A 57,671-nucleotide genomic window follows, 5' to 3' on the forward strand; every position below is an offset into this window, starting at 1 on the left:
GGGTGGCGGCGCGCTCGGCGTTCTCAGTCCTGCTCGGAGAGGTGGGCGAGGCTCGCGCGGAGGTTCTGCAGCGCGGCGTCGCGGAGCCCCTCGGGCAGCTCCGGCCCGTACACGGCGCGCAGCAGCCGGTCGAGGGTCAGGGCCCCGGCCTCGCGGGCGCGGCGCACCTGGTCGAGCCGCTCGAGGCGGTGGGTGATGGCCGCTTCGATCACCTCGAGCGCGGTGAGCGGGTCGAGCACCGGCTCGCCGTGACCCGGGTGGAGGGAGCCGATGCGGCCGTCCTGCGCCATGGCCCGCAGGATCGCGAGGGACTGCAGGTGATCGGCGACGGAGCCCCCGTCCTCGAGCAGGATGACCGTCGAGGAGCCGCCCAGGAGCGTGTCGCCCGTCAGCAGTCGGCCGCCGTCGGCGAGCACCCCCACCGAGTCGGAGGTGTGTCCGGGCAGGTGGATGACATGACCGGCCACGCCGTTCTCGCCCTCGAGGGTCGCGGGCACGGGGCGGGATCCGGGGACCGCCTGCTGGTCGGCGGCCCACAGCGGCACCTCGAGACCGCTGCGGGCGGCGAGCTGGCGGGCGAGGGTCGCGGCGCCCGAGGTGTGGTCGAGATGCCGATGGGTGACGAGCACGCCGCGGGGCCGGGTGTCCGTCCCGCAGAGACGCAGCAGTCCGGCGAGATGCCCGGGATCCCGGGGGCCGGGGTCGACCACCCAGATCTCGTCCCCGTCGCGCAGCACATAGCTGTTGGTGCCGCTGAGGGTCATCGGGCCGGGGTTGTCCGCCCGCAGCTCGAGCAGTTCCACCCCCGGCGCCTCCGGGTCGCGGTCCAGCGGCTCCTCGGTCATCGGGTCCTCAGTCGGCGGGGGCGATCTCGACCAGCAGGTCGAGCTCGACCGGGGCATCGAGCGGCAGCACCGCGACGCCGACGGCCGCGCGCGCATGGCGCCCGACCTCGCCGAAGACCTGGCCCAGCAGCTCGCTGGCCCCGTTGATCACGGCCGGCTGCCCGGTGAAGGCGGGATCCGAGGCGACGTAGCCGGTGACCTTGACGATCCGCACGATGCGGTCGAGATCGCCGATCTCCGCCTCGATCGCGGCGAGGGCGTTGAGGCAGCAGGCCGCGGCGAGGCGCGCGGCGGCCTCGGGGGTCACCTCGGCGCCGACCTTTCCGGTCAGCGGCAGGGCGCCCTTGACGAAGGGCAGCTGGCCGGAGGTCTGGACGAGCGAGCCGGTGACGATCGCGGGGACGTAGGCCGCGACGGGGGCCGCGACCTCCGGCAGGGGCAGGTTCAGCTGGGCCAGACGCGCCCGGATCCGGGACCCGGGGGGCACGGACTGCTCGGTGGCCGCCACCTGCTCAGCCCTCGGACGCCGCGGCGAGCGGGCGCTTGAGGTAGGCGACGAGCGACTCGGGGTTCGGGCCGGGGACGACCTGCACCAGCTCCCATCCCTCCCCGCCGTAGTTGTCGAGGATCTGCTTGGTCGCATGGATCAGCAGCGGGACGGTCAGGTACTCCCAGCGGGTCAGGGTGCTCATGGGGCGAGCCTACCGGCGCGGGGCCGCTCCGGGCAGGTCAGCCCCCGATCACTCTCGGGATCCGCGCCGCACGTCCCCGCTCTCCCGCCGCTCAGCCGCCGACGGCGTGCTGGGAGACCTGGTGCAGCACCCGTTTCCAGTCGGTGACCTCGGGATGGCGGCGCAGCAGGCGCCGCCGCTCGCGCTCGGTCATCCCGCCCCACACCCCGAAGTCCACGCGGTTGTTGAGGGCATCGGCCAGGCACTCCCGCTGCACGGGACAGGCGCCGCACGCGGCCTTGACCGCGTGCTGCTCCGCGCCCTGCACGAAGAATCCGTCGGGGTCCATGCTCGCGCAGGCTCCCCGCGTCGCCCAGCTCGAGTCCGCGGCGCTCGCGCTCGAGATCGCCTCGATCGTCATCGTCATCCCCTTCCTCGGATCGTCGTTGATCCGTTCACACGGCCACTGTAAAGAGACCTTCGCCACAGGACAAATCAGATCGTCACCTGTACAGAAACCTGTCCCTCGGCGCGCCGGGTCGCGCCTCCCCGCGATCTGCTCTCGGGGAACCCGCGGATCACCTCCCGTCACGACCCGCAGCAGCGCGCGGACGGTGAGGTTTCGTGAAGATCGCCGCGCTCCCGGCCCGCCTCATGGCCCGTCGCGGCGGGCCGCCGTAGGGTGGGACCATGGCCCGCACTCCGTCCAGCTCCGCCCCCGGGCGCTCCCTGCCCGTCGCCCTCCTGCAGACGCTGTACCTGCTCCTGGGCGTGATCGCCGTGTCCATCCTCGGCGGGGTGCTCCTGGCCGGCTTCTTCCTGCCGGCGGTCTCCGCCACCTCCGCGGTCGCGGAGGACGGCGTGGACCTCTTCGAGTCCTACCCCACGGAGCTCGAGGTCGAGCCGCTGAACGAGGCGAGCCGCATCGAGGCGGCGGACGGCTCTCTGCTGGCCACCTTCTACACCGAGAACCGCATCATGGTCCCCCTCGAGGAGATCTCGCCGTACATGCAGCACGCGGTGGTCGCGGTCGAGGACCGCCGGTTCTACGAGCACGGCGGCATCGACCCCAAGGGCACCGTGCGCGCCCTCCTGTCCAACGCGGCCGGCGGTGCCACCCAGGGCGGCTCGACCCTCACCCAGCAGTACGTCAAGAACGCCCTGCTGATGGATGCCGTGCAGCGCGGCGACCAGGAGGACCAGGCGGCGGCCACCGAGCAGACCTACGGCCGCAAGCTCCGCGAGGCGAAGCTGGCGATCTCCCTCGAGAAGCAGTGGTCCAAGGACGAGATCCTCAACGCCTATCTCAACGTGGCGCAGTTCGGGCCCTCGCAGTACGGCGTCGAGACCGGCGCCCAGCACTACTTCTCCAAGAGCGCGAAGGACCTCAACCCCGGCGAGGCGGCGCTGCTCGCGGGCATCACCAACGGTCCGAACCAGTACGACCCCGTCGGCCATCCCGAGGCGGGCGAGAAGCGGCGCAACGAGGTGCTCGGGGACATGCTCCGCGAGGGCTACATCACCCAGGCGGAGTACGACCAGTACACCGCCCAGCCGGTCGAGGAGATGCTCACCATCAAGAACGTGCGCGCCGGCTGCGCGGACGCGAAGGGCTCCGGCTTCTTCTGCGACTACGTGACCCGCACGCTGCTGAACGATCCGGAATTCGCACCGACCTACGAGGAGCGGCGCAAGCTGCTCTACGGCGGCGGGCTCACGATCCGGACCACCCTGGACCCGGCCAAGCAGGCCGCGGCCGAGGAGATCCTGCAGCGCCGCGTGCCCGGCGACTCCGAGAGCGGCTTCGGCCACTCGATCGTCACCGTCGAGCCGGGAACCGGAAAGATCCTCACGATGGCCGAGAACCGCGTGTTCAACCCCTACCAGAAGGTCGGCCCGGGCGAGACCGCGATCAACTACAACGTCCCGCAGGATCTCGGCGGCAGCAGCGGCTTCCCGGTCGGCTCGACCTTCAAGCCCTTCGTGCTGCTGGAGTGGCTCAAGACCGGCCACGGCCTGATGGACCGCGTGGGCACGGCCCGCGAGCCGATGACGACCTTCCCCGCCCAGTGCCTGAGCGGCGGCGCCTGGCGCGAGCGCGCGGGCTACAACCCGGACAACGCGGTGTCGGTGCGGCTCGCCCCGATGGAGACCGTCCTGAACGCGACGAAGTTCTCCGTGAACACGAGCTACGCCAACATGGCCCGCCAGCTCGACCTGTGCAACATCGCCGAGGGCGCCCGGGACATCGGCGTGGTCCCGGCCACCTACAACCCCTATGACCCGACCACCTGGGACATGCCGATCGAGGAGATGTACAGCACCGAGCTGGCGCCCTCCGTGGTCGTCCTCGGCGAGCTGCGCATCTCGGCGCTCGACATGGCGGCGGCCTATGCGGTGTTCGCCGCGGACGGCACCTACTGCAAGCCGCAAGCCATCACCGAGGTCGTCGACCGGACCGGCGAGGCCATGCCGATCACCGGCGCGGCCTGCCACCAGGCGGTCGACAAGGACGTGGCCGACGCGATGGCCTGGACCCTGCAGCAGGACCTCGAGGATCCCCGCGCCACCGGCCGCGGCAAGACCATCCCCGGCCACCCGGCGGGCGGCAAGACCGGCACCTCGGGCTCGCAGTTCCACACCTGGTACGTCGGCTTCACCCGTCAGATGTCCACCGCCGTGTGGTTCGGCCATCCGCAGGCGAACATCCGCCCCCAGGGCTTCGCGGTCGACGGCCAGATGCTCCGCCGCGGCAGCGTCTGGGGCAACACCGTCTCCCTGCCCACCTGGCAGGAGTACATGATCCGCGTGCACGAGGGCCTGCCCAGCGAAGCCCTCCCCGCTCAGCCCGCCATGACGAACACGCAGGCATCCCAGAGCGAGCAGCCCGGCACGGTGCCGGACGTCTCGGGGATGGTGCTCTCCGAGGCGCAGGCCGCGGTCGAGGCGGCCGGTTACACCGTCGAGGTGCAGCGCGAGGCCTCCGACTCCGTGGGGCAGTGGTACGTGATCGGCACCGATCCGGCTCCCGGCACCTCCCTGCCCGAGGGGCAGACCGTCGTCATCCGCCAGTCCTCCGGGCGCGGCTGAGATGCGCGCAGTCCCCACCGCCCTGGCCGCCGCCGGGGCCGTCGGGCTGGGCGTCGGCGCCGCGGCGCACGTCTGGGCGCGGCACGTCGAGATCCACCGCTTCACCCTGCGCGAGGCGGAGCTGCGGATCCTCCCGCCGGGCGCCCGCACGCTGCGGGTGCTGCATCTGAGCGACATCCACCTGGTCCCGGATCAGGAGCGCAAGATCGCCTTCCTGCGCCACCTGGGGACCCTGCGGCCGCACCTGGTGATCGACACCGGCGACAGCATCGCCTCCGCCGCCGCCGTGCCGGTGCTCGCCGAGGCGCTTGTCCCCCTGCTCGAACGCCCGGGGGCCTTCGTCATGGGCTCGAATGACATGTTCGCGCCCGGGCCGAAGAACCCGCTGCGCTACTTCCTGCCCGATCCCCGTCCCGAGGGGATGACCGAGCGCACCGACCGCGATCTGCCGACGGAAGAGCTGGCCGCGGCGCTCTCCGCCCACGGCTGGGAGGACCTCACGAACCGTCGCGCAGCGATCGAGCTCGGCGGGCTCGAGGTGCGACTCGTCGGCGTCGACGACCCCCACCTGGAGCGGGACGAGATGCCCGCCCCGGAGCGGCCGGATCGCCCGCTGCCGTCGCACGGGAACGTGCTGCGCCTCGGCGTGGCCCACGCCCCGTACCGGAGGGTGCTCGACGCCTTCACGGCCGACGGCGCGGACCTGATCCTGGCCGGGCACACCCACGGCGGGCAGCTGCGTCTGCCCGGCATCGGGGCCCTCGTGACCAACTGCGATCTGCCCCGGTCCCAGGCGCGCGGCCTCTCCTCCTGGCGGGGCGTGCCGCTCAACGTCAGCGCGGGCCTCGGGGCGAGCCCGTACTCGAACTACCGCCTGTTCACGCCGCCGGAGGCGACCTTGCTCACGTTGCGGTCGCCGAAGCCCGGGACGGGTGCGTGAGCATCCCGGGCGACTGCTAAGGTTGCTCCTCGGTGAGCCGCTCACGCGGTCCATCGCAGCACAGCAGGACACAGCAGGAACGCAGTACCGCAGTTTTTCCGGGGTGTGGCGCAGCTTGGTAGCGCGCCTCGTTCGGGACGAGGAGGTCGCAGGTTCAAATCCTGTCACCCCGACCGGAGAGACGAAGGGCCGTGGAGCGTCGCACGACGCACCGCGGCCCTTTTCGTCATCTACCCGTCGCCGCGCGCAGGACAGGACGGAGAAGCCGCTCCCCGCACCGGCGCACATCCCAGCGCACCGCCCCGCGAATTACACGGATGTGGTTAACACGCCGATGTCCGAAATGCGAGAGCGACACAACGTTTTGTCACCCCTTTGTGCAAAATCTTCGCAAAGGGCACCCATCATGCGTCCCAAGTCCCTGGTCACCCGCACATTCCCTCCACATACAGTGAGCGGCGGTGCCGTCAGTTGTGGGGCACCCGCCGTGCCGCCGCCTTCCCGTCACCGGTCCGGACGCTTCCTCCACTTCCCCCTGGGTGACGGGCGCAGCATCCCCGCCCGATCTCGGGCATGCACTGCGCGGCGACGGAGAGAGGCACCCTGCATGTTCCGGACCGCCCCACGACGCACCCACCGGGCACCCGGTCGGGCCGTCATCGACTACCGCGGGCTCGTGGCCCCGGTCGGCAAGGGAGTCGGAGGTGTCGCCGCCCTCGGCGCCGTCTCCGCGACCGCCGTGCTCGCCGGTGCGGAGGCCGCCACCGCGCAGGCCCCCGCTCCTGCCGCCCCGATCGCCGCTCCGGCCGCAGGCTCGGCTCCCGCCGTCGCGACCGCCCCCGCCGCCTCGCCCTACGCGAATGTCAAGCTCCGCCTCGGCTCCCGCGGCGATGCCGTCGAGGACCTCCAGCAGCGTCTGCGCGATCGCGGAGAGTCGATCTCGGTCGACGGCACGTTCGGTCCCGCGACCCTGCGGGCCGTGAAGAGCCAGCAGGGCGCTGCCGGCATCGGCGTGGACGGCGTCGTGGGTCCGAAGACCTGGAGCGCCCTCGCCGGCGGGAGCACGAGCGCCCCCGCCACCGGCGCCTCCGGCTCCTCCTCCTCGCAGCCGAAGCTGCGCAGCGGCTCGCGCGGCGACGCCGTGCGCACGCTGCAGCAGCAGCTCAACACCGCCGGTGCGTCGCTCTCCGTCGACGGCAAGTTCGGCCCGGCCACTCTCACGGCCGTGCGGAACCTGCAGGCCTCGGCGGGGATCGGCGTGGACGGCGTGGTGGGTCCGAAGACCTGGAACGCCCTCACCTCCGGCCAGCGCATCACCGAGACAGCGAGCCGCGACTCCGATCGCGACCCGGTGCCCTCCTCGAGCTCGGGTTCCTCGAGCTCCGGCTCCTCGTCGACCTCCTTCGACGGCGCGGCGATCGTCTCCGCCGCCCGCTCGCAGATCGGCGTCGGCTACACCTGGGGCGGCAACTCCCCCTCGCGCGGCTTCGACTGCTCGGGACTGGTCCACTACGCCTACAACAGCGCCGGGATGGACGTCTCGCGCAAGACCGCGAAGGGCTACACCTTCGGCGGCCGGATCATCTCGCAGTCCGAGGCGAAGCCCGGCGACCTCGTCGCCTTCACCGCAGGTAACTACGGGCACATCGGGATCTACGCGGGCAACGGCAAGATCATCGACGCCTCGAACTCGCGCCAGCGGGTCATGGAGCGTTCGATCTGGAACTCGCCGCACGTGTTCGTGACCTACCGCTGATCCCTGCGGAGGACTCCGGGTCGCAGCACCCGGTCCACGGCGACCTGCTCGACGCGTGAGCGTCACCGGGAAGGAGCAGGACCCGTGAGGAGGCCCGGTCGGCCGAGCGCCGACCGGGCCTACTGCTGTCCGCAGCCGCCCGGGAACCGGGCCGGACCCCGGAGGCATCGGACGGGCCGCCCCGTGCTCGTGTGCGGCCCCGCGGGCACGGGCACGCGGCTCCTCGAGGAGCGCACGCGGCTCCGCGGGCACGGGCATCGTGGCAGACTGGGACACGATCCTCGGGGTGGGGCCGCGTCCGTCGTCTCCGCCCCGGATACACCGCCGACGCCGCAGTCCAGGAGTGCTCCATGCCGGATCCGATCGCCCTCGTCCCGCTCCCTCAGTCCGTCCTCTGGTCCGAGGGGGTCTGGGAGACGTCCGATCCCTGGGGCGAGCTGTCGGTGGGCCTGAACGAGGACCTGCCGCGCACCGAGTACTCGCTGACGATCTCCCCATCCGGGGCGAATCTGGCTGCGGGCAGCGAGGCCGCCCTGGCCGACGGCCGCAACACCTTCGCCCAGATCCTCACCGGAGCCGGCACCTCGATCCCCTGCGTGACGATCCACGACCACCCGCAGTACGCCTGGCGCGGCATGCACCTCGACGTGTCCCGGCACTTCCTGCCCGTCGGCGAGATCGAGACGCTGCTGGACGTCATGGCCCTGCACCGCCTGAACATCCTCCATCTGCACCTCACCGACGACCAGGGCTGGCGGCTCGAGATCCGCGGCTACCCGCGCCTGACCGAGGTCGGCGCCTGGCGCAGCCGCACCCTGAAGGGTCACATGAGCGGCGACGAGGAGTCGTGGGAGTTCGACGAGACCTCGCACGGCGGCTCCTACTCCCAGGACGAGATGCGCGGCCTCGTCGAGTACGCGCGCCGCCGCGGGATCATGATCGTCCCCGAGGTGGACCTCCCGGGCCACATGCAGGCCGCGATCGCCGCCTACCCCGAGCTCGGCAACTTCCCCGAGCAGCGGCTCGGCGTGCGCGAGGTGTGGGGCATCTCCGACCACGTGCTCGGCGTCTCCGACGCCGCCTTCGACTTCGTGCGCGACGTGCTCACCCAGGTCGCCGAGATCTTCCCGGCCCCCTACGTGCACATCGGCGGGGACGAGTGCCCGCGCACCGAGTGGGAGCGCTCCTCCGCCGCCCGCGCCCGGATGAACGAGTGGGGCCTCACCCGCGTCTCCGAGATCCAGGGCCGCTACACCCAGTTCGCTGCCGACGTCCTCGCCGAGCACGGCAAGAAGGTCGTCGCCTGGGACGAGGTGCTCGAGAGCCACCTCCCGGACGACACCGTGATCATGAACTGGCGCCACGGCAACGGCCTCGCCACCGCGACCTCCCGCGGCTTCCGCACTATCATCGCGAACAACGAGCACACCTATTTCGACCACTACCAGGGCGACCCCGCCGACGAGCCGCTCGCCATCGGCGGGCACACCACGGTGAAGGACGTCTACACCGCGGAGTTCTCCCCGAAGAAGCTCACCGAGGACCAGGAGGGCCTGCTGATCGGCCTCCAGGGCCAGCTGTGGACCGAGTACATGCCCGATGCGGAGCACGTGCAGTACATGGCGTTCCCGCGCATGTGCGCCCTCGCCGAGCGGGCCTGGGGCTCGCCGCGCCAGAGCTATGCCGAGTTCGAGGAGCGCCTGCGCGCGCACCTGCCGCGCCTGGACGCCTTCGGCGTGCGCTACCGCCCCCTGGACTGACATGCCCAGCTCGCACCACGACGCCCACCCCTACGGGCGCTCCTCCGACGATGTGCGCCGCCGCGACCAGCGGGTGCGGCGCATCCGCCGCCTGCGCCTGACGCAGCTGGTGTTCTTCTCCGTGGTCGCCCTCGCGCTCGTCGCCGTGGGCGCCTACGCCCTGCAGGAACTACGCACCCCGCCCGCGGAGCCCGGGGTGATCGCCGAGAAGACCTTCGGCACGGGGGCCGGCGAGGTCACCTGCCCGGAGCCCGGGGCACTCCCCCTGGAACCCGCGGACGTCCAGGTCACGGTGCTGAACGGCACCTCCCGCAGCGGCTTCGCGGGGCGTATCGCCGAGGATCTCACCGCCCGCGGCTACACGGTCGCCGAGACCGGGAACACCTCGAAGGCCGGGGCGCGCGCGACCATCGTGTACGGCCCGGAGGGCTATCTCGCGGCCCTGTCCGTGCAGGCGCAGGTGGGCGAGGCGGAGCTGCGCCTCGACGACCGCGAGGGCACCGCGGTGGACCTGCTGCTCGGCGAGGGCATCTCGAACCTCACCGAGGAGGCGGCGGCGAGCGCGGCCCTCGCCGAACCGGCCGCGGCTCCGGAGGGCTGCGCGGCGGGCTGAGCGGGCGGCGGCACCGGAGGACTCTCAGTCCTCCCAGGCGCGGCGATCGGACTCGAGCCGCAAGCCGATCCACAGGGCCGCTCCCCCGCCGTACAGCAGGAGCATCACGATCGTCCCGAACACCACCGAGGTCGCCGGGGAGCTGGGCAGGAGCCCCACCAGAAGGCTGTTGATCCCGGTGACCTCGGGGGACTCGCCCCCGGTGCCGATCTCCGGATCGACCTCGACCACGAAGCTCGCCGAGGCGGGGACCCCGGCGCCGTCCTCCACGAAGTAGGTCACGGGGCTGGTGCGCCCGGTGAAGCCCGCCTCGGGGGTGAAGGTGATCGCCCCGTTCTCGTCCACCGTGTACACGCCCTCGCCGGGGACCACCAGCCGCGTGCCGCGATGGTTCTCGAGCTCGGAGAGGTTGGTCGCCGAGAGCGAGCCGATCCGCAGGGTCGAGCTGTCGAGCGGGGCCGAGCCGCTGCCCGCGGTGTCGTTGCCGAGCACGTCGAGGGTGACCGGGACGCCGGGCGCGGTGCGCTGCTCGTCATCGCGGAGGGTCGGGACCTCCTGGGCCACCGTCGCGGTCAGCGTCGCGGTGGTGGAGTTGTCGGCGTAGGCGCTCTGCGCGATGAGGCCGACGGGGCTCGCGTCCCCGAGAAAGCCCTCCTCCGGGGTCATCACCACCACCCGGCTGTCGAGGTCGATCCGCCAGCTGCCCTCGCCGGGGACCACGAGGGTCAGCCCGTCGGCAGAGAGCTCCGCCCCGTCGGGAACCTGGGCGGGATCGAAGCGGAGCGAGTCCGAGAGGATGTCCCGCACCCCGGCCCGCAGGTCGAACTGCAGCTCGACGCCGGGTACCTGGGCGAGGCTGCGGTGGAGCATGACGGGATAGGCGGTGTAGAGCAGGGCGGTGTCGGCCGAGGCGCCGGCCCCGTCGCCCCCGGTGATGCCCATCGGGGCGGTCTCGACCACATCGGCGCTCTCGGGGCGGAAGCGCACCGTGGCCGTGTCCCGGTCGAGGGTCCAGGTGCCCTGCCCGGGCACCTCGACGCGCAGACCGTCGGCCGAGGCGCGCGTCGAGGCCTCCCCCGGCAGCGGCACGAGCCGCAGGGTCGCGGGATCCACGAACTGCTGCCCCTCCCCCACCACGAACTGGATGTCCTCGCCGTACGGGGCGGACCAGTCGAGGTCGGAGATGATCGGGACGGTGAGGCTCACCTCCGTCGAGCGGACCACCGCCCCCTCCGAGTCCCCGTCGACCACGCGCACCGGATCGACCTGCCGGCCCAGCGGCGTCCCCGTCGGCGTGTGGGTGAGAACGGTGCCGTCGGCCGAGAGCTGCCAGGTGCCCTGCTCGGGGACGATCACCCGGCTGCCGTCGGCGACCGCGGCCGAGCCCTCCGGCAGCCCCGCGAGCTCGAGGCGCCGGGAGCCGCCCTCGGGTATCGGCTCGGTGAGGTCGAGGCTCACCGGGATCCCGGCGGAGCCGTGCATCGCGACCTGCACGAGCGGGAGCACCTCGGGGCTCAGCTCGAGCGGCAGCGAGCGGGTGTCGTGGAAGCTCGCGACGGTCAGGCCGACGGGGGTGCTCGGACCGTCGACCCCGGCGAGCGGGGTGAAGACCAGGGACTGCTCGAGCAGGGTCCAGGTGCCCTCGCCGTCCACGGTGAGGCTGCGTCCGTCCTCGCCGAGGGTCATGAGGGCCCGCTCCGCTTCGGTGAGGTCCTGGGGGATGGAGAGCCGGGCGGAGGTCATGTCGACCTCGGGCTCCGCGGCGTCCTCGACCAGGGCGACCAGCGGGATGCGGGTGACGGCCCCGGGGACGATCTGCACCGTGCTGGTCGCGGCCGGGAACTCGAAGGGTCCGTCCTCGCCCAGCGCCGAGGCGGAGAGCGGGGCGGAGAGGACGAGCACGAGGGCGGCGCCGAGGCAGGCGCCGCGCCGCATCGCCCGGCGCCGGGGGCGGCACGGGACCGGTCGCGGCGTCGGCTCGAGCACCCGGCCAGGGTAGCAAGCCCGCCCCGGACGCCCGCGGGGACGGCCTCCGCGCCCTAGAGTGGGACCATGGCCGAGCCGAGCTCTTCCGCGCCCATCAGCCCCCTCGACGAGGTCGTCGACGCCCCCGGGGAGGTTCTCCCGTTCCTCGACGCGACGGCGCTGCCGCCCCTCGACGAGCTGCTCGGGGAGCTCGCCGCGCAGCTCGCCGCCTGGATGCCGAGGCAGCGCTGGTATGCGCACAAGGGTGCGACGACGCCGACGGTCGCGGTGCGCGGGTGGGCGCCGCTACGCGTCGCCCCGGACCATGCGGTGCTGCTCACGGTGGTCGTGGTGGGGCCGACGCCCGCCGACGCGGCTGCCGGGGTGGACGCGTCCGACGGGGCCACCGGGGCGGACCCGGACGCCGACGGTGCTCCGGGCGCGGCCGCGGACACCGCCCTCTACCAGGTGCCGCTGGTGCTCCGACCCGCCGCGTCGGCTCCCGCGGAGGAGGGTGCCGAGATCGCGGTGCTCGCCGTCCCGGGTGGGCCGCTGCGCTTCGACGACGCCCTGCGGGACGTGGACGGCCGTGCCGCTCTCGTGGCGACCCTGCTCTCCGGCGACGGCGCGCTCGGCGACTCCCTCGCGCTCACTGTGCGCCGACCCGATCCGGACGCCCCGCTGCCCTTCGGGCGCGCGATGACCTCGAGGCTGCTCGCCGGCGAGCAGTCGAACACCTCGATGATCGTCGAGACCGAGGGGGCTCCGCCGCTGATCCTCAAGCTGTTCCGGCTCCTGCAGCACGGGGAGAACCCGGACATCGTGCTCCAGGAGGCGCTCGCCCGGGCCGGCAGCACCCGCGTGCCCGCCCTGCGGGGCTCGGCCCGGCTGCGCTGCGGGGACCTGGTGGCCGATGCCCTCCTCGCCCAGGAGTTCCTGCCCGGGGTCGAGGACGCCTGGCGGGCCGCGCTGCGCTGGGCCGCGGCGGGCGAGGACGTCACCGACGCCATCGGGGCGCTCGGCGCGACGGTCGCGGAGGTGCACGCGGATCTCGCGCGCGCCCTCGGCACCGCCCCGGCCGATCCGTCGGCACCCGCGGATCCCGCACTGACCGCCGAGCTGGTCCGGACCCTGCGGGAGCGCCTGCGGACGGTCGCCGCCGAGCTGCCGCAGATCGCGGAGCACGCCGCCGCGATCGGGGGGCTGCTCGACTCCGCGGCCGAGCAGCCGTGGCCCGCGCTGCAGCGGATCCACGGCGACCTGCACCTGGGGCAGGTGCTGCTGGTCCCCGAGCGGGGCTGGGTGCTGCTGGACTTCGAGGGCGAGCCGCTGCGACCGCTCGTCGAGCGCTCCCGCCCGGACACCCCCCTGCGGGACGTGGCGGGGATGCTGCGCAGCCTCGACTACGCCGCGGGCGCCGTGGCCCGCGACGCCCGCGCGGAGGGCGCCGATGGGCAGGGCGCAGATGGGGAGGGTGCCTATGCGGAGAGCGCCCCTGGGGAGAGCGCCCAGGCGGCGTCGGCCGAGGCCTGGGCGCTGCGGGCGAGGGAGGCCTTCCTCGCGGGCTACTCGCAGCAGTCGGGGACGGACCTGTCCGCCCCGTCACTCCGCGTTCTGCTCGCCGCGCTCGAGGCCGACAAGGCCGTCTACGAAGCGCTCTACGAGGCGCGGAACCGTCCCGACTGGCTGCCGATCCCGCTCACCGCGCTCGCGCGGATCAGCGCAGCGGCCGCGGCGGAGGGGTCAGCGGGCTGATCGGCGAGGGCGGGCTCGTCGTCGTGACCGGCGAGAGCGAGCCGGGCAGGAACGGGGCGCTGATGGCGCGCACGGCGACGCGCACCCCGACCACCAGGTCCAGCCGGTCCCCGGCCTCGTCGATCCAGCTCGCGCCGCGGCTCGCCGCGCCGTCCAGATCGCGGTGCCGGCGCATCCCGCGCAGGCTCGCGACGGAGTGGACCACCTCGACCAGGTCCTCCGTGTGCGCGTCCGCGGGCCGCGGGGCGCCGTGGGAGGCGAGGAGGGGGCTGACGTGGCAGAGGGTCCCCACCCCGTGCCAGGACTCCCCCGAGGAGCGGTCCCGCTGGGGGCGGCGGTCCTCGAAGGCGATCAGTTCCGGCTGCTCCTCGAGCAGGGCGGTGGTGACGGCCCCGAGCAGGTCGCGGATGCGCTCGTGGGTCTCGTCCTGGGTGGGGACGGTGTCCTGGCTCGCGGCGCGCAGGGCTGACATCCTCGTCCACCTCTCGCCCGACGTCCCCGGCGGGGACGTGCTTCCTGCTGGTCACCGCCCCGCAGGACGATCGGCGACCAGGGTAGCGGGAGGGGCCGGGGAGTGCCGATGGGGAGAACTCCCCATGGCGCTCCCCGCCCGACTCATGCGTCGACGGGCACGAACTCCACGGGGGCGACCTGCGAGTAGCGGTCCTGTCGGATCGAGACCACGCCCACGCCGCCGATGAAGGGGGCGAGGGCCTGCGGGTTCTTGCCGGGGTTGGCGAGGATCACCTGGAAGCCGAAGTGGCGGAAGGACTCCATCGCGGCGGTGATGAACTTGCCCGCGCCCTTGGAGAAGGCCTCGTCGATGATGATCGGGGCGTAGCGCGGGACCTCCTGGCCGGTGCCGGCGAGCTGGTAGCGCAGCGCCGCGGCGAGGCAGAAGGTGGTCAGGCGCTCGTTCTGGCCGCCGGAGAGCGGGCCGCCGGACTCGTGGGCATGGACCACCGTGCCCGCCGCGTCGACCTCCTCGGCGTGGAAGTGGACGTGACGGCGCACGTCGAGGATCACCCGGGAGACCTGGTCGTCGCGGGTCCGGGCCGCGCCGATCATGTCCATCAGGTGGCGCAGCGACTCGAAGCGCTCCTCGGCCAGCTCGCGGTCCCGGCTGATGTCGTTCAGCGCCGTGTCCGCGACGGCGCCCTCGAGGGCGCTGCGGAACTCGTCGAGCGCCGCCAGGTGCACCGGTCGCATCGACAGCTGCAGGTAGCGCCCGGCGTGGAACTCGACCTGGGCGAGCAGCGCGTTGATCCGCTGCAGGCGCTTGCGGATCTCGGCGGGCTCGCGCGCGATGGCGGTCGCGAGGGCCTGCACGTCCCCGAGGGTGTTGCCGGTGAAGAACTCGAAGAAGCGGTCCTCGACCTCGGGCAGCTTCTCCTCCTCGATGCCGCGCAGGATCTCGAGGTAGTCCCCCGCGGACTCGAGGCCCGGTGCGGTGTCCCCGGCCTGCGCGGGCCAGCGGCGGGAGAACTCGCGCATGGCGGTGCGGATGTCCTCCTCCGCCCGGGAGGTGCGCCGGGTCAGGGCCATCAGCTCGGCGTCGAGGGTCGCCGAGGCGTCCTTGGTGACCTGGTCGATGTTCGAGATGAGGAGCGTGGGCGCGATCGCGGCGAAGCGTCCGGCGAGTTCCTCCTCGACCTCCGGGGCGAGGCTCGACTCGGCGATCCGCTCGCGAGCGGCGGCGAGGCGCTCCGCGGCCCGATCGGCCTGCTCGCCGAGCTTGCCGGCCGAGCGCACCACCTCGAGCAGTTCCTCGTCGCTCTCGGCGATCGAGCGCTCGACCTCCTCGATCTGGCGGGCCAGCTCGGACAGCGCGGCGGAGCCGTCCTCGGCCGCGCGGACCATGTCGCGCAGGTTCGCGACGCGCCGGGCGACGGAGGCGGCGTCGATGTCGTCCCAGGTGACGGCCGCGATGGCCTGGAGGGCGAAGAGGCGTTCCCGGCGCCGCTCGCGCTCGGCCTCGACGTCCTTGCGGCGGGCCTGCGCCTCGAAGAGGGCCTGTTCGGCGCGGGTGCGCTCCTGCTCGAAGACCGCCCGCTTCGCGCGGTTGTCGAAGCCGAGCACCCACTGGGAGCGGTCGTTGATCTGGCGGTCGGCGTTCTTCTCGTGCCGGGAGGCGGAGTGCTTGATCTGGCCCGAGCGGAGCACGGCCCGGTTCAGGCGGGTGAACTCCTCGAGCGTGTCCGCGCAGGTGTAGTCCATCCGCGCGGCGATCTCCCCGGTGAGCCAGGTGTGGAACTCGCCGTCCTTCACGTCGAGCTTCGCGGCGAGGGTGCGCGGATCGAGGCTGCGGGCGGGCCGGCGCAGGTCGGTGTTGACCCGGTTGTAGGAGATGCGGCGGCGCAGCTTGGTGCGGTCGATGACCGCGGCGACCTCGCGGTAGACCCGGTCGGGCACGAGGATCGAGCGCGCGAGGCCCCGCAGCGCCTGCTCGGCGGCGGCGGTCCACTCCTCCTCGCCGCTCCGCACCTGCAGCAGCTCGGCGGCGAAGGGCAGCTCGGTCGGGGCGATCCCGACCTCGGCGGCGATGTGGTCGCGCAGGGCGATGTCCTCGGAGTGGAGGTTCGAGGCGCGCGTGGTGAGGGAGGCGAGCTCCTCCTTGGTCCGGGCGAGGGCGGTGCTCAGCTCGCGGACCTGCGCCTCGGCCTCCCAGCGGGCCGTGTCGGCCCCCTTCTCCTCCTGGTCGAGCTGCTCGCGCAGGGCGGCGACCTCGCGCTGCAGGGCGAGGAACATGTCCTCTCCCGCGGGGGTGCGCAGTTCGACGGTGGCGAGCTGCGCGGCGAACTCGGTGGCCCGCTCGCGGCGTCGCTCCCGCTCGACCTCGAGGCCGGCGATCTGCTGCTTCCAGTCGTCGATCTCGCCGCCGCCGGCGCGCTTGCGCTGCTCCTTGAGCTGGGCGAGGTCGCCGCGGGCCTCGGCGACGTCCTGGGTCAGCCGGCGCTGCTGGGCGCCGAGGGAGTCGCGCTCGAGCTGGAGGCGCCCGGACTCCTCCCCGAGCAGGCGCACCAGGTGGTGGGCGGCGAAGACGTCGATGTCCCCGCGGCGGTCCACGAGCTCCCCGCCGCGCTCGCGCATGGCGGTCCAGTCCTCGTGGGAGCTGCGCAGGCCGCGCAGCAGGTCACGCTGCTCCCGCGCGGTGACCAGCGCCTCGTGCACCTCGGAGAGGTTCTGGAAGTTGGCGAGGGCCTGGTCGGCGAGGTCGAAGGTGCGCGGGGCGTCGAGCATGTAGTCGCGCAGCAGGGCGTTGACGTCGCCGAGCTCCTTGGCGGACTGGATCTTGTGCAGCAGACCGAGCGCCTTCTCGTCGGGGATGCCGAGCAGCTGCGAGAAGGCGGCACGGTACTCGCGGAACTGGCGGAAGGTCTGGGTGCCGGGGTGGGCGGCCTCGAGCGCCTTGCCCTCGATCTGGGTGGAGACGAACTGGCGCAGGTCGGCGACATCCAGCGGGGTGCGGGCGACGACGTAGAGGCTCTTCACGTCGCTGTCGGCGCTGTGTCCGGCGTGGAGGAGCAGCAGGCGGGAGAGCTGGACGGTGCCGCCCTTCCCGTCCGAGTAACGCAGGGTGACGACGCTGAGGGTCGTGCGATCGCGCAGCACCTCCTGGCTGAACTCGCCGGTGGCCTGGTCGTAGTGCATCGCCCACGCGCCGCGGACGTAGCTCGCGACCGTGCGGCGATACTTCGAGCGGGCAGGACCGGCGTCGGAGGCCGCGGCGTTGAACTGCAGGGTCCGCGGCGGGGTGAGCAGCGCGCTGATCGCGTCCAGCAGCGTCGACTTGCCGGTGCCGGGGCCGCCGGTGAGGAAGAAGCCCTTGGGGGAGATCGCGAGATCGTGGGTGCCGTGGAAGGTGCCCCAGTTGGAGACCTGCACGTGGGTGAGCCGCCACTGCCCGGGATGCGGGTGGGCAGGGTCGGTCTGCACCTCGGCGGCCCCGGCGTCGGGGGCGGTCACACCGGGCAGGTCGAGGGTCGTCGCGTCGGTCTCCACCCGCGCAAGGGTAGTCGCTGCGCGGCGCTCAGCCCGCTCGACCCGGCGCGAGGCCGAGGTCGCGCGCCTGCGTGCGAGCCATGTGCACGAGATATGCCTCGTCGTGCGCGATCGAGCCGACATAGTGGCCGTGCAGCGCGAAGCCGATCGTGCCGATCCCCTCGGTCCAGGCGCGCAGGACGCCGAGGATCCGGGCGTCGTCGACCGCCCCGCTCGGGGCCAGCCGCTCCCGGGTCCAGGCGCGCACCGCCTCGAGGTCCCGGGCGAGGCCCGCATCCTCGACCGCCTCCGCGCGGACCGGACCCGGGGCGGCGAGCGCGAGGCCGGCGAGCACGGCGAGGAGCCGGGTCGCCGCGGCGACGGTGCGCTCGGGTGCGGCGTAGCCGATCACGGGGGTCCCGTAGACCAGGGCGAACTCGTGCGGGTGGGCGATGGCCCAGGCGCGCACGGCCCGCCAGACGGCGATCCAGGTGTCCGCATCGGCCGCCGTCGGCGCCCCCTCCGGGCCCGCCCCCGCAGCCGTCCCCGCGCTCTCCCCCGGCCGCTGCGCCACGGCCTGCTCGGCGGCCGCGCCGAGGCCGTCGTAGGCGTCGACGATCAGCTCGGTGAGCAGGGCGTCGCGTCCGTCGACGTAGCGGTACAGGCCGCCGACGGCGACGCCCAGCCGGCGGGCGATCGAGCGCATCGAGAGGGAGGCCGGCCCGCTCTCGGCGAGCTCGTCACGCGCCGCGGCGAGGATCCGCCCCCGCATGGCGAGCGCGCGCCCCGTCGGCTGCTTCTCCGTCATCTGCCCGCCTTCCGCCCGGCACGACCGCTTGACGGCCGTGAACACCGTTCATCATACTGACGACACCAATCCGTGAACGCCGTTCACGCTCCATCGCTCCCGAGGTCGCCATGTCCCGCATCACTCTCGTCGGCGCCGGCCCCCTCGGCCGCGCCGCCCTGCCCCACCTGCTCGCCGCCGACCACGAGGTCACCCTGGTCACCCGCTCCGGGACGGGCCTGCCCGATACCCGTGCCGTCGCCGCCGATGCCACCTCCGAAGACCTCGCGGCACGGCTCCCCGCGGCGGACGCGCTGCTCATCGCCTGCAACTTCCCCTACGGTCGCTGGCCGCGGGACTGGCCGCCCGCGATCACCCGCCTGCTCGACCTCGCCGCCCGGGACGGGGCGCGCGTGGTCCTCGCGGGGTCGATGTACTCCTACGCCCGGCCGACGGCGCAGCCCTTGGCGCGGCCCATGAGTGACCGCGATCCCCTCGTCGACACCTGGGTCAACGGGCGGATCCGCAAGCAGGTCTGGGAGCAGGTGCTCGCGGCGCGGGCGGACGGTCGGATCCCCGGCGCCGTCGAGGTGCGCGGCAGCGACTACATCGGACCGCGCACGGGCTCGGGCGCCCATGGCGGGGACCGCGTGCTCGAGCCGGCCCTCGCCGGGCGCACCCTGCGCCCGATCGGGGACCCGGACCTCCCCCACACCTGGACCGCGACCGAGGACTTCGGGAGGCTGCTCGCCCGCGCGGTGCGGGACGAGGCGATGGAGGGCCGCGCCTGGCACGTCCCGAGCGCCCCCGCCGTCTCCCTGCGCGAGCTCGTGCGCACCGCGCTCGCCACGATCGGCCGTCACGAGGAGCCGCGGATCGCTCCGGTGCCGACCCCGCTGCTGCGCCTCCTGGGCCTCCTCAGCGCCGACACCCGGCGCCTCGCGGAGGCGACCTACCAGTTCACGAGCCCGTGGCGGATGGACGACCGCGACGCCCGCACTCTGCTCGGTGAGGAGCACACCCCGCTCGAGGTCACCCTGCGCGCGGCGATGGACGCCCTGCAGGAGCCCGCTCCCGCCCGGTGAGCACGCGAGCTCCCCCGGAGCGCGCCACACATGGTGACCGAGAAGTCATGTGCATCTCCGTTCCCCTCCGGGAACACCGCTGCACATGACCCGTCGGTGACCGGTGGGCTTCGGGGGTGGGGTGGGGTGGGCGGCCTCGGGGGTCGGGCGTGGTTCCCGATCAGCCTTCGGCACGCCCCACGCGCCAGTAGCCCATGAAGGAGACCTGCTTCCGATCCACCCCGAGCTCCTTGACGAGGTGACGCCGCAACGTGGTGATCACCTTCGCCTCCCCGGCGAGCCAGGCGTAGAACGGGCCCACGCCCTCGGTGGTCTCCCAGAGGATCACCGCGTCGGGGTCGACCTCCTCGAAGGCCTCCCCGGCCCGGGCCGGGCCCACCGAGCAGTCCTGACACAGCTCCGGCCGCTCCTCGAGGAGGGTCCGCACCGCGGGGTCCAGCAGCGTGCCGTGCGGGGCGTCGCCCCGGGCGAGCCACGAGATCTCGACGCCCGAGCGGGTGAGCACCCGCTGCGCGTCGTCCTCGTGAGGGACCTCGATCAGCGCGTGACCGGTGAAGCTCTCCGGCAGCGACTCGAGGATCGCGCAGATCGCGGGGAGCGCCGTCTCGTCCCCGGCGAGCAGCAGGCGCCGCGCGGTGCCGGGACGGAACTCGATGCCCGGGTAGTCCGGGCCGAGCAGGTGGCGGTTCGGGCCGAGCAGGGTGATCTCGTCGCCCACCTGCGCGGACGCGGCCCAGCGCGCCGCCACCCCGCGGCCGGGGACCTCGGGCTGCTCGAGGTGCAGCACCATGTCGAGGTCGAGCTCGGGATCTGGGCCGAGGTTGCCCGGATGCCCCGCACCCCGCAGTTCGCGGATCGAGTAGGTGCGCATCCATCCGCGCTCGGCCGGGTCGACCTGCAGCCAGTCGCGGTACCAGCCGTCGAAGCGGTCGGGATCGGCGAGCGCCTCGGGGCGCAGCGCCGCGAAGAGGTCCGAGCGCGCCGCAGGCCCCGGGATGATCAGCTTCACGCGCAGGTCGAGCAGCGGCCCGTTCACCCCGAAGTGGCGCAGGTGCGGGCCGGTGAGGGTGAGCCGCACGAGATTCCGGCCCACCATGCGGCGGGCGCCGACGGTGAGCGGGAAGGCCAGCTGCGGACTCGCCTCGATCGCGGGCAGCAGCACGCTCCGCTGCTCCCCGCTCTGCTCCTCCGCGCCCTGCTCCTCCCCGCCCTCCGGGGCGGCGTCGGCACCGGGGGCGTCCTGGTCGGCGCGGTCCTGCGTGGCGGTGGCGGTGGTAGTCATGGTGCGCTCCTCGGGGTCGGAGTCGGGGGCGGTGACAGCGCCGCGGGCGAGCGGCAGCACCATCGGGGTGCCCGTGACGGGGTCGGGCGTGATCAGGGCGTCGAGCGCGAAGACTTCGCGCACCATCGGCGCGGTGATCACCGCGCGCGGGCTGCCCTGGGAGTGGATCGCGCCGCCCGCGACGGCGACCAGGTGATCGGCGTAGCGCGCGGCGAGGTTGAGGTCGTGCAGGACGATGCCCACGGTCGTGCCGCGCGTCCGGTTCAGTTCCCGGACCACGTCGAGCACCTCGAGCTGATGGGTCACGTCGAGGAAGGTGGTCGGCTCGTCGAGCAGGAGCACGTCGGTGCGCTGGGCGAGGGCCATGGCGATCCACACGCGCTGGCGCTGGCCGCCGGAGAGCTCGTCGAGCAGCCGTCCGGAGAGCTCGGCGGTGCGGGTCACCTCGAGGGCCTCGGCGACGGCCTGCTCGTCCTCCGTCGTCCACTGCGGGAACAGCCCCTGGTGGGGGTAGCGGCCGCGGGTGACGAGCTCGCGCACGGTCACGCCGTCGGGGGCGATCGGCGACTGGGGCAGCAGGCCCAGGCGCCGGGCGAGGTCCTTGCCGCGGAGGGCGTGGATGTCGGCGCCATCGAGCAGCACGTGTCCGCCGCGGGGCGGCAGCAGGCGCGAGAGCCCGCGCAGCAGGGTCGACTTCCCCGACCCGTTGGCGCCGACGATCATCGTCACCCGCCCCTCGGGCAGGGTGATGTCGAGGTCCTCGACGATGACGCGGCGGTCGTAGGCGAGGTGGAGGGAACGGGCGGTCAGCTGGGCCATGGGATCACCTTCCCGATCCGGCGGCGGAGCGCACGAGCATCCAGAGCAGGAACGGCGCTCCGAGCGCTCCCGTGATGACGCCGGCCGCGAGGTCGATACGGCCGAAGAGGTTCTGCCCGGCGACGTCGGCCGCGAGCACGAGCACCGCCCCGACGAGCGCCGCGAGCGGCACGCTGGGCCTCCCCGCGAGCATCCGGGCGATCGGCCCGGAGAGGAACGCGACGAAGGCGAGGGGTCCGGCGACCGCGACCGGCAGGGCGGAGAGCAGCACGCCGACGACGACCAGGGCGATGCGGGTCGCGGGGACCGGCAGGCCGAGGCTCGTGGCGGTGTCGTCGCCGAGCTGCAGGATCCGCAGTCGGCCGAGCAGCAGGGCGAGCAGCGGCACGAGCACGCAGAGGGCCCCGGCGAGCACCGCGAGGCGCGGCCAGGTGGCCCCGGAGAGCGAGCCGACGAGCCAGTGCATCGCATCTCCCGCTCGCTGCGTCGGCATGCGGCTGAGCAGGTACTGGATGAGCGCGGTGAGCGCGGCGGCCACGCCGATGCCGACGAGCACGAAGCGGTCGTCGACGGCCCCGGCCCCGCCCGCGCCCGCACCGCCGGCCCGGTGGGCGCGGGCGACCCACAGCACCAGCAGCGCGGTGGCGAGCCCGCCGAGCAGGGTCCACCAGAACAGGGTCAGGCCCTGCGCGTCGAGGACGGCGAGGGCGAAAACCGCGGCGGCGGAGGAGCCGAGGCTCACCCCGATCACGTCGGGGCTCGCGAGCGGATTGCGCAGCAGGGTCTGGAAGACGGTGCCGGAGAGCCCGAAGGAGGCGCCCGCGAGCACGCCGAGCAGCGCGGCCGGGAGCCGGTCGTCGAGCACGATGAAGGACACTCCGGGCACGTCCTCCCCGAGCAGGACCCGCACCGCGAGATCGGCGTAGACGAAGGGGGTGCCCAGCAGCACGCGGGCCACGACCAGGACGAGCACGGCGGCGAGCAGTCCCACACCCAGCAGCAGGGCGCGTCGACGGGGCCTGGAGGCGGAGGCGGCGGCGGTCACAGCGAGACCCGCTTCCGGGTGCGGATCAGGACCAGGAAGACGGGCACGCCGAGCAGCGCGGTCATCACGCCCACCTGCACCTCCGCGGGCGGGGCGATGACACGGCCGACGACATCCGCGAGCAGCAGCACCGTCGGCCCCGCGACCGCGCTGAGCGGCAGCAGCCGGCGGTGGTCGGAACCGACCACGAGACGGACCGCATGCGGGACGACCAGACCGAGGAAACCGATCGGGCCGGCGAGCGAGACGGCCGCCCCGACCAGCAGCACGATCCCGATGCCGAGCAGGACGCGCACCCTGCCGACATGGACGCCGAGGCCGATCGCGGCGTCGTCCCCGAGCGCGAGGGCGTTCAGGGCGCGGGCGCCGAGCAGCACGATCGCCGCGCCGAGCACCAGGGCCGGGGCGACGGCGGCGAGGTCCCCGAGGTCCCGCGCACCGAGCGTGCCGACCTGCCAGATGCGCATGCGGTCCAGCGCCCCCTGGTCCAGGAGCACGAGGCCGTGGACCACCGAGCCGAGGCCCGCGGTGACCGCGGCGCCCGCGATCGCGAGGGTCACGGGGGTCGCCCCGCTGCGGCTCGCGGCGGCGATCGCGTAGACCACGACGGCGGCGAGCGCGGCGCCGACGAAGCCGGCGACCATGAACTCGGCGACCCGGGAGATCGACAGCACGTAGACGCTGAGGGCGACCGCCGCGGCGGCCCCCGCGTTCAGGCCCAGGATCCCGGGATCGGCGAGGGGGTTGCGGGTCATGCCCTGCAGGGCGGCGCCGGCCAGGGCCAGGGCGACGCCGACCGCGAGTCCGATGAGGGTGCGCTGGAGGCGCGAGAGCACCACCGCATGGTCGGCGCTGTCCGCGTCGAAGGCGACGAGGGCCTGCCAGGCCGCGCCCGGCGGCATGGAGCGCGCCCCGACCAGGAGCGACAGCGCGCACGCGATCGCCAGCAGCACGAGGCAGCCGGCGATCGCGAGTGCGGTGGCGCGGGAGGGCACAGGCTCAGGCCTGCGCGGTCTTCGCGGCCTCGACCACGGAGGGGACGACGTTCTCGAGCGCCCACGGGATGCTCAGGGCGCTCGCCGCGGAGACCGACAGGGTCTGGTGGTCGTCGGCCGTGAGCACCAGCGCGCCGGAGGCGACCGCGGGGATGGTGGAGAAGAGCGAGTCCTGCTGGAAGGTCTCGACGGTGTCGCCGGCGGCGGCCCAGGTGTAGAAAACGTCGGAGACGAGCTCGTCGGCGCGCTCGGCGGACCACTCGAAGTAGAAGGTGCTCTCGTCGGCGGTGTTCTCGGAGACCACCTCGGCCTGGGTCATGCCCAGCGCCGTGAAGAAACGGGGGCGGGTGTCCTCGCCCGAGTAGATCGAGATCAGGTGGTCCGAGAGGGAGAGGTTGCCGGCGATGAAGGTCGACTCGGCGACCTCCGGGTTCTCCTCGCCGACGGCCGCGAGATCCGCGGTGAGCTGGTCGGCGAGCGCGCTGGCCTCCTCGCTGCGGCCGGTCGCGGTGCCGACGGCGGTGAGGACGTCCTCCCAGGAGGCGGTGTAGTTCGCCGCGAGGGGGCCGATGGTGGGGGCGATCTTGGAGAGGGTCGCGTACTCCTCCTCGGTGAGGCCCGAGTAGGCGGCGACGATGAGGTCGGGGGTGAGCGCGGCGATCTCATCGGTGTTGACGCCGTCCGCCTCGGAGTACGTGGTGGGAGCGTTCTCGCTGCCCCAGGCGGCGCCGAGCTCCTCGAGCTTCGCGTCGTTCCAGTCGGTGGAGGAGTTGGCGTTGCCGCCCCACTCGACCAGCGGCAGGCCGACGGGGACGATGCCCAGCGCCAGGACGGTATCGCCGTTGACCCAGGAGACGGTCGCGATGCGGGTCGGCGCCGCGGCGATCTCGGTGGTCCCGTAGAGGTGCTCGACCGTCACGGGGAAGGCGCCGCTCGCGGCGGAGCCCGCATCGGACCCTGCATCGGACGCAGTGGAGCCGGTGCCGGTGGCGGTGCCGTCGGGGCTGCAGGCGGCGAGCGCGGGCAGGGCGAGAGCGGTGAGCACCACGGAGCGGCGCGAGAGGGACGGGGTCATGGCTGTCCTTGTCGACGGACCCCCGGGAGCGGGGGTGAGGCGAGCCTGACCTTATTACGCGCGAACGACGTTGCTCAATTGCTGGGCGCCGATGCGGCGCGGATCACGTCGGCGACGGCGCGCCGCGGCGGGTGGCACCGGGGCACGACGGCAGCAGCGACGGCGCGTCAGTCCTGCGCGCCGTCCTCGTCGGCCGCGTCGGCATCCGTCGGGTCCTCGAGGCCGCCGACGCCTGCCTGGCGGTACAGCTCGATGAACTCGCGCGCCGTGTCGGGCCCGATCATCAGGCGCAGCACCGGGGAGACCTCGTAGTCGTCACCCTGCTCGTCGAGCAGCCCCGCGCGCTGCAGCTTCGCGATCGCGGCCCGCACCTCCTTGGCGAAACCGGCCTCGTCGGTCGAGGTGGTGCGGCGGTAGGCGGCGAGCGCCTGCTGCAGCTCTGCCTCGGAGACGACGGTGCGCTGACCGCGGGAGGACTGGGTCAGCAGCATCTGACGCAGCACCAGCAGCAGCACCGAGTCCAGCCGGTTCAGGCCCGTCAGTCGGCGCAGCAGCTTCGGGGCGTCGGGATCGTCCTCGCTCTGCCGCACGAAGGCGACTTGGGCGTCGTCGTCGACGACGAGCTCGAGGAAGAGGTCCTCGAGGCGACGCTCGAGCGCGGCCCGGTCGCGCAGCAGCTGCGCGTAGCGGGTGGGGTCGCGGCGTCCGTCGAGATAGGGGCCCTGCAGGAGGTGCACCAGGACGCGGCGCGACTCGTCGACCAGGGTCGAGCCGGGGGCGGTGGGGGCGGCATCGACCTGCTGCAGGTGGTCCTGCGCATCGCTGTCGGGGCGGATTCCGGTGCTCGTCACGGCTCCCTACCCTACCGGCGCGCACCGCCCCGCCGAGGCTCACCCCCGGTCGATTTCCCCGAAAGCCGTGACCGCGGCGACGGTGTTTGATGGAATGCAGGGGCATCCCGTGATGCCTCCCCGACCCGGATGGGCCGGGGACCGACGGCAAGGAGCGACCATGTCCGACATCCCCATTCTTCTCATCATCGTCCTGGTCGTGGTGGTGATCCTCGTGATCGTCCTGGCCGTCGTGCTCGGCCTGCTCGGCGCCCGGAAGCGGCGCGAGGCCCAGCAGGCGGCGGACCGCCAACGCGCCGCCGAGCTGCGCGACGAGGCGCGAACCCAGGAGAAGGCCGTCCAAGATCGTGATCTCGCCGCCCGCGAGACCGAGCTCGAGGCCGATCGCGCCCGCCTGGAGGCCGAGCGCAAGGCCAAGGAGGCCGAGCAGGAGCAGATCGCGGCGGAGCGCCGCCGCGCCGAGGCCGAGGAGCAGCGCGCCGCCGTGGAGAAGGACCGCTCCTCGGTGCAGGAGCGGCTCGCCGAGGCCGACCGGCTCGACCCCGACACTCCCGATCCCGAGCAGCGGAGCACCTCGGACGCGGGCGCCGGGGCAGGTGTCGTTGGCGGAGCCGCGGCGGCGACGCACGAGTCGCGGTCCGAGGACCGCGCGGGCCGAGAGGCCGCGCACCGCGGTGATCAGCACGCCGAGGAGCACCCCTCGGGAGGCCACCGCAGCGAACCGCGCGAGGAGGTTCCTGCCCGCGGCGAGGACCTCGGACGCGCGGACGACCTCGGACGCGGCGACGCCGGCACCGACGGCGTGACCGGGGACCGTCCCGTCGATCGCCGGGACGACGGCCCGTGGGTCGGCTCCTCGGCCGACAACCCCGACGTCGTTCGCGACACGCAAGGCGATCTGCACGCCCAGGACCGAGTCCGCGGCGAGCAGCGCACCGACTCCCCCGAGGAGCACGCCGGGAGCCACGGCGGCCCCGAGCACCACGATGCCGGGACGCCCGCCGCGGCGGACACATCGGCCGTCGGCGAGGAGGGGCAGACGGACCGCCCCGCCCCCCGGCACCGCGGCATGCCCCCCGAGGAGCAGGACGGCGGGACCCCGGTGTTCGACCGCCTCGAGTCGACCGAGGGGCAGGACATGCGGCCGGCACACGAGGGCACGCGTCCCTCGCCCTACGGCGACGGCCAGTACGGTGCCGACCCCGCGGAGGTCCGCCAGGCGGAGGAGGGCTACGCGGACCGCGACCACACGCACCGCGACCGCGCGTCGGCCGACCCCGAGTTCCGCGCCCCCGAGGGCCCGGACGGGACCGAGGACGGCAGAGTCCCGCCGGAGGACGGCGAGCAGCCCCGTCGCTGACCGCGGCGGAGCGACCTGACGACGAGGGGCGCCGGGGGCAGGGACGACCTGCCGTCGGCGCCTCTCGTCGCGTGCGCGCCCGTGCCACACTGACCGGCATGCCCGCCGACCCTGCTCCCCGCGCGTACTCCCCCGGGCCGCGCACCCGTATGGACGACCTCACCGTCGAGCGCGTGCTGCGCGTGGTCGAGGCGATCCCCGTCGGGCGCGTGGTCGCCTACGGCGAGGTGGGCGCGATCGTCGGCGCGGGGCCGCGGCTCGTGGGCCGGATCATGGGCACCTGGGGCTCCTCCGTGCCATGGTGGAGGGTGACGAACAGCTACGGCGACCACCCGCTGCTGGCCCGGGCGCTCCCCCACTGGGAGCGGGAGGGCATCGAGCTGAAGCCCAACGGGCTGGGGTGCCGGATGAGCCGCTACGGCGCGGATCTCGAGCAGCTGCGCGCCGACGCCGCGCCCGCGCTCGCGGAACTCGAAACCGAGGCCGAGGCTGCGACTGAGTCGATCTCGACCCCGCCCGTTCACTCCACGGGCAGGTCGTCCAGGAAGTAGTAGGCGGGGATCCGCGCCGCGTAGTCGCGTCCGTCCAGCTCACGCCAGGTGACGATCTCGGTGGACCCCTCGCGCTCCTGGGCGTGGGAAGTAGCCAGGAACATCAGCCCGATCACGCTCGCGAGGCCCTGCTCGGCCGGCCGCTCCCGCAGCACCTCGCCGATCGACGCCTGGCCCGCGCGGCCGCGGACGTCGTTGACATGGGAGGTGAGGCCGACGAGGTCGATGTCGTTGGTGCGGACCAGGTCGGCGAGCACCTCGACGCTGAGCGAGGTCGCATCGTGCACCTCTGCCTCGGCGGGCGCGCCTGGATCGGTGGGGTCCTTGAGCCGGTGCTGGGCGACGGAGGACAGCCGCACCCGCGAGAGGTCGAGCTCGAGGCCGAAGGGCGCCCGCGTGGACACCTCGTCCTTCTGCGCGAGGGCCACGCCCTGCGCCTCCTGGAGCGCCTCGAGCAACACGCGGTGCTGTCGGAAATCCTGGGAGCGCACGAAGCGGGCCAGCGAGCGGTAGAGCTCGGTCTTGACGTCGAGCACCTCCTGCGCCGGCTCGTAGAGGTCGCTGAAGACGTTCGCGAGCCTCTCCCGCTCGGCCCGGCCGAGGGAGCGGGCGAAGTCACGCTCGAGGAGCCGGTCGACGAGGTCCTGGGTGGTGCGGGTCTGCACCGGGTCGTTGAGCATCCGGAAGAACGCGGTGAAGGTGCGGCCCACGGTGGACTGCCCCAGCAGGTCGTCGCCCGCGAGGAGCTGCTCGAGGATCTCGCCGCGCGAGGACTCCGGGGAGAGGATCTGCTCGCGCAGGTGCAGGTCGACGGCGCGCAGGTCCTCGCGGTACTGGAGGAAGTCCCCCGAGAGCTCGGCCGCGATCTGCAGGATGTCCCGCAGGCGGTCGACGGAGGCCTCGGGGCTGGGCAGCATCAGCTCGCCCTCGGCGAGGTCGCGGATCTCCCGCTCGATGCTCTCGCGGCGGCGCTGCAGGTCGGCCAGGCGCACATCCCGGTCGGTCTCGGTCTCCTCGGCGAGCCGCTCGAACTGCTGCACGACGAGCTGGAGGCGCGACTCGGTGGTGGTGGGCCGATGCTCCTCGAGGGACGCGATGAACTGGATCGCGTCGATCGTGGCCGGGGACGGCTCGAAGGTGGTCTCGGTGCGCTGCGGGTCGTCGCGACGGGTCAGGTAGCCCTCGCGGACCCAGCCGTCGACGTACTCGGCGGCGCTGCGCCCGGCGCGGCCCTCCCCGAGGTCGGAGTCCTCCTCGATCCCGGCGCCGTCGGCCCGGTGCTCGTCCTCGTCGTGGAGCAGCGCGAGATGCGCGCCGACGCGGGCGATGAGCTCGCTGCGCGGCAGGCGCCGGTCGCCCGCGGGGAAGGTGGCCTGCAGGATCGCGAGGACGGCGGGTGCCTTGGTCGCGGCGAGCAAGCGCCAGGTGCTGGCCCGACGCAGCTGCTCGTAGGCCTCCTTGCGCGCGGACACGGCGTCGCTGCGGCGGTCGGTCCACCGGTTCGGCTCGGTCGTGGTCACGAGGAGCGAGTCTAGCCAGGCGCGGCGGCGCGTCGTGGCACGGCGCCGCGGCGACGTGCTGCGCGGCCTGGTGGTGACGCCACTGGCTCGGGGTCAGGCCCGCCCCATGGCCAGATCCCCGCCCGATCGCCACGCCCCGCCCCGAAGCCACACCGAGTGCTGCCTTAGGACCGTCACCGTAGCCCCGAGGCGGTCCAGATGCAGCACTCGGCGACGCAAGACCGGAGCAGCGGGGGCGAGGCGGTCCAGATGCAGCACTCGGCGACGCGGGACAGGGCGGCGCGGGACCGGGACCGTCGGCCAGGTCCGGTGCACGCCGCCCCGTCCCCCGATACACTCATCCGTGAACGTTCACGCCTCGCGCCTGCCAGGAGACTCACCGATGAGCACACCCCTCCCGACCTCTGACCGCACCGACCGCTGGTGGGAGGAGCTGCCGGCCGGACGCAACCGCCTGGCCGGACGCGCCCACCTGAGCACCGACGCGCCCGCGCTCTCCCTCGACGGCACCTGGGACTTCCGCTACGGCCAGCGGGCCGACGGCGCGGGCCTCGGCGAGTCCGCCCCGATCGAGGTGCCGGGACTGTGGCAGCTGCAGGGCTACGGCGCCCCGCAGTACACCAACGTCATCTACCCCATCCCGCGGGACGTGCCGCACGTGCCGGACGAGAACCCGACCGGCCACTACTCGCGCACGCTCCCCGTCCCCGCCGAGTGGGCGGAGCAGCTCGCCGCCGGTGCCCGGATCCTGCTGCGCTTCCAGGGCGTGGACTCCGCGGCCAAGGTCTGGATCGACGGCGCGGAGATCGGCGTGACCGCCGGCTCCCGCCTCACCCAGGAGTTCGACGTCACGGACGCGCTCGCCGCGCCTGCCCCCGAGGGCGGCCACCGCCTCGACGTGCGGGTCGTGCAGTGGTCGGTCAACACCTATGTCGAGGACCAGGACATGTGGTGGGCCTCGGGGATCTTCCGCAGCGTCGACCTGCTGCTGCGCCCCGCCGGCGGGATCCACGACCTCGTCACCCACGCGGACTTCGACCCCGCGACCGGGGAGGGCCTCCTCACCGCGTCCGCCTACGGGGCCGACGGCGAGCTGGTCCCTGCGACGATCCGGGTGCCCGCGCTCGGCCTCGAGGCCGCGGCCGACGGCACGGCGATCGCCGTCGGTGCCGTCGACCCGTGGAGCGCCGAGACGCCGACGCTCTACGACGCGACCGTCACCACCGCCGATGGCGCGGAGACCGTCACCCTCCGCCTCGGCTTCCGCCGCGTCGAGATCGACGGCGACATCTTCCGGGTCAACGGCGAGCGGATCGTCTTCCGCGGAGTGAACCGCCACGAGGCGGACCCGGTCGTCGGCCGCACCCAGCACCTCGCGAACCAGGACCTCGACGTGCAGCTCATGAAGCAGCACAACCTCAACGCCGTGCGCACCTCCCACTACCCGCCGCACCAGCGTTTCCTCGACGTGTGCGATGAGCTGGGCCTGTACGTGATCTGCGAGGGCGACTTCGAGACCCACGGCTTCCACGCCGACTCGACGTGGGGGGAGGACGGCTCGGGCGCCGCGGAGGGTCCCGCCCGTAATCCGCTGTTCCGGGAGTCGCTCGAGGAGCGCAGCCGCCGCTTCGTGCGCCGCGACCGCAACCACGCCTCGATCGTCCTGTGGTCGATCGGCAACGAGGCGGCCTCCGGCCCGGTCACCGAGGCGATGGTCGCCGCGGTGCGGGAGACCGATCCGACCCGCCCGGTGATCTACGAGCAGGACTACGCCGCCGAGTACGTCGACGTCTTCTCGCTCATGTACTCGACTGTCGACGAGACCGAGCAGATCGGTCGCCGCGCGCTGAGCGAGGAGTACCAGCAGAAGCTCACCGACATGCTGCGGGGCTTCGCGCTCGACGTCCCGGACGGCCACTTCGCCGACCCGCCCGCGCTCACGAAGCCCTTCCTGTGGATCGAGTTCGCGCACGCCATGGGCAACGGCGCGGGCTCGCTGAAGGAGTACATGGAGCTCACTGAGCGCTACCCGGCGCTGCACGGCGGCTTCATCTGGGAGTGGATCGACCACGGCCTCGTCACCACCGACGCCGACGGGAACGAGATCTACGGCTACGGCGGCGACTTCGGCGAGCGCCTTCACGACGGCAACTTCGTGGCCGACGGCCTCGTGCTCCCCGACCGCACCCCCTCGCCCGCGCTGCTCGACGCGAAGCACCACTACTCCCCCGTCGGCCTCTCGGTCGCGCCGGACCGGGTGCGGATCCGCAACCGCTACGCCTTCCGCGACCTCGCCCACCTGCGGGCCGAGGTCTCCCGCGACGGCCAGCGCAGTTGGACCCCGCTCGAGCTTCCCGCGATCTCCCCGGGCGAGGAGGCGGAGGTGGCCCTGCCCGGCGAGGCGTCGGCCGCCGTCGTGGTGCGCGTCCTGCAGCGGGAGCCGGAGGGCCCGCTGCCCGCCGGACATCTCATCGTCGCCGCGGACCACGTGGACGCCGAGCGGCTCGCCGCTGAGTCCGCCCCGGCCCCCGCACCGGCCGTCGCCCCCGTGCCGGCGGCGGACGGCTCGTGGTCGCTGGGCCCCGCCCGCTTCGACGACCTGGGGCGCCTCGTCGCCCTCGGGGACCTCGCGGTCGAGCACTCCTACGCGGACCTCTACCGGGCCCCGGTCGACAACGAGCGTGCCCGCACCCGCTACCCGCTCGAGGCGCGCTGGAAGCGGATCGGGCTGGACGTGGCGCGTCGGAGGCTGGTCGACATCGCCGCCGACGGCGAGGAGCTGGTGATCCGCACCCGTCTCGGCCTCGACGGCAGCGCGATCGGCGCCGACGTCCTCGAGCGCTGGCGCGGGGATGCCGACGCCGTCGAGGTCACGGTGACGATCACCCCCTCGTCGACCTGGCGCGAGGACCTGCCGATGCCGCGGATCGGCTGGACTCTCGCGCTCTCCGGCGCGCCGGGCGAGGTCGAGTACGACGGCTACGGCCCGCACGAGTCCTATCCGGACACCGGCGGCGGCACCACCTACGGCACGCACCGCTCGAGCGTCGCGGACCTGCAGGTGCCGTACGTCTTCCCGCAGGAGAACGGCAACCGGGCGGGCGTGGTCCGGGCCGTGCTCGACGCTCCGGCCGGCGGTCTCGAGCTGCGCGCCCCGCAGGGCCTGGGACTCGCGGTCCGCCCGTGGTCCACCGCCGAGCTCGACGCGACGGACCACGACGGCGCGCTGCGCGCCGACGGCCGCACCTGGGTGACGCTGTCGGCGGCGCTGCAGGGCGTCGGCTCCGCGGCGTGCGGCCCGATCCCGCTGCCGCAGTACGTGCTCTCGCCGCGGGAGGAGACCTTCTCCTTCCGCCTCGCCCCCCGCCGCGGCTGAGGCCCGCTTCCTCGGGACCGATAGCCTGGGGGCCGACGCCGGTCACTCCCGATCGGCGCGGTCTCGAGGGAGCAGCATGTCGCAGGGGTACGGAGCAGGGGACGGACAGCAGCAGTGGGGCGCTCCGCCGCCCCCGCCGCAGGGATCGGGACAGCCGCAGGAGCAGGCCCAGCAAGCCCAGCAGGCGCCGGCCTGGGGGCAGCCGGCACCCGCCCCGCAGGCGAGCCCGGCTCCAGTCTGGGGGCAGCCCTCCGCACCGGCGGCGAGCCCGGCTCCCGCCTGGGGCCAGGCCTCGCCCCCGCCCGCGCCGCAGCAGTCGGCCGCGCCGATGGGCGGCTACCCGGGCTCCGCGCCCGCTCCCGGAAGCTATCCGGGGACGGCTCCCGCCCCGACCGCCGGCGCGACCGCGGGTCTGCGCAAGTGGCTGAACATCACCGTGATCGCGCTGATCGTGCTGCGCACGCTGGTCGGCATCGGCGTGTTCATCATCGGTCTGGTCGTCGGGGTCTCCTACGGCGCGGGCATGGGCGCCGACGGCACCATGGCGGTCGCGGGCATCGCGTCGCTGCTGCTGCTCCTCCTGCTGGGCGTGATCGTCCTGGTCACTCTCGCCACCCTGGTGCTCTCGATCACGCTGGGCGTGAAGTCCTCCGGCTCGGCGCGGATCGGCGCCTTCGTGATCGCGGGGACCCTGGTGCTCTCCTGGTTCGCCTACCTGATCCTGGTGTTCGCGCAGAACGCCCTGGCCAGCTCCGGCGCCGGGTCCGTGGTCGTCCTGATCCTGCAGCTGCTGCACTGGCTCCTGGTCGTCGTCGCGCTCGTGGTGGGCCTGATGATGATCCGCCGCGCGGCCGCGCAGACCGCCTGAGAACCCACCCCCGCGGTGCCGACGGCACCGCAGCCCCCGACGGGAGCATCCTCAGCCGCCGAGCAGGAGGGTGCTCCCGTCGCTCGTCACAAGGGCCCGGCCGCCGCCCACGGGCCGCACGTCGGTGATCTCCGCGGCGGTGCGCAGGGAGAGCAGCTCCTGGCCGCTCGCGGCGTCGAGCACGCGCAGGCGCTGCAGGGGGCGCGGGTCGAGGGCCCGCTCGCGGGGCAGTCGCTCGAGGACGACGACGCTCCCAGCGCCGAGGCCGCCGCGCAGGGTGCGCGGATCCCCCGGGAGCGGGGCGGTCCAGGTGTTCTCCCCGGTCGCGAGGTCGTGGGCGACGAGCTGCGAGGCGTCGTTGGCGAGCACCATGCGGGAGCCGTCGAGGCCGATCCGGGCGACGGGGGTGAGGAACTCTCCCGCCGCCTCGCCGCCGGGGGCGGTCCAGGCGGCCCGCTCCCCGGAGGCGACGATCTCGCCGGCCACCTCGGTGCCCGCCTCGGTGCCGGTCGCGAGCACCCGGCCATCCTCGAGCCGCACTTCCCAGTCGCCCGCCGGGGAGGGGTCCGAGGTCCACAGCACGGAGCCATGGCGGAAGGCGGTGACCGTGAGCGCTCCGTCCTCCGCGGAGCAGGCGGTCAGCACGACCGGCGCGTCCTCCTCCAGCGAGGCGGGGGCGGGCGCCGGGGCGGTCGCGGCGATCCGGCAGTCCTGGTCCGGGGTGGCGAGCACCTGGCCGACGGGGAAGCCGGTCGCGGGGTCGAGCTGGACCCAGCCCTGCACCGGATCGGCGTGCAGCGGCACGTCGCCGAGCACACCCGTGGCGGTCACGGCGTCGAGGAGCCCGGCGGGGGCGTCCGGCCGGGCGGGCACGCTGACGCCGACGGGGTCCGGGCCGCGCGACGCCTCACCGCCCGCCCCGTTTGCAGCGTCCGCCGCGCCACCGGTCACGGTCCACAGCGGCTCGGCGGGGGCCTCGAGGTCGACGCCGCTGATCCGGCAGACGCCCTCCGCACAGGCCCGCACCACGAGCACGTCCCCCGCGAGCGCGAGCGGTTCGCCGGCGACCTCGGACCAGCGCTGCAGGCGGCCGTCGGAGGCGGGGTCGATCTCCGTCACCCGGGTGACCCCCGCGCTGACCTGCACCAGGCGGGTCCCGTCGGCGGAGAGCGCGAGCACGTCCCCCGGGGCCCTCTCGAGCTGAACCGCGCCCGCACCGGGGGTGAGCAGCTGCGCGGAGCCGTCGGCCCGGCGCACCAGCACCGGGGAGCCGGCGACGGGGACCGAGGCGACCGCGTCCCCCTCCGCGAGCGGCGCGATCCGCGTGCTCGCCCGCTCCGCGAGGTCGTCGGGGCGGGCGGCGCGCACGGCCGGGAGGATCAGCGCCGCGGCGAGCACCAGCGCGAGGCCGAGGGACAGCACCCGACGGGCCCGGGGCCCGGGGCGGGTGCCCGGCAGGGCGAGGATCGCGGCGCCGAGCGCGCCGCCCGCGAGGACTCCCGCGAGCAGGCGCAGCCAGCCCAGCAGCAGGTGCCCGGCGAGGAGCGCGGCCACCCCGGCGAGCGCCGCGAGCACGACCGCCACGCCGAGCGCCAGGACCGGGTCGAGGCCGTCACCACGCCTCGTCCCCGCCCGGTCATCCCTCGCGGCGTCCCCGCTCACCGCCGGGTCACCGCGGCGAGCCGTAGTAGGCGGCGGTGCGCTCCTCGCGCAGCGCGTCGAAGTCGCCGGTGCCGAGCGCGGCCCGGATCTCGTCGACCAGGCGCACCACGAAGCGCTCGTTGTGGATCGTGCACAGGGTCGAGGAGAGCATCTCCTTGGCCCGGAACAGGTGGTGGACGTAGGCCGCGGTGTAGTGGGTGCAGGTGTAGCAGTCGCACGTCTCGTCGATCGGGGAGAACTGCCGCCGGTAGCGGGCGCCGGTGAGGTTCACGCGGCCGGTGCGGGTGTAGACGGCGCTGTTGCGGGCCACGCGCGAGGGTGAGACGCAGTCGAAGGTGTCCGCGCCCGCGGCGATCGCGGTGAACAGGTCGTCCACCTCACTGATGCCGAGCAGGTGGCGGGGCCGGTCCTCGGGCAGCTCGTCGGTCACCCAGCCCACGATCGTGCCGAGGTTCTCCTTCTCGAGCGCCCCGCCGATCCCGAAGCCGTCGAAGGACCAGCCCTCCACGTCCATCGCCCCGAGATCCCGGGCGGCCTGCCGGCGGAGGTCCTCGTACTGGGCGCCCTGGATGACGCCCCACAGCTGCTGATAGGGGCGGTGGGTGCGCTCGGCCGTGAGCCGGGCGTGCTCTGCCAGGCAGCGCAGCGCCCACAGCCGGGTGCGCTCGAGCGCCCGCTCCTGGTAGCCACGGGAGTTCATCAGGGTGGTGAGCTCGTCGAAGGCGAACATGATGTCCGCGCCGAGGCCGTGCTGGATCTGCATCGAGACCTCGGGGGTGAAGCGGTGCTCGTCGCCGTTGATGAAGGAGCGGAAGGTGACCCCGTCGTCGTCGACGTGGGCGAGGCGCTCCTTCCCCTCGGCGACCGCGTCGTCCTCGCCGGAGGCGGTACGGGCCTTCTCCCCGCCGGAGAACTCGGAGGAGAGCACCTTGCGGAAGCCGGCGCCGAGGCTCATCACCTGGAAGCCGCCGGAGTCGGTGTAGGTGGGGCCGGGCCAGTTCATGAAGGCGCCGAGCCCGCCCGCCTCGTCGACCAGGTCATGGCCGGGCTGGAGGTAGAGGTGGTAGGCATTGGCGAGCAGCGCCTGGGCGCCGAGGTCCGCCATCGACTCGGGCAGCACCGCCTTGACCGTGGCCTTGGTGCCGACCGGGACGAAGGCGGGGGTCGCGATCTCCCCGTGCGGGGTGGTGATCACCCCGGCGCGGGCCTTCTCGCCGTGGCGGGCGGTGACCGCGAAGCCGGTGCTCTCCTGTCCGGGATGCGCGGACGGCTCCGGAAGGGGACCGGAGGGGGCGGCGGGGCGAGCGGTGGGCTCAGGGCTGCTGTCGGCGGAGGTCACCGGCACATGCTCCCACGACCGAGAGCAGCGGGCGGCGCTGTGGGAGGATGCGGGCGGAGCATCCGGTGGGGGCCGGCACGGGGAGCTCCTGCCTCCTCCGCACCGGTCGCGACCGCAGGAGCACCCATGTCCGAGACCCCCTCCCCCGTCCCGTCTCCGGGCGGGCGTCTGCGCCTCTGGGCGATCATCACCGCGATCGCCGCGCTGCTCCACGCTCCGCTGCTCCTGCTCCTCCAGGTCCCCGCGCTCTGGGTGTCCGAGGCGGCGGGCGGACTCGTCGTCGCGCTGATCATCGTCGTCGGCACCGTCGCCGGGGTGATCGTCGCCCTCGGAGTCGCGCAGATGCTGCGGCACGGGCGCTTCGACCCGGACCGGGTGGCGATGCTGCCGCTCGTCACGCTCGGCCTCCTCGTCGGGCGCGAGCTGGTCGCGCTGCTTTCGGCGCTCGCCCAGATCATGCTCGCCCTGGGCACCTCCCCGCGGGGCGACGTCGCCGTCCTCGGGTGGCTGAACCTCGCCACCAGCGCGGTCACCGGCCTGATCACCCTCGTCCTCGCCGGGGTGTGCCTGCTCATCGCGGCGACCGCGTCCCGTCCGGCCTCGCGGAGCGCCCGCCTTCCGCTGCGGGTCCCCGCCCTCGTGGGTGCCCTGCTCGTGGTGGTCGTGCTCTCGGCCCTGATCCAACTGACCCTGGAGTTCGCGATCGATGCCCTGTCGGGGGCGGGCCTGGACACCTTCGCCGCGGTGCAGGCGGTGCTCGCGGTGTGGTCCCTGGTCGCCGGGCTCGTGGGCCTCGGGGCCGTGCTGCTGGCCGGACGTGCCGAGGCCCTGCTGCGCTGGACGGCCATCGTCATGATCGCGCTGTTCCCCCTGATCGGGGCCCTGCAGACGCTCTTCCAGCGCTTCCTGCTGGCACCCTCGAGCGGGCCGTGGTCGGCGGTGCCGTCGGACCTCGCGCTGTTCGTGAACCGCATCGTCGCGCTGCTCCAGCCCGTCGGCCTCGGGATCTGCGCCGTGCTGCTGGTGGTCGGCCTCGTACTCGAGCTGGGGCGCCGGGGTCGTGCGCGGCGCTGAGCACCCGATGGTCCCGGGCCCTGACGCGCCGTAGGATCACGGGGTCCGCTCGACCCGATCCCAGGAGTCCCTCCGATGTCGACGCCCTCGGCCCCTCGCCCCGTGGGAGGAGGCGATCGCGATCACCTCGCCCGCTGATCCCCCGGCGCCGCGCCGGGGTGGTCGTCGGGCGCGCGCGCTGAGCGAGGAGGAGACCGCCCGCCAGGAGGCCCTCGCCCGCGCCGTCGCCGAGGAGCAGGAGGCCGCGCGCCGCGCCGCGGCACCGGCAGACTCGCTCGAGGACTGGACCCAGGACGGCGAGCCGGTGTCGGCCCCCGTCGACCCCGCCCCCGAACCCGCCCCCGCGGGCGAGGCACCTCCCGCGGGACCGATCGCGGATCCCACGCCCTGGCTCGCCGCGCCGCTGCCCTCGCAGACCTCGACCCTCGACGACTGGCTCCAGGGACCGCTCGAGTCCTACGCCGAGCGTGAGGCGGAGGACGCCTGGTCCACCGCGGGCTCCGTGGCGGGCACGTGGCGGCCGCAGCGGGAGCAGGCGGCCCCCGCCCCCGACGACGACGCCGCGGGGACGGTCCCCTCCGACCCGTCGGCCGCCACCGTCCCCGCGGGCCCCCAGCGGCGGGACCGCCCCGCCTTCCGCGCCGAGCTACACGGCCTGCGCGCCGTGGCGCTCGGCCTGGTGGCCGTCTACCACATCTGGCTCGGCCGGGTCTCGGGCGGTGTGGACGTCTTCCTCTTCCTCTCCGCCTTCTTCCTCACCGGCACCTTCGTGCGGCGCCTCGAGAGCGGACGCCCCCTCGCGATCCCCCGCTACTGGCTCCACACCTTCAAGCGGCTGCTGCCGCCCGCGGCGGTGACGATCCTGCTCGCCCTCGCGGCGACGGCCGCCTTCCTGCCCGCCTCGCTGTGGCCGACGGTGATGCAGCAGGCCGTCGCCTCCGCGGTCTACCTACAGAACGCGCTGCTGGTGCTGCTGCAGGTCGACTACCAGGCGCGCGATGCGGGAGCCGCCTCCCCTCTGCAGCACTTCTGGTCCCTCAGCGTGCAGGGGCAGGCCTTCGTCGTGTGGCCGCTGCTGTTCGCCCTCGTCGTCCGCCGGGCCCGGCGGGGCCGGCCGATCCGTCGACCGCTGCTCGCGATCATGGCCCTGATCGGGGCGGCGTCCCTCACCTGGTCGGTGCTCTCGACCCAGTCGCAGCAGCAGGTCGCCTACTTCGACACCGCGGCCCGGCTGTGGGAGTTCGCGGCCGGCTCGATGCTGGCCCTGGCCCTGCCCGCCCTGGACCGCTGGACCGGGGCGCGGCGCCCCGAGGAGGAGCGGGCCCCGCGACTCGGAGCCCTGCGCGCCCTGACCGGCTGGGCGGGCATCGCCCTGCTGCTCGCCACGGGCATCGTGCTGGACGTGTCCTCGCAGTTCCCGGGCTGGATCGCGATGGTGCCGCTCGCGGCGGCGGGCGCCGTGGTGGTCACGGGCCACTCGGGGCGGCGCTGGGGCGTGGACGCGCTGCTGTCGACCCGGCCCGCTGCCTTCGTGGGCGACATCTCCTACGCCCTCTACCTCGTGCACTGGCCGATCCTGGTGGTGTGGCTGCACCACAGCGGCCAGGAGCGGGCGGGCCTGCTCGACGGCGCCGCGGTCCTCGCGGGCTCGGTGGTGCTCGCCTGGATCCTGACCCGGGCGATCGACGCCCCCGTGCGCCGCTCCCGCTGGCTCGAGGCGAGGCCCTGGCGCGCGCTGACCGCGATCGCGCTGAGCCTCGCCCTCGTGCTCGGCGCGAGCGGCGGCTGGTGGACCTGGCTGAACCGCCAGCCCGAGCCGGTCCCCGCGGCCCAGGGACAGGAGCTGCCCACGGACGAGGTCGCGACCGAGGCCCCCGCCGTGCTGCGCCCCGCCGGCTGGCAGCTGGGCGGGCAGTGGCCCTCCCTGCCCGAGTCCTGCAGCGGCGCATGGGCGCCGTCGGTCGTCTTCCGCAATGTCCACTGCGAGCAGCTGCTGCCCGCCGGCTCCGAGCCCGCCGAAACCATCGTGGTGGTGGGCAGCTCCCACTCCCGCCAGTACATCCCCGCGCTGATCCCGCTCGCCGAGGAGCGGGACGCCCAGATCGTGAACCTGTCGATGGACGGCTGCCTTTTCCTCGCCGGGGCGGACCGGGACGCCTACTGCGCGGGCTACGACGAGTGGGTGCTGTCCTACCTGGACTCCGTCGACGTGGACACGGTGCTCGCCACCATGACGCTCACCTCCGCGGACTCCGGCGAGGAGGTGCTGCCCACCGGCGCGGACACCGCCGTGCAGGCCCTGCTCGACCGCGGCCTCGACGTGATCGTCACCCGGGACACGCCCCGCTGGTCCGCCGACCAGTTCCAGTGCGCGGAGTCCGTGGTCGACGACGGCGGCACCCCGTCGGACGCCGACGCCGCCTGCGGCGCGGAAGCCTCCGCGAAGTTCGCCGCCGAGAACCCCGCCGCCCCGCTCGCGGCGCTCACCGGACCGGACGCGCGTGTGACCCTGCTGGACCTCAGCGACCAGATCTGTCCCGACGGACGATGCTCGCCCGTGCTCGGCGACGTCTACGTCTACATGGACGACGACCACCTCACCCGGCTGTTCGTCGAGGAGACGCTCGCCCCCGCCGCCACCGAGAGGCTCACCGCAGCCGGGTTCTGAGCCGTCGCCGGGCCGCTACGATCGGACGGTTCCGGGCCGAGAGGCGGCCCCGAGGAGAAAGGGGTGCCCGGCGTGGACGCTTTCGCCGTGGCCGTGACGGTCCTGGCCGCCCTCGCGGTGCTCGTGCTGCCGGGTCTGCCGGGCGTGCTCGCCCTGCGCCTGCGGCCCCTCACCGCCGCGGCGCTCCTCGCCCCGCTCTCGCTGTTCCTGATCACCCTCGCCGCGGAGCTCGGACGGATCCTCTCCGTGCCGTGGACCCCGCTGTCGGCCCTCGTGCTGGGCCTGGTCCTGGGGGCGGTGCTGTGGCTCCTCGGTCGCCGTCGCCCGGTCCTCGCGCCGGCCGACGCGGAGCCCGCGGAGACCTCCGGACGGCTGCTGCCCGGCCTCGCCGTCGGCGGCGGACTCGCGCTCGGGATCACCGTGCTGCTCGCGCGCTCGCTGCGCATGATGGGCTCGATCGACGCGCTCAGCCAGACCTACGACAACGTCTTCCACCTCAACGCCGTCCGCCACATCCTGCGGATGCACGATGCCTCCGCCTTCACTGTGGGCGGGATGACGGCCCTGCCCGGGCAGGAGTCCTACTACCCGGCGCTGTGGCATCAGGCGACGAGCCTCGTGGTCCAGCTCTCCGGGCAGGAGATCATCCTCGCCTCGAACGTGCTGATGCTCCTGGTGGGCTGCGTGCTGTGGCCGCTGGGACTGGTGGCGCTGGTGCGCGCCTGCACGCCCGTGGGGCCGACGGGGCTGTTCGCCGCCGGCGCCCTCGCGGGCGTCACCGCCGCCTTCCCCCTCTCCCTCATGTCGTGGGGGATCCTGCTGCCGTACCTGCTCTCGATCGGCATGATGCCCCTGGTGGTGCTCGGCGTGGCCCAGCTCGCCGGGCTCACCCCCGCCGGACCGGAGCGGCTGCGCCCGCTCCCGCTCGCCGTGGTGCTGGTCGCCGGCTGCGGGGCCGCGGCCGCCGCGCACGGCCAGGGGGTCTTCGTGGGCCTCGCCCTCGGCGTGCCGATCCTGCTCGCCGGAGCCGTCGCCGCGACCGTAAGGGCGCGGCGCGGGGAGTCGCGCTGGCGCGTGCCCGTGGTGCTCGCGCTGCTCGGCGGGGCCACCGCGGTGCTCGGCGTGGTCGGCTCCGTCCGGGTGCGGCCCCCGCAGAGCTCGGCCGTCTGGACGCCCAACGCGTCCCTCGTCGAGGCGATCGGGCAGGTCGGCTCGCTCTCCCCGAACGCGACACCGACCTTCGTGCCGCTCGGCATCGTCGTCGCCGGATGCCTCCTCGCGGTCGCTCTGAGCGCCCGCACCCGCTGGATGCTCGCCCCCTACGCCGTCGCCGCGCTGTTCGGGATCGCGACCCGCGCGACCCCGGAGGGGGACCTCCGCTACCTGCTCACGGGCGTCTGGTACAGCGACAACTATCGGGCCAGCGCGATCCTCCCGGTGATCGCGGTGCCGGTGCTGGCCGTGGGGCTCGACGTGATCGTGCGCGTCGTCGCCGCGCGCGTCCCGGCCCTGCGCGACCTGGGCTACCCGCGCCGACCGCTGATCGGCGCCGTCGCCGTCGTCGCGAGCGTCGCCATGGTGCTGACCTTCTCGCTGGTCTCCCGCGCCGCCGCAGTGAACATGTGGTACCTGAAGCAGGACTGGCACGGCGACCAGCTCCTCACCGAGGATGAGCTGACCCTGCTGCGCCGCCTCCCCGAGCTGGTGCCCGAGGACGCCGTGATCGCCACCAACGCCTGGAACGGATCCTCCCTCGCCTACGCGGTCTCGGACCGGCAGGTGCTGAACACCTTCATGGGCTTCCAGGCCGAGCCCGAGGTGCACCTGCTGAACGCCGAGCTCGACGAGGCACAGCGGAACCCCGAGGTGTGCGACGCGGTCGAGGAGCTCGACGTCGAGTACGCCCTGGACTTCGGCCCGCAGGAGCTGCTGGGCCGCTCCGCGACCTACACCGGTCTCAACGAGATCTCCGAGACGGGCGCCGCGGAGGTCATCGCCCAGGAGGGCGACGCGAAGCTCCTGCGCATCCTCCCGTGCCGCATGTCCGATGGTTCAATGACCGGATGAGCCCCTTCACGGCCGCCGCGCCCTCCCCCCGTGCCCGCTCTGTCGCCCTGGACCTCGGGGCGTTCGTCACCGCCTCCCCGTCGAGCTTCCACGCCGCCCGCGAGGCAGCCCGCCGGCTCGAGGCCGCGGGCTTCACGGAGCTTCACGAGACCCGCCGCTGGGAGCACGAGGACGTCGCCGGGGACCGCTACGTGCTCCGCGACGGGTCCCTCATCGCCTGGTCCGCGCCAGAGGGCACCGACGCCGCGACGCCGCTGCGGATCGTCGGCTCCCACACCGACTCCCCCGCCCTCAAGCTCAAGCCGAACCCGCGCCTTGTCGGCGAGGGACTCGCCCAGGTGGGCGTCGAGATCTACGGCGGCCCGCTGCTCAACTCGTGGCTCGACCGCGAGCTGCGTCTCGCCGGCCGCCTCGCGCTCGCCGACGGCCGCACCGTGCTGGTGGAGACCCCGGGGCTGCTGCGCGTCCCCCAGCTCGCGGTGCACCTGGACCGCGGCGTGACCAAGGACGGGCTGATCCTCGATCCGCAGCGGCACATGCAGCCGCTGCTCGGCGTCGCCCCGGCCGACGTGCTCGAGGTCCTCGCCGAGCGCGCCGGCGTCGACGCGGGCGACATCGTGGGCTTCGACGTGGTCACCGCCGACTCCCAGGCGCCGGCGCTCTTCGGAGCATCCGAGGAGTTCCTCGCCTCCGGCCGGCTGGACAACCTCAGCTCGGTGCACGCCGAGGTGGAGGCGCTGATCGCGGTCGCCGCCGGGGACCGCGCGGAGACCGCCGTGGGCCCCGCGCCGCTCGCGCTGCTGGTCGCCAACGACCACGAGGAGGTGGGCTCCGCAACCCGCTCGGGCGCGGCCGGGCCCTTCCTCGAGGACGTGCTGGTGCGGGTCCACGCCGCGCTCGGCGGGGACGAGGCGAGCCGCCGCCAGGTCCTCGCCTCCTCGCTCGTGCTCTCGGCGGATGCGGGGCACGCCGCGCACCCCAACTACCCCGAGCGGCACGACCCCGTCACCCGGCCCCGCCTCGGCGGGGGACCGATGCTGAAGATCAACGCCAACCAGCGCTACGCGACGGACGCCGTCGGCATCGCCGCCTTCGTCGCGGCGTGCGAGCGGGCGGGCGTGCCCCATCAGAGCTTCGTCTCGAACAACGCCATGCCCTGCGGCTCGACCATCGGCCCGATCACCGCGACGCGCCTGGGGATGACCACGATCGACGTGGGCATCACCCTGCTGTCGATGCACTCGGCCCGCGAGATGTGCGCGACCGCGGATCCGCTGCTGCTGCAGCAGGCCTGCGCCTCCTTCCTCCGCGGCTGAACGGACCTGCACTCCCGCGATGTCCTCCCCCTCCCGCGCCCCCGCCCCCGCCGAAGCGGCCGGCGTCGGTGCTCGCCCCGCCTCGCACGCGGGCCGCTTCCGGCCCGAGCTGCACGGGCTCCGCGGCGTCGCGATCGGCCTCGTGGTCCTCTACCACGTGTGGTTCGACCGGGTCTCCGGCGGCGTGGACGTCTTCCTCTTCCTCTCCTCCTTCCTGCTGGTGGGCACGTTCATGCGCCGGGTCGGGGCGGGGCGGCCGACGGCCCCGCTCGCCTACTGGGCGCGGACCTTCAAGCGGCTGCTGCCGCCCACGACGGTGGTGGCGCTCGCGACCCTCGCCGGGGTGTACCTGCTGCTGCCCGCGGAGCGCTGGATGACCGCGATCACCGACGCGATCGGCTCGGTGCTGCACGTGCAGAACTGGGTGCTGATCCGGCGCGGCGTGGACTACTACGCGGCGGAGGAGGTCGGCGCCTCACCCTTCCAGCACTTCTGGTCGCTGTCCATCCAGGGGCAGGTGTTCCTGTTGTGGCCGCTGCTGATCGGCGCGGCGGTGCTCGTGGCTCGCTGGCGGCGCTGGTCCGTGCGCTCCGTCCTCGCCGTGGTCTTCACCCTCGTGCTGGTCGCCTCCTTCGCCTGGTCGGTGGTCTCGACCGCCACCCAGCAGGAGATCGCCTACTTCGACACCGCCGCGCGGCTGTGGGAGTTCGCGGCCGGCTCGCTGCTGGGGCTCGCGCTGCCTGCCCTCGAGGAGCATCGCGAGCGCTCCCGCGGCCGACGGGCCCGGCCCCGCGTCTCCCCCGTGCGCGTCGCGGCCGGGTGGGCGGGGATCCTGGGGCTGCTCTCCTGCGGCCTGCTCGTGGACGTGCAGGGCGCGTTTCCCGGCTGGATCGCGGCGTGGCCCCTCACCGCGGCGGCGCTCGTGCTGTGGGCGGGAGCGACGGGGAGCCGACTGGGCGTGGACCGGCTGCTCTCGAGCCGTCCGGCGGCGCGCCTGGGCGATGTCTCCTACGGCCTCTACCTCGTGCACTGGCCGCTGCTCACCCTGTACCTGGCCCATGCGGGAAAGGCCCGCGCGGGAGTGCTCGACGGGCTGGTTCTGATCCTCGCCTCGCTCGTGCTCGCCTGGCTGCTCACCCGACTCGTCGACACCCCTATCCGGCGCTGGCCCTGGGCGGGGGCCCGGGCCTGGCGCGGCGGTCTGGTGGTCGCGAGCTGCCTCGTCCTCGCGCTCGCCCCGATGCTCGGCGTGCGCGAGCACCTGCTCGGCGAGCAGCGCGAGGCGGAGGCCCGTGCGGTCGCCGACAACCCCGGCGCCCGCGTGCTGGACCCGGGCTTCACCGTCCATCCCGACGCGGACCCCGATGCCGCGCCGCTGCCGTCGGCGGCCACGGTCCCCGGCGACTGGGTGGTGAGCGGCACGCTCTGCTCCGGCGACCTGGAGCCCCGGCCCGACGTGGAGCCGAAGCGGACCTCGTGCGGCATCGTCGAGGGCGACCCGGAGGGGAAGGTCGTGGTCAGCGTCGGCAACTCCCGCATCGAGCAGTTCACCGGAGCCCTCATCCCGCTCGCCCGGGAGCACGGCTGGACCCTGATCACGCTGTGGAAGGGCGGATGCGTCTACGCCCCCGACGCGGAGGTCTCCCCCGACTGCGATGCGTGGAGCGCCCAGGCCCGCGAGTACATCGAGCGGGTCTCGCCCGACGCCGTCCTCCTCCACTCCACGTTCCTCAGTCCGGAGCTCGAGGAGACGGTCACGCCCGGGATGGAGACCACGCTGCCCGACCTCACCGCCGCCGGCATCGAGGTGATCGCGCTGCGGGATCAGCCGCGCCTCGCGGTCGAGCCGGTGCCCTGCACCGAGGAGAAGGGTGCCGCAGACCCCTCGTGCGCCTCCCCGCTGCCGGAGCCGCTCTCCCGCGAGCGGCCCGACGCGACGCTGCTCGCGGAGCAACCGGACGGAGTCGCCCCGCTCGACGTCAACGATCTGATCTGCCCGGAGGGCGTCTGTTCGCCGGTGATCGGCAATGTGCGGGTCTCGCTGGACCGCGATCACCTCACCGGCACCTACGCCGCCTCGATGCAGGACGCCGTCGACGAGCGGCTGCGGGAGGCCGGCTTCCGCTGGTGAGGGCTCAGGCCCCGCCGCCCGCCGCTCGTGCCCGCTCCTCGATCTCGGCCTGCAGCGCCCGCGCCGAGGCCGCCGCCGGATGCTCGGGGCCGTGGGTGCGCAGGGCGTCCTTGCGCAGCTCCTCGACCTGGTACCACGCGTCCTGCAGGTGGCCGAGGTCGGCCGTGGCCCGGGCGAGCTCCTCGCGCACGGCGAGGGTCTCCTCGGTGGTGGCGTCGTCGGCCCTGAGCAGCTCGAGAAGGCGGCGGGTGGCCTCGTGGAGGCGCTCCTGGGGCGTGCTCATCGGGTCTCCTCGGCGGTCGGGAACTGGAAGGCGATTCCCGATCCTACGGGGCGGCGACCGCACAGCCTGTGTCGGGCAGAATGAGCAGGTGCCGTCGCCCCGCTCCCGGAGGATCCCATGACCGTCGCCCCGCTCCCCGTCCTGGTGCCGGACGCCGCCGGGGCTGCCGACGACCTGCTCGCCGCGCTGCGGTCCCGGGGCCTCCCCACCGACCACTCCCCCTTCGTGGAGCTGCGCGCCCAGCGGGACGGCGACCTGCGCGCGGCCCTCGCCGCCCTCGCGGCCGGGGAGGTCGACCGCCTCGTGGTCACGAGCCCCCGTGCCGCCGAGGTGCTCGCCGAGGGCGGGGACCTGCTCGTCCCCGCGGGCACCGCCGTGGCCGTCACCGAGGCCACGACCGCCGCCGTGCTCGCCGCGACCGGGGTGCCGCATGCCCGGGTGCTCGAGCGGGAGGAGACCGACCCGGGCTTTACCGCGGCCCTCGCCCCCGCCGCCGGGGAGCGTCTCCTGCTCGTGGGATCCACCGCGACCCCGCCCGCCCTGCGCCCCGCCCTCGAGGAGGCCGCGGCGCATGTCACCCTCGTGCTCGCCGTGCGGGTGCGCACCGTCGGCCTCGACCCCCAGCTGGTGCGGGACCTGCGGCGCCCCGCGTATGGCGCGCTCGTACTGCGCAGCACCCTGCTCGCAGATCTCGCCGGTCACCTGGGCATCCATCGCGACATCCGGGTCGTCGCGGCCGACGACGCGGTGGCCGCGACGGCCGAGGCCCGCGGCCTCGTGGTCCACGCCGTCGCGGGCTCGACCGGGGCCGAGGAGCTCGCCACGGCGGTGCTCTCCGCGCTCGGCACGCGGATCGTGCACGACTGAGCGCGGCGGAGGGAGAGCGCTGATGGAGGTCAACCCCTACGAGGCCCGGTTGCGGCTGCTGCAGCAGATGGACGGCGTCCAGATGCAGCGGGAGGCCGCGCCCGACGAGGAGACCGCCGGCTGCCCCGGCTGCCCCTATTTCTGGACCTGCCCCGTCCCGCATCGGGGCGAGGAGGTGCGCGCCCCTGCGGAGATCGAGCTCGAGGACGTCGCCGAGGCGCTCGGCCCGCGGCGCGCCTTCCGGCCGCGCGACGAGTCCGACGTCGGCTGGAGCGACACCTGGGTGGATGAGGAGGGGCTCACCGTCGACGCCCCGGAACCGGCCGAGGAGCTGGAGGCCGCGCTGGACTCCGAACTCCCTGACGAGCCCGCGAGCGAGCCCGCCCGACGCGGCCCGCGCACCTGGTTCAGGCGCCGCCGCTGACCCCGCCGCCGTCCGCGCGGCCGGAGAGGCGGGCGAGCAGCGCTCCGGACAGCGCGGCGGGCGGCACGGTGCGGTCCACGCGCATCCACCCGGCGGGGACGGGGCTCTCGCCGCCCTGCTCAGGGCCGTGGGCGACCTCCCGACCGGCGGAGATGTCGATGCCGAAGATGGTGTGGAAGGCCTCGACGTAGTCGTCGGCGAAGCCGGTCTCGGCGAGGTGCCGGGCGCGCTCGGCCGGCTGGTGCATGACCTTCGCGAGGATCCGGCGCACGGAGCGGTCGAGCTGGTCGGCCGTCTCGGGAGAGACCTCGCGGCGTAGCCGGTCCACCTCGAGGTCCGCGGCCTCGGCGACCTCGCGGCGCAGCGCGGCCATCGCGGGATCGATGCGCCGCACCTCCTGCTGCACCCGGAAGGCCTCCACGTTCTCGGCGACGATGGCGCGGGCGGTGGCGAGGGCGGAGTCGTCGGCCCGGTCCGCCTCGGTCGCGAGGTCGGCGAGCCCGATCACGGTCACGCCCTTGAGGTGCCGCACCAGCGGGTGCAGGTCGGAGTGCAGGGCGAGGTCGAGCACGACGACACCGCCCGCGCTCGCACCCGCGCCGAGGAACTGCTCGGGGAAGAGGGAGGTGCCGCGCCCCGAGCAGGCCAGCACGAGGTCGGCGGCGGCGAGCGCCTCGTCCAGCTCCCCGGCCTCGACGGCCCGGGCGCCGTGGCGCTGGGCGAAGCCGAGGGCACGGCCCGACGGGGAGAAGACGCGCAGGTCGCGGGCGCCGCGGCGGGTGAGCTCGGCGAGACCCAGGCGGGCGTAGGCGCCCGTGCCGACGATCAGGGCGCTGCGTCCCTCGAGCCCGCCGAGGGCCGCGGCGGCGCGGTCGAGGGCGACGGCCGCCCCGGAGCGGCCGGCGGCGCCGACGGGGGCCTGGGTCGCGACCTGCTTGGCGCAGCGGAAGCCGTGCTGGAAGAGGTCGTGGAGCATCGAAGTGGTGCGTCCGCCGCGGCGCGCGACCTCATAGGCCTGGCGCACCTGCCCGGCGATCTCCGCCTCGCCGACGACGAGGGAGCGCAGCCCCGAGGTCATCTCGTAGAGGTGCTGGGGTACGGGGGCGTCCATCGCGGCGTCGAAGCACAGCGAGACCACCTCGCGGTCGAGGCCGCTGGTGCGGGTGACCGCGTCGATGACGAGCTCGATCCCCTCGTGGAAGCGCTCGGTGTCGAGGTACACCTCGAGGCGGTTGCAGGTGCTCACCACGACCTGCCCGGCGAGCAGCGGCGCCCCGCCGTCGTGACGGGTGCGCTCGAGGGCGAGCTCCTCGAGCACGGCCGGCAGGGAGTCGGCGTCCCGGGTGAGGGCGTCGAGCATGTCGAGGTCGAGGTGCTCGTGGGTGGCGCGGAGAGCGGCGAGCATGATCGCCAGTGTAGGCCCGCCCGACGACGCCCCTCCCGACCTGGGAGCCTCGGGCGGCGGGAGTGTGCACAATGGGGGCGCCATGGAACAGAAGAGCACGTCAGAGCGCACTTTTGCGGACAACCCGTCAGATCGATCGCGACAGTCGTCAGATCCCCGGATCGGTGCAGGCGAGAGCCTCGCGGGCGCCCCGGCGGGGACCCCGTCGGACGGCCCCTCGACCCTCCCCGCCGAGCATCCGGCGCTCCGCCCGCAGGCCCGCGGTGGTGTGGCCGACGCCTCTCTCCTGCGGGAGCTGAGAGGTGACCGGGATCCCGCGGCGGCGCCGAGCGTGTGGTTCATGCGACAGGCCGGCCGCTCGCTGCCCGAGTACCGGGCGCTGCGCGAGGGCACGACGATGCTCGACTCCTGCCTGCGCCCCGACATGGCCGCCGAGATCACCGTGCAGCCGGTGCGCCGCCACCGCGTCGATGCCGGGATCTTCTTCTCGGACATCGTCGTGCCCGTGCGCGTGGCCGGCCTCGGCGTGGAGATCCGGCCCGGGGTGGGGCCCGTGGTCGAGCACCCGCTGCGCACCGAGGCGGACATCGACGCCCTGCCCGTCCTCGGGGACGACTACGAGGCGGGCCTCGAGCCGATCCGCGAGGCGGTTCGCCGCACCGTCGCCGAGCTCGGCACCACGCCGCTGATCGGCTTCGCCGGCGCCCCCTTCACCGTCGCCAGCTACCTGGTCGAGGGCGGGCCCAGCCGCGACCACCTGCGCACCCGCGCCCTGATGCGCGACCGCCCCGAGCTGTGGGCGCGCCTCGCGGCCTGGGTCGCCGAGCTCTCGGGCCGCTTCCTGCGTGCCCAGGTGCTCGCGGGCGCCTCCGCGGTGCAGCTCTTCGACTCCTGGGTCGGCTCCCTCGGCGCCGCGCAGTACCTCGAGCACGTGCAGCAGCACTCGGCCGCGGCGCTCGCGCGCGTCGCCGACCTGCCGGTGCCGCGGATCCACTTCGGCGTCGGCGCCGCGCACCTGCTGCCCGAGATGCACGCCGCGGGCGCGACCGTGATGGGCGTCGACCACCGACTGCCGCTGGACCGGGCGCTCGAGCTGCTCCCCGCGGGCACCCCGCTGCAGGGCAACATCGATCCGGCGGTGCTGTTCACCGCCGAGGAGGCCCGCTTCGCCGAGGCCCGCGCGGTGCTCACCGCGGGCGCCGCGGCCCCCGGCCACGTGGTGAACCTCGGCCACGGCGTCCCGCCGGAGACGGATCCCCAGGTCCTCACCGACCTCGTCGCCTTCCTCCACGCCCAGGGCGGCGAACGGGCATGAGCTCCTCGGTCCTCGTGGTCGGCGGCGGGCTCGCGGGCCTGCTCGCCGCGCGCGAGCATGCCCGGGCCGGCCGACGCGTGGTGCTGCTCGAGGCGGCCCCCGTGGTCGGCGGCGCGGTCGCGGAGACGCATCTCGGTCCGCTCGCCCTGAACGCGGGCGCCGAGGCGTTCTCGATCGGCCGCGGGGCGGTCGACGCTCTGCTCGCCGAGCTCGGGATCGACGGCGCAGCCGTCTCCCCGCGCGAGGGACTCGGCTCGCGGCTGGTCTCCGCGGCGGGCGTCCACCGGGCGCCCGGTGGAGGCCTGCTCGGCATCCCCGGGCGACCCCTCGCCGCCGACGTCCGCACGGTCCTCGGCACCGCCGGCGCCCTGCGCGCGGCGCTCGAGCCGCTGCTGCCGGCACGGATCGGGGCGCGTCCCGGCGCCACGGTCGCCGAGACCGTCTCCCGGCGGCTCGGCCGAAGGGTGCTCGAGCGGCTGGTCGCCCCGATCGTCGGCGGGGTGCACTCCGCGGATCCCGCGACCCTCGAGCTCGCGGCCGCCTCCCCCGCCCTCGTCGCCGGCCTCGCGCGCCACGGCTCCCTCGTCCGGGCCGTGCGGGAGATCCGCGGCGCCGGCACGGCGAGCGCGGGCACCCGGGTGCGCTCCCTCTCCCCGACCATGGCCGCCCTCCCCGCGGCGCTGCGCGCGGACCTCCTCGCCCGCGGCGGTCTGCTGCGCACGGGGGTCGAGGTCGTCGAGGTCGGCCGCACCGGGGACACCTGGTGGGCGCGCACCGCGAGCGGCGAGACCCTCGAGGCGTCCGAGCTGGTGCTCGCCGGCCCGCCGGACATGACCCGCGCCCTCCTCGCCGAGGCGGCGCCGGAGATCGCCGCCGCGATCCCGCAGGCCCCGTCGACCGCCGTGCGGCTCGTCGCCCTCGCGCTCGACGCGGAGGCGCTGGACGCCTTCCCCTCGGGCACTGGGGCGCTCGTCGCCCCCGGTACCCCGGGGATCCGCGCGAAGGCGCTGACCCACGCGAGCGCCAAGTGGGAACACGTCGGCGAGCAGGTGCGCGCCGCCTTCCCGGACGCCGCCTCCCCGCACCTGGTGCGGCTCTCCTACGGGCGGCCCGGCGAGCCGATGCCCGAGCGCGAGGGGATCGAGGAGCTCGCCCTCGCCGACGCCTCCCGCATCCTCGGCACGGAGCTCATCCGGGAGCAGCTCCTCGGCGCGGTCGTGATCGACTGGGACCGCGCCATGAGCCAGGCCCTGCCCGGCCACCGCGCCGCCCTCGACCACCTCGAGGCGCTCCTCGCCGAGGAGCCGACCCTGCACCTGACCGGCTCCTGGCGGGCCGGCACCGGCATCGACGCGATCGTCCGCGCCGAGCACCACCCCGACCCGCACCCCACCGCAGAAGGGACCCCCGCATGACCGAGACCCAGCCCTCCGCCCCCGCCGCACCCGACACCGCCGCGGCGGCGTCGGACGCCGCGGATCCCGAGCAGATCGCGCAGACCACCCGGTACACGAGCTACACCGTGTTCCGCCGCCTCGCGGGTCTCGGCGACGAGGGCGAGATCAGCGTCTCCGAGGCGACCGCGGCCCTCGCCGAGACGGTGTCCCTCATGGAGGCGAGCGCGGAGGACGACTCGCTCGAGATCCTCGGCTGGTACGACGTCTCCGGCTTCCGCGCCGAGGACGACCTGATGCTGTGGCTCGCCGCGGACCGTCCCGAGACCCTGCAGGCCGCGCTGCGCGAGCTCGAGCGCTCCCTGGTCGGCTCCTGGCTGCACCGCGAGTGGGCGGCCGCGGGCGTGCACCGGATGGCGGAGTTCTCCCGCGACCACGTCCCCTCGTTCATGGTCCCGGGCTTCGAGCGGAAGCAGTGGATCACGGTCTACCCCTTCGTGCGCTCCTACGACTGGTACCTGCTCGAGCAGGACGAGCGCAACCGCATGCTGCGCGAGCACGGCCTCCTCGGCCGCGACTTCCCGCAGGTCAACGCCAACACGGTCGCGGCCTTCGCGCTCGGCGACTACGAGTGGCTGCTGTCCTTCGAGGCCGACGACCTGCATGATCTGGTGGACATGATGCGCCACCTGCGCTACTCCGATGCGCGTCTGCACGTGCGCGAGGAGCTCCCCTTCCACACCGGCCGCCGCCTCGCCGCCCTCGAGGACGTCGCCGCGCTGCTGATCTGATCCCGCCCGCCCGAGCCCGACCACTGAGCCCGACCCCCTCCACGAGGACACCACCATGACCGACACCACTGCGCCGATGCCCGCGCCCCGCGCCGCGGCCCCCGACTCCCCCACCCATACGCGACGCGGCGAAGCCCGCCCCTTCGACGCGATCCTGTTCTCCTCCTTCGGCGGCCCCGACGGGCAGGAGGACGTCATCCCCTTCCTGCGCAACGTCACGCGCGGACGCGGGATCCCCGACGAGCGTCTGGAGGAGGTCGCGGGCCACTACCGCGCGCTCGGCGGACGCAGCCCGATCACCGCGCAGAACGAGGCGATGATCGCCGCGCTCGAGGCGGAGCTGGCGCGCCGCGGCGTGGACCTGCCGATCTACTTCGGCAACCGCAACTGGGCGCCCTACAACGCCGAGGCCGTACGCGCCCTCCACGCCGACGGCCACCGCCATGCTCTCGGCCTCGTCACCAGCGCGTACTCCTCGTACTCCTCGTGCCGGCAGTACCGGGAGGACTTCGGCATGGTGCTCGAGGAGACCGGTCTGGCCGGCGAGGTCACCATCGACAAGGTCCGCGTCTACTTCAACCATCCCGGCTTCCTCGCCCCGGTGGTCGACGGCCTCGGCGCCGCCCTGGCGAGCCTCGCCGCCGAGGGGCACGACAGCGAGCGCGTCGCGGTGCTGTTCTCCACCCACTCGGTGCCGACCGCGATGGCCGAGGCCTCCGGTCCGGAGGAGACGCGGGTCGAGGGCTCCGGCGGCTGGTACGTCGAGCAGCACCTCGCCGCCTGCCGGTGGGTGATGGACCAGCTGCACGACGACGCTCCCGAGCTCCCGGACTGGCAGCTCGTCTACCAGTCCCGTTCCGGGGCGCCGCACATCCCGTGGCTCGAGCCGGACGTGAACGACGTCATCGCGCAGCTCGCCGAGGAGGACGCCGCCGATGCCGTCGTCGTCGTCCCCATCGGCTTCGTCACCGACCACGTCGAGGTCGTCTGGGACCTGGACACGGAAGCGAAGGAGACCGCCGCGGAGAAGGGCCTCGCCTTCCGACGCGTCGCGACCTCCGGGGAGGATCCCCGCTTCATCGCCGCCCTCGCAGATCTCGTCCAGGAGCGGCTGGACGCGTCCTTCCCGCGCCGTGTGGTCACGGACTTCGGGGGCACCCCGGACGTGTGCGGGACGAACTGCTGCGCTGGACGGATGTGCCGGCCCACCACGAGCGCGGTGGACTCCGCGGCGGACGTCGAGCGGGCGCGGGCGGAGCGTCTCGCCGCCGCGGGCGTCGGCACGACGGGCGCCGGCACGGCGGGCGCCGGATCGCCCTCGTGACCGCCGCCCCGCTGCGGATCGGCACCCGTGCCTCCGAACTGGCCCTGACCCAGTCCGGGCACGTCGGCGCGGCGCTCACGGCCGGCACCGGGAGCGAGGTCGAGCTGGTGCACGTGAGCACCCCCGGCGACCGGGACCGCACCAGCCCGCTCGCGCAGATCGGCGGGACCGGCGTGTTCGTCACCGCGGTGCGGCAGGCGCTGCTGGACGGCGCGGTCGACGTGGTCGTCCACTCCTGGAAAGACCTCCCCACCGTTCCGCTGGACGAGATCACGCTGGCCTGCACCCCGGTGCGGGAGGATCCGCGCGATGCGCTGTGCGCCCGCGACGGGCTCACCCTCGCGCAGCTCCCGGCAGGGGCGCGCGTGGGCACGGGGTCGCCGCGCCGCGGTGCGCAGCTGCTTCGGGCCCGTCCCGATCTCCAGGTCGTGGGGATCCGCGGCAACGTCGAGACGCGCCTGAACCGGGCCCTCGGCGAGGACGCGGACCTCGACGCCGTCGTGCTCGCCGCCGCGGGCCTGCTCCGGGTGGGCCGCGAGGCCGCGATCAGCGAGCTCCTGCCCGTCGAGGTCATGCTGCCCGCGCCCGCCCAGGGCGCCCTCGCCGTGGAGGCGACCACCGCCGCGCTCGCGCAGGCGCCCTGGTTCGCCGCGCGACTCACGGCGGTCGACGATCCGGCCACCCGCGCCGCGGTCACGGCCGAGCGGTCCCTGCTGCGGGCGCTCGAGGCGGGCTGCTCCGCCCCGGTCGCCGCGTTCGCCGAGCTCGAGCCGGCCGGTACCGCTCCGGCCGAGGCCGAGACCTCCGGCGCGATCGACGCCGCCGTGCAGGTCCTGCGCCTGCGCGCCCTCGCGATCCGTCCCGACGGGTCGCGGGTCGTCGAGGGCGAGGCCCGGATCGACGTGGACCTCGCCGCCGATGCGCTCTCCGGGCCGGGCTCGGTCCCGGCCGCGCTCGGCGAGGACCTCGCCGCCGACCTGCTCTCTCGCGGCGCCGGCGAGATCCTCGCGGAGGCCCGCGCCTGATGCGCTCTCCCGGGACGCCCGCCTCGCCGTCCGCGCCGGCCCCGGCCGCGCGGCCCGTGCTGGTCACGCGGCCCGCCGGACGGGGGAAGCGTCTCGCCGCGCTGCTCGAGGCGGAGGGGTTCGCGGTCGAGCACGCGCCGTTGACCCGCCTCGTCCCCAGCGACGGTGAGGAGCTGCGGGCCGCCCTGGTCGAGCTGGCCGCGGGCGGGTTCACCCATCTGGTGGTCACCTCCCGCACCGCCGCCGAGCGCCTGGCGAGCACCCGTGTCCCGTCGGGGACCGCGGTCGTCGCCGTCGGCGAGGGGACTGCCGCGGCACTCCGGGCGGCGGGGACCCCGCCCACCTCCGTGGCCCCGGGATCCGGCGCCGCCCTCGCCGCCGCCATGCCGCCGGCGGCACCGGGCGACCGGGTGCTGTTCCCGGCCTCCTCCGCCGCCTCCCGCACCGTCCCGGACGGCCTGCGCGCGGCCGGCTACACGGTGGTGGAGGTCGAGGCCTACCGGCCCGAGCACGTCGACCCGCCCCCGTCGGTCGCCCGGGGCCTGCCCGTGGGCCGCTACGCGGCGATCGTGCTGACCAGTCCGATGATCGCCCGGCGCGCCGCCGGGATCGGCGTGCACCCCACGACCGCGGTGATCACCATCGGGGACCCGACCACCGAGGCCGTGCGCGCGTCGGGCCTCGTCCCCGCACGGCAGGCCCGCACCCCGTCCGACGAGGCGCTCGTCCTCGCGGTCCGCGAGGCCCTCTCCCCGCCGCCCGACCGTTCCCCGCACCCCCGTTCGAAGGAGACCCGATGACCCACCCCGTCGCCCCCGGCCCGCTGCCCGTGGACCGCCCCCGTCGACTCCGCACGAGCGCCGCCATGCGCTCCCTCGTGCGGGAGACGACGCTGCGGCCCGCCGACCTGGTGCTGCCGATGTTCGTGCGCGAGGGCGCGACCGAGCCCGTCGCGATCTCCTCCATGCCCGGTGTGCAGCAGCACTCCCTGGACTCGCTCGTGCGCGCGGGCGTCGAGGCGGTCGAGCGCGGCGTCGGCGGGCTGATGCTCTTCGGCGTGCCCGCACGGAAGGACGCCGTGGGCTCGGGCGCGACCGACCCCGAGGGGATCCTCAACGTGGGGCTGGCCCGGCTGCGCACCGAGCTCGGCGACTCGACGGTGATCATGGCGGACCTGTGCCTCGACGAGTTCACCGACCACGGCCACTGCGGAGTGCTCGACGACGACGGCCGGGTCGACAACGACGCGACCCTCGAGCGATACCGCGCGATGGCCCTGGCCCAGGCGGAGGCCGGCGCGCACCTGCTGGGCCCCTCCGGGATGATGGACGGCCAGATCGCCGCCGTGCGCGACGCCCTCGACGCTGCCGGGCATCTCGACGTGGCGCTCTACGCCTACACCGCGAAGTACGCCTCCGCCTTCTACGGCCCCTTCCGCGAGGCGGTGGACTCCTCCCTCACGGGCGACCGCCGTACCTATCAGCAGGACCCGGCGAACGGCCGCGAGGCGCTGCGCGAGCTCGAGCTCGACGTCGCCGAGGGCGCGGACCTGGTGATGGTCAAGCCCGGTCTGCCCTATCTCGACGTGCTGCGGGACGTCGCCGCCGCCTCGCCGGTGCCGGTCGGCGCCTACCAGGTCTCCGGCGAGTACGCGATGATCGAGGCCGCGAGCGCGAACGGCTGGGTGGACCGCGACCGGACCGTCCTCGAGTCGCTCCTGGCCTTCCGCCGCGCGGGCGCCTCGACCGTGCTGACCTACTACGCGAGCGAGGTCGCGGGCTGGTTCGCGGACGGTCTGCCGCCGCACCTGCGCGAGTTCCGCTGAGCCCCTTCCCCTCCATACCCCTGCCACTCCACGACCCCGGGAGATCCCCCATGACCACCGCCCTCTCCGAGGAGCTGTTCGCCCGAGCCCGCCGCGTGATCCCCTCGGGGGTGAACTCGCCCGTGCGCGCCTTCGGCTCGGTGGGCGGCACGCCCCCGTTCCTGACCAGCGCGAAGGGTGCCCTGCTCACCGACGCCGACGGCACCGAGTACGTGGACCTCGTCGGCTCGTGGGGGCCGATGATCCTCGGCCACGCCCACGAGGGGGTCGTCGAGGCGGTGCGCGAGGCGGCCGGACGCGGCCTGTCCTTCGGCGCCCCGCAGCCGGGAGAGGTCTCGCTCGCCGAGGAGGTCGCCGCCCGGATCGCGCCGGTGGAGCGGCTGCGTCTGGTCAACTCCGGCACCGAGGCGACGATGAGCGCGCTGCGGGTGGCCCGCGCCGCGACCGACCGCGACGTGGTGGTGAAGTTCGCGGGCTGCTATCACGGGCACGTCGACGCGCTGCTCGCCGAGGCCGGCAGCGGGGTCGCGACCTTCGCGATGCCCGGATCGGCCGGGGTCACCGCCGCGACCGCGCGCGACACCGTCGTCCTGCCCTACGGGGACCGCGCGGCGGTGCAGGCCCTGTTCGCCGAGCGGGGCGGGGAGATCGCGGCGGTCATCACGGAGGCGGCGCCTGCGAACATGGGCGTGGTGCCGCCTCTGGACGAGGACGGTATCGGCTTCAATCGCTTCCTCGCCGAGACCGCGCACGCCGCCGGGGCGCTCCTGATCAGCGACGAGGTGCTCACCGGCTTCCGCGCGAGCCGCGAGGGCTACTACGGCATCGACGGCGACGGCTGGGCGCCCGACCTCCTGACCTTCGGCAAGGTGATCGGCGGCGGCCTGCCCGTCGGCGCCTTCGGCGGACGCGCGGACCTGATGGACCTGCTCGCCCCGGCCGGTCCCGTCTACCAGGCGGGGACGCTCTCGGGGAATCCGCTCGCGACCGCCGCGGGCCTCGCGACCTTCGCGGGCCTCGACGAGGAGGCGTACCGGACGCTGGGCCGAGCCTCCCTCGCGCTGCAGCAGATGGTCGCCGAGGCCTTCACCGCCGCCGGCGTGCCGCACGTGATCCAGACGGCGGGGACCCTCTTCTCGGTGTTCTTCCGGGACGAGCCGGTGCGCACCTACGAGGACGCGAAGGCCCAGGACACCGCCGCCTTCACCCGCTTCTTCCACGCGATGCTCGAGGGCGGGGTGTACCTGCCGCCCTCGGCCTTCGAGGCCTGGTTCGTCTCCACCGCGCACGACGCCGCGGTCCTCGACCGCATCGCGGCGGTGCTGCCCGGCGCCGCGCGGGCGGCCGCGGAGGGCTGAGGGTCTCGGGCCGCGACACGGGCCCGAGCCGCTCCGGCCCGGTCTCGCGCACCGTGCCGCCGAGACTCGTCCAGCGGATGCGGTGGCCGTCGAGGCCGGCGACCTGCTCGACGGCGAGGGTCTGCCCCTCCTTGTCGTTGCACCAGGCGCACAGTCCCTGTCCGTTCTCGAGAGTCGTCGGGCCGCCTGCGGAGACCGGGTCGATGTGGTCGATCTGGCGGATCGGCGCATCGCACAACGGGCCGCGGCAGGTCATATCCCGCCAGCGGATGAACCGGGCGAGGCCGCGCGGGAAGGCGCGGGCGCGGGACTCGACGCCGACCAGCTCACCGCTGGTGGGATGCGTGGAGAGGCGGCGGAGCTGGAGTCTCGCCTCGGCGGCGTCATCGCCGAGCGTCTTGTCGAGCCCGCGG

The 57,671-nt window shown here is 74.3% G+C and carries 44 protein-coding genes, 1 tRNA gene and 1 pseudogene (1 of these 46 cut by a window edge); 27 read left to right on the forward strand and 19 right to left on the reverse strand.

From position 1 onward, the window contains the following. Nucleotides 1–23: 23 nt before the first annotated feature. From ACZCAH_RS11170 to ACZCAH_RS11185, 4 genes are all read right to left on the reverse strand, one after another. Nucleotides 24–845, reverse strand: a complete 822-nt coding sequence (locus tag ACZCAH_RS11170) for an MBL fold metallo-hydrolase (protein WP_464341146.1) — start codon at nt 843–845, stop codon at nt 24–26. A gap of 7 nt (nt 846–852) precedes the next feature. After that, nucleotides 853–1,332, reverse strand: a complete 480-nt coding sequence (locus ACZCAH_RS11175; RefSeq protein ID WP_464341147.1) for a RidA family protein — start codon at nt 1,330–1,332, stop codon at nt 853–855. 25 nt (nt 1,333–1,357) lie between these two features. Then, entirely contained in the window at nt 1,358–1,537 is a 180-nt protein-coding gene (locus ACZCAH_RS11180) for a DUF4177 domain-containing protein (RefSeq protein WP_442878144.1), read from the reverse strand. Between the two features lie 91 nt (nt 1,538–1,628). Further along, nucleotides 1,629–1,937, reverse strand: coding sequence for a WhiB family transcriptional regulator (locus ACZCAH_RS11185; protein WP_464341201.1), 309 nt, complete (start codon nt 1,935–1,937; stop codon nt 1,629–1,631). A gap of 269 nt (nt 1,938–2,206) precedes the next feature. Between ACZCAH_RS11185 and ACZCAH_RS11190 the strand changes: the two genes are divergently transcribed. The 6 genes from ACZCAH_RS11190 (at nt 2,207) to ACZCAH_RS11215 (ending at nt 9,675) form a co-directional block, all read left to right on the forward strand. Next, nucleotides 2,207–4,606 carry a penicillin-binding protein gene (locus ACZCAH_RS11190; RefSeq protein WP_464341148.1) on the forward strand — a complete coding sequence of 800 codons (2,400 nt, stop codon included), beginning with the start codon at nt 2,207–2,209 and terminating at the stop codon, nt 4,604–4,606. A gap of 1 nt (nt 4,607) precedes the next feature. Further along, entirely contained in the window at nt 4,608–5,546 is a 939-nt protein-coding gene (locus ACZCAH_RS11195) for a metallophosphoesterase (protein ID WP_464341149.1), read from the forward strand. A 99-nt stretch (nt 5,547–5,645) separates the two neighbouring features. Next, a tRNA-Pro gene (locus ACZCAH_RS11200) sits at nt 5,646–5,719 on the forward strand. 434 nt (nt 5,720–6,153) lie between these two features. Then, nucleotides 6,154–7,302, forward strand: coding sequence for a C40 family peptidase (locus ACZCAH_RS11205; RefSeq protein WP_464341150.1), 1,149 nt, complete (start codon nt 6,154–6,156; stop codon nt 7,300–7,302). 350 nt (nt 7,303–7,652) lie between these two features. Continuing rightward, a complete protein-coding gene (locus tag ACZCAH_RS11210) occupies nt 7,653–9,062 on the forward strand; it encodes a beta-N-acetylhexosaminidase (RefSeq protein ID WP_464341151.1) in 1,410 nt (469 codons plus the stop codon). A gap of 1 nt (nt 9,063) precedes the next feature. After that, the gene (locus ACZCAH_RS11215) at nt 9,064–9,675 is read left to right on the forward strand and encodes a LytR C-terminal domain-containing protein (RefSeq protein ID WP_464341152.1); all 612 of its coding nucleotides are present in this window, start codon (nt 9,064–9,066) and stop codon (nt 9,673–9,675) included. A gap of 24 nt (nt 9,676–9,699) precedes the next feature. Here ACZCAH_RS11215 and ACZCAH_RS11220 read toward each other — a convergent pair whose 3' ends face one another. Beyond that, complete coding sequence (locus ACZCAH_RS11220; protein WP_464341153.1) at nt 9,700–11,661, reverse strand: Ig-like domain-containing protein; 1,962 nt, start codon at nt 11,659–11,661, stop codon at nt 9,700–9,702. A gap of 66 nt (nt 11,662–11,727) precedes the next feature. Between ACZCAH_RS11220 and ACZCAH_RS11225 the strand changes: the two genes are divergently transcribed. Continuing rightward, nucleotides 11,728–13,395 carry a maltokinase N-terminal cap-like domain-containing protein gene (locus ACZCAH_RS11225; protein ID WP_464341154.1) on the forward strand — a complete coding sequence of 556 codons (1,668 nt, stop codon included), beginning with the start codon at nt 11,728–11,730 and terminating at the stop codon, nt 13,393–13,395. Here ACZCAH_RS11225 and ACZCAH_RS11230 read toward each other — a convergent pair. From ACZCAH_RS11230 to ACZCAH_RS11240, 3 genes are all read right to left on the reverse strand, one after another. Beyond that, nucleotides 13,358–13,867: a hypothetical protein gene (locus ACZCAH_RS11230; RefSeq protein WP_329746411.1), complete on the reverse strand. Its 510-nt coding sequence runs from the start codon at nt 13,865–13,867 to the stop codon at nt 13,358–13,360. The two genes, ACZCAH_RS11225 and ACZCAH_RS11230, sit on opposite strands and share 38 nt — an antisense overlap. Before the next feature lie 143 nt (nt 13,868–14,010). After that, nucleotides 14,011–17,397, reverse strand: a complete 3,387-nt coding sequence (locus ACZCAH_RS11235; protein ID WP_464341155.1) for an ATP-binding protein — start codon at nt 17,395–17,397, stop codon at nt 14,011–14,013. 28 nt (nt 17,398–17,425) lie between these two features. Further along, on the reverse strand, nt 17,426–18,184 hold the full coding sequence (locus ACZCAH_RS11240; RefSeq protein WP_464341156.1) for a TetR/AcrR family transcriptional regulator: 759 nt from the start codon (nt 18,182–18,184) through the stop codon (nt 17,426–17,428). 110 nt (nt 18,185–18,294) lie between these two features. On the opposite strand from ACZCAH_RS11240, the gene ACZCAH_RS11245 reads away from it, so the two are divergent. Further along, the gene (locus ACZCAH_RS11245; RefSeq protein ID WP_464341157.1) at nt 18,295–19,248 is read left to right on the forward strand and encodes an NAD-dependent epimerase/dehydratase family protein; all 954 of its coding nucleotides are present in this window, start codon (nt 18,295–18,297) and stop codon (nt 19,246–19,248) included. Between the two features lie 160 nt (nt 19,249–19,408). On the opposite strand, the gene ACZCAH_RS11250 is transcribed toward ACZCAH_RS11245, so the two are convergent. The 5 genes from ACZCAH_RS11250 to ACZCAH_RS11270 all read right to left on the reverse strand — a co-directional run bounded on the left by ACZCAH_RS11250 (nt 19,409) and on the right by ACZCAH_RS11270 (nt 25,315). After that, nucleotides 19,409–21,349: an SIP domain-containing protein gene (locus tag ACZCAH_RS11250; RefSeq protein ID WP_464341158.1), complete on the reverse strand. Its 1,941-nt coding sequence runs from the start codon at nt 21,347–21,349 to the stop codon at nt 19,409–19,411. Nucleotides 21,350–21,353: 4 nt separating this feature from the next. Further along, complete coding sequence (locus ACZCAH_RS11255; RefSeq protein ID WP_464341159.1) at nt 21,354–22,394, reverse strand: FecCD family ABC transporter permease; 1,041 nt, start codon at nt 22,392–22,394, stop codon at nt 21,354–21,356. Continuing rightward, nucleotides 22,391–23,389 (reverse strand): FecCD family ABC transporter permease, encoded by a 999-nt coding sequence (locus ACZCAH_RS11260; RefSeq protein ID WP_464341160.1) that lies wholly within the window; start codon nt 23,387–23,389, stop codon nt 22,391–22,393. The genes ACZCAH_RS11255 and ACZCAH_RS11260 overlap by 4 nt, the downstream gene beginning before the upstream one ends. 4 nt (nt 23,390–23,393) lie before the next feature. Next, nucleotides 23,394–24,464 (reverse strand): ABC transporter substrate-binding protein, encoded by a 1,071-nt coding sequence (locus ACZCAH_RS11265; RefSeq protein ID WP_464341161.1) that lies wholly within the window; start codon nt 24,462–24,464, stop codon nt 23,394–23,396. A 167-nt stretch (nt 24,465–24,631) separates the two neighbouring features. After that, nucleotides 24,632–25,315 carry a DUF4194 domain-containing protein gene (locus tag ACZCAH_RS11270; RefSeq protein WP_464341162.1) on the reverse strand — a complete coding sequence of 228 codons (684 nt, stop codon included), beginning with the start codon at nt 25,313–25,315 and terminating at the stop codon, nt 24,632–24,634. A 160-nt stretch (nt 25,316–25,475) separates the two neighbouring features. Between ACZCAH_RS11270 and ACZCAH_RS11275 the strand changes: the two genes are divergently transcribed. Continuing rightward, nucleotides 25,476–26,675: a hypothetical protein gene (locus ACZCAH_RS11275; RefSeq protein WP_464341163.1), complete on the forward strand. Its 1,200-nt coding sequence runs from the start codon at nt 25,476–25,478 to the stop codon at nt 26,673–26,675. A 98-nt stretch (nt 26,676–26,773) separates the two neighbouring features. Beyond that, nucleotides 26,774–27,226 (forward strand): MGMT family protein, encoded by a 453-nt coding sequence (locus ACZCAH_RS11280; RefSeq protein ID WP_464341164.1) that lies wholly within the window; start codon nt 26,774–26,776, stop codon nt 27,224–27,226. Here ACZCAH_RS11280 and ACZCAH_RS11285 read toward each other — a convergent pair. Continuing rightward, nucleotides 27,196–28,746 carry a DUF3375 domain-containing protein gene (locus ACZCAH_RS11285; RefSeq protein WP_464341165.1) on the reverse strand — a complete coding sequence of 517 codons (1,551 nt, stop codon included), beginning with the start codon at nt 28,744–28,746 and terminating at the stop codon, nt 27,196–27,198. The two genes, ACZCAH_RS11280 and ACZCAH_RS11285, sit on opposite strands and share 31 nt — an antisense overlap. A gap of 382 nt (nt 28,747–29,128) precedes the next feature. Here ACZCAH_RS11285 and ACZCAH_RS11290 point away from each other — a divergent pair, with 382 nt between their 5' ends. Further along, a complete protein-coding gene (locus ACZCAH_RS11290; RefSeq protein ID WP_464341166.1) occupies nt 29,129–32,122 on the forward strand; it encodes a glycoside hydrolase family 2 TIM barrel-domain containing protein in 2,994 nt (997 codons plus the stop codon). A gap of 76 nt (nt 32,123–32,198) precedes the next feature. Beyond that, a complete protein-coding gene (locus tag ACZCAH_RS11295; RefSeq protein WP_464341167.1) occupies nt 32,199–32,990 on the forward strand; it encodes a hypothetical protein in 792 nt (263 codons plus the stop codon). Nucleotides 32,991–33,041: 51 nt separating this feature from the next. Here the strand turns inward: ACZCAH_RS11295 and ACZCAH_RS11300 are convergent, their stop codons facing one another. Beyond that, nucleotides 33,042–34,652 (reverse strand): PQQ-binding-like beta-propeller repeat protein, encoded by a 1,611-nt coding sequence (locus tag ACZCAH_RS11300; RefSeq protein WP_464341168.1) that lies wholly within the window; start codon nt 34,650–34,652, stop codon nt 33,042–33,044. Between the two features lie 7 nt (nt 34,653–34,659). Continuing rightward, nucleotides 34,660–35,997, reverse strand: coding sequence for a tRNA guanosine(34) transglycosylase Tgt (gene tgt, locus ACZCAH_RS11305; RefSeq protein ID WP_464341169.1), 1,338 nt, complete (start codon nt 35,995–35,997; stop codon nt 34,660–34,662). A 120-nt stretch (nt 35,998–36,117) separates the two neighbouring features. Between tgt and ACZCAH_RS11310 the strand changes: the two genes are divergently transcribed. The 5 genes from ACZCAH_RS11310 to ACZCAH_RS11330 all read left to right on the forward strand — a co-directional run bounded on the left by ACZCAH_RS11310 (nt 36,118) and on the right by ACZCAH_RS11330 (nt 45,247). Then, nucleotides 36,118–37,065: a hypothetical protein gene (locus ACZCAH_RS11310; RefSeq protein WP_464341170.1), complete on the forward strand. Its 948-nt coding sequence runs from the start codon at nt 36,118–36,120 to the stop codon at nt 37,063–37,065. A gap of 304 nt (nt 37,066–37,369) precedes the next feature. After that, a complete protein-coding gene (locus ACZCAH_RS11315) occupies nt 37,370–39,733 on the forward strand; it encodes an acyltransferase family protein (protein WP_464341171.1) in 2,364 nt (787 codons plus the stop codon). Nucleotides 39,734–39,805: 72 nt separating this feature from the next. Next, nucleotides 39,806–41,800 carry a DUF6541 family protein gene (locus ACZCAH_RS11320; RefSeq protein ID WP_464341172.1) on the forward strand — a complete coding sequence of 665 codons (1,995 nt, stop codon included), beginning with the start codon at nt 39,806–39,808 and terminating at the stop codon, nt 41,798–41,800. Then, nucleotides 41,797–43,116: a M18 family aminopeptidase gene (locus ACZCAH_RS11325; RefSeq protein ID WP_464341173.1), complete on the forward strand. Its 1,320-nt coding sequence runs from the start codon at nt 41,797–41,799 to the stop codon at nt 43,114–43,116. Before ACZCAH_RS11320 ends, ACZCAH_RS11325 begins: the two co-directional genes overlap by 4 nt. A gap of 19 nt (nt 43,117–43,135) precedes the next feature. After that, nucleotides 43,136–45,247, forward strand: a complete 2,112-nt coding sequence (locus ACZCAH_RS11330) for an acyltransferase family protein (protein ID WP_464341174.1) — start codon at nt 43,136–43,138, stop codon at nt 45,245–45,247. Nucleotides 45,248–45,251: 4 nt separating this feature from the next. On the opposite strand, the gene ACZCAH_RS11335 is transcribed toward ACZCAH_RS11330, so the two are convergent. Then, nucleotides 45,252–45,530: a hypothetical protein gene (locus ACZCAH_RS11335; RefSeq protein WP_464341175.1), complete on the reverse strand. Its 279-nt coding sequence runs from the start codon at nt 45,528–45,530 to the stop codon at nt 45,252–45,254. A gap of 117 nt (nt 45,531–45,647) precedes the next feature. Here ACZCAH_RS11335 and ACZCAH_RS11340 point away from each other — a divergent pair, with 117 nt between their 5' ends. After that, nucleotides 45,648–46,397 (forward strand): uroporphyrinogen-III synthase, encoded by a 750-nt coding sequence (locus tag ACZCAH_RS11340; RefSeq protein ID WP_464341176.1) that lies wholly within the window; start codon nt 45,648–45,650, stop codon nt 46,395–46,397. 22 nt (nt 46,398–46,419) lie between these two features. Beyond that, entirely contained in the window at nt 46,420–46,821 is a 402-nt protein-coding gene (locus tag ACZCAH_RS11345) for a hypothetical protein (protein ID WP_464341177.1), read from the forward strand. Here the strand turns inward: ACZCAH_RS11345 and ACZCAH_RS11350 are convergent. Continuing rightward, nucleotides 46,805–48,226, reverse strand: a complete 1,422-nt coding sequence (locus ACZCAH_RS11350; RefSeq protein ID WP_464341178.1) for a glutamyl-tRNA reductase — start codon at nt 48,224–48,226, stop codon at nt 46,805–46,807. The genes ACZCAH_RS11345 and ACZCAH_RS11350 overlap by 17 nt on opposite strands. A gap of 268 nt (nt 48,227–48,494) precedes the next feature. Between ACZCAH_RS11350 and hemE the strand changes: the two genes are divergently transcribed. The 8 genes from hemE to hemL are packed head-to-tail and all read left to right on the forward strand — an operon-like array spanning nt 48,495 to nt 57,258. Further along, on the forward strand, nt 48,495–49,541 hold the full coding sequence (gene hemE / locus ACZCAH_RS11355) for a uroporphyrinogen decarboxylase (RefSeq protein ID WP_464341202.1): 1,047 nt from the start codon (nt 48,495–48,497) through the stop codon (nt 49,539–49,541). After that, entirely contained in the window at nt 49,538–50,956 is a 1,419-nt protein-coding gene (gene hemG / locus ACZCAH_RS11360; protein ID WP_464341179.1) for a protoporphyrinogen oxidase, read from the forward strand. Before hemE ends, hemG begins: the two co-directional genes overlap by 4 nt. Further along, on the forward strand, nt 50,953–51,726 hold the full coding sequence (gene hemQ, locus ACZCAH_RS11365; protein WP_464341180.1) for a hydrogen peroxide-dependent heme synthase: 774 nt from the start codon (nt 50,953–50,955) through the stop codon (nt 51,724–51,726). The genes hemG and hemQ overlap by 4 nt, the downstream gene beginning before the upstream one ends. A gap of 55 nt (nt 51,727–51,781) precedes the next feature. After that, on the forward strand, nt 51,782–53,050 hold the full coding sequence (locus ACZCAH_RS11370; RefSeq protein WP_464341181.1) for a ferrochelatase: 1,269 nt from the start codon (nt 51,782–51,784) through the stop codon (nt 53,048–53,050). Then, nucleotides 53,047–54,075 carry a hydroxymethylbilane synthase gene (gene hemC / locus ACZCAH_RS11375; protein WP_464341182.1) on the forward strand — a complete coding sequence of 343 codons (1,029 nt, stop codon included), beginning with the start codon at nt 53,047–53,049 and terminating at the stop codon, nt 54,073–54,075. Before ACZCAH_RS11370 ends, hemC begins: the two co-directional genes overlap by 4 nt. Next, nucleotides 54,075–54,875: a uroporphyrinogen-III synthase gene (locus tag ACZCAH_RS11380; RefSeq protein WP_464341183.1), complete on the forward strand. Its 801-nt coding sequence runs from the start codon at nt 54,075–54,077 to the stop codon at nt 54,873–54,875. The genes hemC and ACZCAH_RS11380 overlap by 1 nt, the downstream gene beginning before the upstream one ends. Beyond that, nucleotides 54,872–55,900 (forward strand): porphobilinogen synthase, encoded by a 1,029-nt coding sequence (hemB, locus tag ACZCAH_RS11385; RefSeq protein ID WP_464341184.1) that lies wholly within the window; start codon nt 54,872–54,874, stop codon nt 55,898–55,900. Before ACZCAH_RS11380 ends, hemB begins: the two co-directional genes overlap by 4 nt. Before the next feature lie 50 nt (nt 55,901–55,950). Further along, entirely contained in the window at nt 55,951–57,258 is a 1,308-nt protein-coding gene (hemL, locus tag ACZCAH_RS11390) for a glutamate-1-semialdehyde 2,1-aminomutase (protein ID WP_464341185.1), read from the forward strand. 133 nt (nt 57,259–57,391) lie between these two features. On the opposite strand, the pseudogene ACZCAH_RS11395 reads toward hemL, so the two are convergent. Continuing rightward, a pseudogene (locus ACZCAH_RS11395) lies at nt 57,392–57,671 on the reverse strand (HNH endonuclease) (its annotated part continues 26 nt past the right edge of the window); the annotation flags it as partial.

The organism is Brachybacterium sp. B718/18, assembly GCF_055454375.1.

Bases quoted from the DNA above. Each gene is read 5' to 3' on its own strand.
- ACZCAH_RS11170 (WP_464341146.1), bottom strand. From the start codon at position 845: ATGACCGAGGAGCCGCTGGACCGCGACCCGGAGGCGCCGGGGGTGGAA.
- ACZCAH_RS11180 (WP_442878144.1), bottom strand. From the start codon at position 1,537: ATGAGCACCCTGACCCGCTGGGAGTACCTGACCGTCCCGCTGCTGATC.
- ACZCAH_RS11185 (WP_464341201.1), bottom strand. From the start codon at position 1,937: ATGACGATCGAGGCGATCTCGAGCGCGAGCGCCGCGGACTCGAGCTGG.
- ACZCAH_RS11190 (WP_464341148.1), top strand. From the start codon at position 2,207: ATGGCCCGCACTCCGTCCAGCTCCGCCCCCGGGCGCTCCCTGCCCGTC.
- ACZCAH_RS11195 (WP_464341149.1), top strand. From the start codon at position 4,608: ATGCGCGCAGTCCCCACCGCCCTGGCCGCCGCCGGGGCCGTCGGGCTG.
- ACZCAH_RS11205 (WP_464341150.1), top strand. From the start codon at position 6,154: ATGTTCCGGACCGCCCCACGACGCACCCACCGGGCACCCGGTCGGGCC.
- ACZCAH_RS11210 (WP_464341151.1), top strand. From the start codon at position 7,653: ATGCCGGATCCGATCGCCCTCGTCCCGCTCCCTCAGTCCGTCCTCTGG.
- ACZCAH_RS11215 (WP_464341152.1), top strand. From the start codon at position 9,064: ATGCCCAGCTCGCACCACGACGCCCACCCCTACGGGCGCTCCTCCGAC.
- ACZCAH_RS11225 (WP_464341154.1), top strand. From the start codon at position 11,728: ATGGCCGAGCCGAGCTCTTCCGCGCCCATCAGCCCCCTCGACGAGGTC.
- ACZCAH_RS11230 (WP_329746411.1), bottom strand. From the start codon at position 13,867: ATGTCAGCCCTGCGCGCCGCGAGCCAGGACACCGTCCCCACCCAGGAC.
- ACZCAH_RS11240 (WP_464341156.1), bottom strand. From the start codon at position 18,184: ATGACGGAGAAGCAGCCGACGGGGCGCGCGCTCGCCATGCGGGGGCGG.
- ACZCAH_RS11245 (WP_464341157.1), top strand. From the start codon at position 18,295: ATGTCCCGCATCACTCTCGTCGGCGCCGGCCCCCTCGGCCGCGCCGCC.
- ACZCAH_RS11250 (WP_464341158.1), bottom strand. From the start codon at position 21,349: ATGGCCCAGCTGACCGCCCGTTCCCTCCACCTCGCCTACGACCGCCGC.
- ACZCAH_RS11265 (WP_464341161.1), bottom strand. From the start codon at position 24,464: ATGACCCCGTCCCTCTCGCGCCGCTCCGTGGTGCTCACCGCTCTCGCC.
- ACZCAH_RS11275 (WP_464341163.1), top strand. From the start codon at position 25,476: ATGTCCGACATCCCCATTCTTCTCATCATCGTCCTGGTCGTGGTGGTG.
- ACZCAH_RS11280 (WP_464341164.1), top strand. From the start codon at position 26,774: ATGCCCGCCGACCCTGCTCCCCGCGCGTACTCCCCCGGGCCGCGCACC.
- ACZCAH_RS11290 (WP_464341166.1), top strand. From the start codon at position 29,129: ATGAGCACACCCCTCCCGACCTCTGACCGCACCGACCGCTGGTGGGAG.
- ACZCAH_RS11295 (WP_464341167.1), top strand. From the start codon at position 32,199: ATGTCGCAGGGGTACGGAGCAGGGGACGGACAGCAGCAGTGGGGCGCT.
- ACZCAH_RS11310 (WP_464341170.1), top strand. From the start codon at position 36,118: ATGTCCGAGACCCCCTCCCCCGTCCCGTCTCCGGGCGGGCGTCTGCGC.
- ACZCAH_RS11325 (WP_464341173.1), top strand. From the start codon at position 41,797: ATGAGCCCCTTCACGGCCGCCGCGCCCTCCCCCCGTGCCCGCTCTGTC.
- ACZCAH_RS11330 (WP_464341174.1), top strand. From the start codon at position 43,136: ATGTCCTCCCCCTCCCGCGCCCCCGCCCCCGCCGAAGCGGCCGGCGTC.
- ACZCAH_RS11335 (WP_464341175.1), bottom strand. From the start codon at position 45,530: ATGAGCACGCCCCAGGAGCGCCTCCACGAGGCCACCCGCCGCCTTCTC.
- ACZCAH_RS11340 (WP_464341176.1), top strand. From the start codon at position 45,648: ATGACCGTCGCCCCGCTCCCCGTCCTGGTGCCGGACGCCGCCGGGGCT.
- ACZCAH_RS11345 (WP_464341177.1), top strand. From the start codon at position 46,420: ATGGAGGTCAACCCCTACGAGGCCCGGTTGCGGCTGCTGCAGCAGATG.
- ACZCAH_RS11350 (WP_464341178.1), bottom strand. From the start codon at position 48,226: ATGCTCGCCGCTCTCCGCGCCACCCACGAGCACCTCGACCTCGACATG.
- hemG (WP_464341179.1), top strand. From the start codon at position 49,538: ATGAGCTCCTCGGTCCTCGTGGTCGGCGGCGGGCTCGCGGGCCTGCTC.
- hemQ (WP_464341180.1), top strand. From the start codon at position 50,953: ATGACCGAGACCCAGCCCTCCGCCCCCGCCGCACCCGACACCGCCGCG.
- ACZCAH_RS11370 (WP_464341181.1), top strand. From the start codon at position 51,782: ATGACCGACACCACTGCGCCGATGCCCGCGCCCCGCGCCGCGGCCCCC.
- ACZCAH_RS11380 (WP_464341183.1), top strand. From the start codon at position 54,075: ATGCGCTCTCCCGGGACGCCCGCCTCGCCGTCCGCGCCGGCCCCGGCC.
- hemB (WP_464341184.1), top strand. From the start codon at position 54,872: ATGACCCACCCCGTCGCCCCCGGCCCGCTGCCCGTGGACCGCCCCCGT.
- hemL (WP_464341185.1), top strand. From the start codon at position 55,951: ATGACCACCGCCCTCTCCGAGGAGCTGTTCGCCCGAGCCCGCCGCGTG.